52 protein-coding genes, 2 tRNA genes and 1 pseudogene (1 of these 55 only partly in view) are annotated in these 56973 nt (G+C 70.7%); 35 read left to right on the top strand and 20 right to left on the bottom strand.

Annotated features, from left to right (window positions below; all coding sequences use genetic code 11):
• From otsB to ACX27O_RS23895, 4 genes are all read right to left on the bottom strand, one after another.
• Positions 1–1540: the 5' portion of a trehalose-phosphatase gene (otsB, locus tag ACX27O_RS23910; protein ID WP_051708603.1), read on the bottom strand. It extends 1022 nt beyond the left edge of the window; 1540 of the gene's 2562 nt are visible here — the first part of the coding sequence; it begins with the start codon at positions 1538–1540; the stop codon falls past the left edge of the window.
• A 41-nt stretch (positions 1541–1581) separates the two neighbouring features.
• Positions 1582–2982, bottom strand: a complete 1401-nt coding sequence (locus ACX27O_RS23905) for an alpha,alpha-trehalose-phosphate synthase (UDP-forming) (protein WP_030333449.1) — start codon at positions 2980–2982, stop codon at positions 1582–1584.
• Positions 2983–3125: 143 nt separating this feature from the next.
• Positions 3126–3404, bottom strand: a complete 279-nt coding sequence (locus ACX27O_RS23900; RefSeq protein WP_358125063.1) for a hypothetical protein — start codon at positions 3402–3404, stop codon at positions 3126–3128.
• Positions 3405–3514: 110 nt separating this feature from the next.
• Positions 3515–3799, bottom strand: coding sequence for a hypothetical protein (locus ACX27O_RS23895; protein ID WP_156057614.1), 285 nt, complete (start codon positions 3797–3799; stop codon positions 3515–3517).
• A gap of 208 nt (positions 3800–4007) precedes the next feature.
• Here ACX27O_RS23895 and ettA point away from each other — a divergent pair, with 208 nt between their 5' ends.
• The 4 genes from ettA (at position 4008) to ACX27O_RS23875 (ending at position 7593) form a co-directional block, all read left to right on the top strand.
• Positions 4008–5684, top strand: a complete 1677-nt coding sequence (gene ettA, locus ACX27O_RS23890) for an energy-dependent translational throttle protein EttA (protein WP_030333455.1) — start codon at positions 4008–4010, stop codon at positions 5682–5684.
• A gap of 12 nt (positions 5685–5696) precedes the next feature.
• Positions 5697–6143, top strand: a complete 447-nt coding sequence (locus ACX27O_RS23885; RefSeq protein WP_030333456.1) for an acyl-CoA thioesterase — start codon at positions 5697–5699, stop codon at positions 6141–6143.
• Positions 6140–6877: a serine/threonine-protein kinase gene (locus tag ACX27O_RS23880; RefSeq protein ID WP_030333458.1), complete on the top strand. Its 738-nt coding sequence runs from the start codon at positions 6140–6142 to the stop codon at positions 6875–6877. The genes ACX27O_RS23885 and ACX27O_RS23880 overlap by 4 nt, the downstream gene beginning before the upstream one ends.
• 131 nt (positions 6878–7008) lie before the next feature.
• Positions 7009–7593 (top strand): type III secretion system chaperone family protein, encoded by a 585-nt coding sequence (locus ACX27O_RS23875; RefSeq protein ID WP_030333460.1) that lies wholly within the window; start codon positions 7009–7011, stop codon positions 7591–7593.
• A 21-nt stretch (positions 7594–7614) separates the two neighbouring features.
• Here ACX27O_RS23875 and ACX27O_RS23870 read toward each other — a convergent pair whose 3' ends face one another.
• The 4 genes from ACX27O_RS23870 to ACX27O_RS23855 all read right to left on the bottom strand — a co-directional run bounded on the left by ACX27O_RS23870 (position 7615) and on the right by ACX27O_RS23855 (position 11634).
• Positions 7615–8004 (bottom strand): globin, encoded by a 390-nt coding sequence (locus ACX27O_RS23870; protein ID WP_081883881.1) that lies wholly within the window; start codon positions 8002–8004, stop codon positions 7615–7617.
• A 163-nt stretch (positions 8005–8167) separates the two neighbouring features.
• A complete protein-coding gene (locus ACX27O_RS23865) occupies positions 8168–9556 on the bottom strand; it encodes an MFS transporter (RefSeq protein ID WP_051708604.1) in 1389 nt (462 codons plus the stop codon).
• A gap of 232 nt (positions 9557–9788) precedes the next feature.
• Positions 9789–10799 carry a mechanosensitive ion channel family protein gene (locus ACX27O_RS23860; RefSeq protein ID WP_245233667.1) on the bottom strand — a complete coding sequence of 337 codons (1011 nt, stop codon included), beginning with the start codon at positions 10797–10799 and terminating at the stop codon, positions 9789–9791.
• A gap of 118 nt (positions 10800–10917) precedes the next feature.
• The gene (locus tag ACX27O_RS23855) at positions 10918–11634 is read right to left on the bottom strand and encodes a hypothetical protein (RefSeq protein WP_458940086.1); all 717 of its coding nucleotides are present in this window, start codon (positions 11632–11634) and stop codon (positions 10918–10920) included.
• A 223-nt stretch (positions 11635–11857) separates the two neighbouring features.
• Here ACX27O_RS23855 and ACX27O_RS23850 point away from each other — a divergent pair, with 223 nt between their 5' ends.
• On the top strand, positions 11858–12394 hold the full coding sequence (locus tag ACX27O_RS23850) for an HNH endonuclease (protein WP_030333470.1): 537 nt from the start codon (positions 11858–11860) through the stop codon (positions 12392–12394).
• A 15-nt stretch (positions 12395–12409) separates the two neighbouring features.
• Here the strand turns inward: ACX27O_RS23850 and ACX27O_RS23845 are convergent, their stop codons facing one another.
• Positions 12410–14005, bottom strand: a complete 1596-nt coding sequence (locus ACX27O_RS23845) for a DUF6194 family protein (protein ID WP_210860632.1) — start codon at positions 14003–14005, stop codon at positions 12410–12412.
• 96 nt (positions 14006–14101) lie between these two features.
• On the opposite strand from ACX27O_RS23845, the gene ACX27O_RS23840 reads away from it, so the two are divergent.
• Positions 14102–14833 carry a TioE family transcriptional regulator gene (locus tag ACX27O_RS23840; RefSeq protein ID WP_245233664.1) on the top strand — a complete coding sequence of 244 codons (732 nt, stop codon included), beginning with the start codon at positions 14102–14104 and terminating at the stop codon, positions 14831–14833.
• On the opposite strand, the gene ACX27O_RS23835 is transcribed toward ACX27O_RS23840, so the two are convergent.
• The 3 genes from ACX27O_RS23835 to ACX27O_RS23825 all read right to left on the bottom strand — a co-directional run bounded on the left by ACX27O_RS23835 (position 14776) and on the right by ACX27O_RS23825 (position 16722).
• Positions 14776–15552: a class F sortase gene (locus tag ACX27O_RS23835; RefSeq protein WP_030333476.1), complete on the bottom strand. Its 777-nt coding sequence runs from the start codon at positions 15550–15552 to the stop codon at positions 14776–14778. The two genes, ACX27O_RS23840 and ACX27O_RS23835, sit on opposite strands and share 58 nt — an antisense overlap.
• Positions 15553–15627: 75 nt before the next feature.
• Entirely contained in the window at positions 15628–16152 is a 525-nt protein-coding gene (locus ACX27O_RS23830; RefSeq protein WP_210866023.1) for a hypothetical protein, read from the bottom strand.
• A 105-nt stretch (positions 16153–16257) separates the two neighbouring features.
• The gene (locus ACX27O_RS23825; protein WP_030333480.1) at positions 16258–16722 is read right to left on the bottom strand and encodes an Lrp/AsnC family transcriptional regulator; all 465 of its coding nucleotides are present in this window, start codon (positions 16720–16722) and stop codon (positions 16258–16260) included.
• Positions 16723–16870: 148 nt separating this feature from the next.
• Between ACX27O_RS23825 and ACX27O_RS23820 the strand changes: the two genes are divergently transcribed.
• From ACX27O_RS23820 to ACX27O_RS23755, 14 genes and pseudogenes are all read left to right on the top strand, one after another.
• The gene (locus tag ACX27O_RS23820) at positions 16871–17773 is read left to right on the top strand and encodes a tryptophan 2,3-dioxygenase (RefSeq protein WP_030333482.1); all 903 of its coding nucleotides are present in this window, start codon (positions 16871–16873) and stop codon (positions 17771–17773) included.
• Between the two features lie 14 nt (positions 17774–17787).
• Complete coding sequence (gene kynU, locus ACX27O_RS23815; RefSeq protein WP_458940085.1) at positions 17788–19068, top strand: kynureninase; 1281 nt, start codon at positions 17788–17790, stop codon at positions 19066–19068.
• Positions 19065–20402, top strand: coding sequence for an FAD-dependent oxidoreductase (locus ACX27O_RS23810; protein ID WP_458940083.1), 1338 nt, complete (start codon positions 19065–19067; stop codon positions 20400–20402). The genes kynU and ACX27O_RS23810 overlap by 4 nt, the downstream gene beginning before the upstream one ends.
• Positions 20403–20425: 23 nt before the next feature.
• The gene (locus tag ACX27O_RS23805; protein ID WP_279520508.1) at positions 20426–21907 is read left to right on the top strand and encodes a 2-hydroxymuconic semialdehyde dehydrogenase; all 1482 of its coding nucleotides are present in this window, start codon (positions 20426–20428) and stop codon (positions 21905–21907) included.
• A gap of 20 nt (positions 21908–21927) precedes the next feature.
• The gene (locus ACX27O_RS23800) at positions 21928–22725 is read left to right on the top strand and encodes a 2-keto-4-pentenoate hydratase (RefSeq protein WP_030333489.1); all 798 of its coding nucleotides are present in this window, start codon (positions 21928–21930) and stop codon (positions 22723–22725) included.
• On the top strand, positions 22722–23654 hold the full coding sequence (locus ACX27O_RS23795; RefSeq protein WP_458940082.1) for an acetaldehyde dehydrogenase (acetylating): 933 nt from the start codon (positions 22722–22724) through the stop codon (positions 23652–23654). The genes ACX27O_RS23800 and ACX27O_RS23795 overlap by 4 nt, the downstream gene beginning before the upstream one ends.
• Entirely contained in the window at positions 23651–24766 is a 1116-nt protein-coding gene (dmpG, locus tag ACX27O_RS23790; RefSeq protein ID WP_458940081.1) for a 4-hydroxy-2-oxovalerate aldolase, read from the top strand. The genes ACX27O_RS23795 and dmpG overlap by 4 nt, the downstream gene beginning before the upstream one ends.
• Complete coding sequence (locus tag ACX27O_RS23785) at positions 24763–25536, top strand: 2-keto-4-pentenoate hydratase (RefSeq protein WP_210862217.1); 774 nt, start codon at positions 24763–24765, stop codon at positions 25534–25536. Before dmpG ends, ACX27O_RS23785 begins: the two co-directional genes overlap by 4 nt.
• Complete coding sequence (locus ACX27O_RS23780) at positions 25533–25955, top strand: RidA family protein (protein WP_030333497.1); 423 nt, start codon at positions 25533–25535, stop codon at positions 25953–25955. The genes ACX27O_RS23785 and ACX27O_RS23780 overlap by 4 nt, the downstream gene beginning before the upstream one ends.
• On the top strand, positions 25952–26476 hold the full coding sequence (locus ACX27O_RS23775) for a 3-hydroxyanthranilate 3,4-dioxygenase (protein ID WP_030333499.1): 525 nt from the start codon (positions 25952–25954) through the stop codon (positions 26474–26476). The genes ACX27O_RS23780 and ACX27O_RS23775 overlap by 4 nt, the downstream gene beginning before the upstream one ends.
• Entirely contained in the window at positions 26476–27477 is a 1002-nt protein-coding gene (locus ACX27O_RS23770; protein WP_358125041.1) for an amidohydrolase family protein, read from the top strand. Before ACX27O_RS23775 ends, ACX27O_RS23770 begins: the two co-directional genes overlap by 1 nt.
• Before the next feature lie 85 nt (positions 27478–27562).
• A pseudogene (locus tag ACX27O_RS23765) lies at positions 27563–29034 on the top strand (amidase).
• A 51-nt stretch (positions 29035–29085) separates the two neighbouring features.
• Positions 29086–29406 carry an aa3-type cytochrome oxidase subunit CtaJ gene (ctaJ, locus tag ACX27O_RS23760; RefSeq protein ID WP_435821669.1) on the top strand — a complete coding sequence of 107 codons (321 nt, stop codon included), beginning with the start codon at positions 29086–29088 and terminating at the stop codon, positions 29404–29406.
• Positions 29393–29800 (top strand): DUF5130 family protein, encoded by a 408-nt coding sequence (locus tag ACX27O_RS23755; protein WP_030333506.1) that lies wholly within the window; start codon positions 29393–29395, stop codon positions 29798–29800. The genes ctaJ and ACX27O_RS23755 overlap by 14 nt, the downstream gene beginning before the upstream one ends.
• Positions 29801–29868: 68 nt before the next feature.
• Here ACX27O_RS23755 and ACX27O_RS23750 read toward each other — a convergent pair whose 3' ends face one another.
• Both ACX27O_RS23750 and pepN read right to left on the bottom strand, forming a co-directional pair.
• Entirely contained in the window at positions 29869–30432 is a 564-nt protein-coding gene (locus ACX27O_RS23750) for a Uma2 family endonuclease (protein ID WP_387221273.1), read from the bottom strand.
• A gap of 83 nt (positions 30433–30515) precedes the next feature.
• The gene (gene pepN, locus ACX27O_RS23745) at positions 30516–33065 is read right to left on the bottom strand and encodes an aminopeptidase N (protein WP_358132950.1); all 2550 of its coding nucleotides are present in this window, start codon (positions 33063–33065) and stop codon (positions 30516–30518) included.
• A gap of 220 nt (positions 33066–33285) precedes the next feature.
• Here pepN and ACX27O_RS23740 point away from each other — a divergent pair, with 220 nt between their 5' ends.
• The 4 genes from ACX27O_RS23740 (at position 33286) to ACX27O_RS23725 (ending at position 36434) form a co-directional block, all read left to right on the top strand.
• Positions 33286–33912, top strand: a complete 627-nt coding sequence (locus ACX27O_RS23740) for a mycothiol-dependent nitroreductase Rv2466c family protein (RefSeq protein WP_030333513.1) — start codon at positions 33286–33288, stop codon at positions 33910–33912.
• A 180-nt stretch (positions 33913–34092) separates the two neighbouring features.
• Positions 34093–34602, top strand: a complete 510-nt coding sequence (locus tag ACX27O_RS23735; protein WP_051708588.1) for a hypothetical protein — start codon at positions 34093–34095, stop codon at positions 34600–34602.
• A gap of 79 nt (positions 34603–34681) precedes the next feature.
• On the top strand, positions 34682–35881 hold the full coding sequence (locus ACX27O_RS23730; protein WP_458940080.1) for a DUF1015 family protein: 1200 nt from the start codon (positions 34682–34684) through the stop codon (positions 35879–35881).
• An 85-nt stretch (positions 35882–35966) separates the two neighbouring features.
• Positions 35967–36434: a ribose-5-phosphate isomerase gene (locus tag ACX27O_RS23725; RefSeq protein WP_030333518.1), complete on the top strand. Its 468-nt coding sequence runs from the start codon at positions 35967–35969 to the stop codon at positions 36432–36434.
• A gap of 10 nt (positions 36435–36444) precedes the next feature.
• Here ACX27O_RS23725 and ACX27O_RS23720 read toward each other — a convergent pair whose 3' ends face one another.
• Positions 36445–36786 carry a hypothetical protein gene (locus ACX27O_RS23720; protein ID WP_210866031.1) on the bottom strand — a complete coding sequence of 114 codons (342 nt, stop codon included), beginning with the start codon at positions 36784–36786 and terminating at the stop codon, positions 36445–36447.
• Positions 36787–36923: 137 nt separating this feature from the next.
• Between ACX27O_RS23720 and ACX27O_RS23715 the strand changes: the two genes are divergently transcribed.
• Positions 36924–37469 (top strand): hypothetical protein, encoded by a 546-nt coding sequence (locus ACX27O_RS23715; RefSeq protein WP_210866032.1) that lies wholly within the window; start codon positions 36924–36926, stop codon positions 37467–37469.
• 167 nt (positions 37470–37636) lie between these two features.
• Here the strand turns inward: ACX27O_RS23715 and ACX27O_RS23710 are convergent, their stop codons facing one another.
• Both ACX27O_RS23710 and ACX27O_RS23705 read right to left on the bottom strand, forming a co-directional pair.
• On the bottom strand, positions 37637–37903 hold the full coding sequence (locus ACX27O_RS23710) for a hypothetical protein (protein WP_030333524.1): 267 nt from the start codon (positions 37901–37903) through the stop codon (positions 37637–37639).
• A 94-nt stretch (positions 37904–37997) separates the two neighbouring features.
• Entirely contained in the window at positions 37998–40142 is a 2145-nt protein-coding gene (locus tag ACX27O_RS23705; RefSeq protein ID WP_458940079.1) for a M14 family zinc carboxypeptidase, read from the bottom strand.
• 352 nt (positions 40143–40494) lie between these two features.
• On the opposite strand from ACX27O_RS23705, the gene ACX27O_RS23700 reads away from it, so the two are divergent.
• From ACX27O_RS23700 to ACX27O_RS23685, 4 genes are all read left to right on the top strand, one after another.
• On the top strand, positions 40495–47097 hold the full coding sequence (locus tag ACX27O_RS23700; protein ID WP_458940164.1) for a polymorphic toxin-type HINT domain-containing protein: 6603 nt from the start codon (positions 40495–40497) through the stop codon (positions 47095–47097).
• A gap of 10 nt (positions 47098–47107) precedes the next feature.
• Entirely contained in the window at positions 47108–47518 is a 411-nt protein-coding gene (locus tag ACX27O_RS23695; RefSeq protein WP_167337308.1) for a hypothetical protein, read from the top strand.
• Between the two features lie 273 nt (positions 47519–47791).
• On the top strand, positions 47792–48301 hold the full coding sequence (locus ACX27O_RS23690; RefSeq protein WP_030333531.1) for a SigE family RNA polymerase sigma factor: 510 nt from the start codon (positions 47792–47794) through the stop codon (positions 48299–48301).
• Entirely contained in the window at positions 48298–49128 is an 831-nt protein-coding gene (locus tag ACX27O_RS23685) for a hypothetical protein (RefSeq protein WP_458940078.1), read from the top strand. Before ACX27O_RS23690 ends, ACX27O_RS23685 begins: the two co-directional genes overlap by 4 nt.
• Before the next feature lie 106 nt (positions 49129–49234).
• Here the strand turns inward: ACX27O_RS23685 and ACX27O_RS23680 are convergent, their stop codons facing one another.
• Both ACX27O_RS23680 and ACX27O_RS23675 read right to left on the bottom strand, forming a co-directional pair.
• A complete protein-coding gene (locus ACX27O_RS23680; RefSeq protein ID WP_458940077.1) occupies positions 49235–49627 on the bottom strand; it encodes a hypothetical protein in 393 nt (130 codons plus the stop codon).
• Between the two features lie 544 nt (positions 49628–50171).
• Positions 50172–50242: transfer RNA gene (locus ACX27O_RS23675), tRNA-Gly, on the bottom strand.
• A gap of 320 nt (positions 50243–50562) precedes the next feature.
• Here ACX27O_RS23675 and ACX27O_RS23670 point away from each other — a divergent pair.
• From ACX27O_RS23670 to ACX27O_RS23645, 6 genes are all read left to right on the top strand, one after another.
• Positions 50563–50636 (top strand) — tRNA-Pro (locus tag ACX27O_RS23670).
• A 138-nt stretch (positions 50637–50774) separates the two neighbouring features.
• Positions 50775–52121 carry a trigger factor gene (gene tig, locus ACX27O_RS23665; RefSeq protein ID WP_030333534.1) on the top strand — a complete coding sequence of 449 codons (1347 nt, stop codon included), beginning with the start codon at positions 50775–50777 and terminating at the stop codon, positions 52119–52121.
• Between the two features lie 249 nt (positions 52122–52370).
• Positions 52371–53012, top strand: a complete 642-nt coding sequence (locus tag ACX27O_RS23660) for an ATP-dependent Clp protease proteolytic subunit (RefSeq protein WP_007464111.1) — start codon at positions 52371–52373, stop codon at positions 53010–53012.
• A gap of 10 nt (positions 53013–53022) precedes the next feature.
• On the top strand, positions 53023–53685 hold the full coding sequence (locus tag ACX27O_RS23655; protein WP_030333536.1) for an ATP-dependent Clp protease proteolytic subunit: 663 nt from the start codon (positions 53023–53025) through the stop codon (positions 53683–53685).
• Between the two features lie 209 nt (positions 53686–53894).
• Entirely contained in the window at positions 53895–55190 is a 1296-nt protein-coding gene (clpX, locus tag ACX27O_RS23650) for an ATP-dependent Clp protease ATP-binding subunit ClpX (protein ID WP_030333537.1), read from the top strand.
• Positions 55191–55325: 135 nt separating this feature from the next.
• On the top strand, positions 55326–56123 hold the full coding sequence (locus tag ACX27O_RS23645) for a carbon-nitrogen hydrolase family protein (protein WP_210860926.1): 798 nt from the start codon (positions 55326–55328) through the stop codon (positions 56121–56123).
• Positions 56124–56126: 3 nt separating this feature from the next.
• Here the strand turns inward: ACX27O_RS23645 and ACX27O_RS23640 are convergent, their stop codons facing one another.
• On the bottom strand, positions 56127–56351 hold the full coding sequence (locus ACX27O_RS23640; protein ID WP_030333540.1) for a hypothetical protein: 225 nt from the start codon (positions 56349–56351) through the stop codon (positions 56127–56129).
• Positions 56352–56973: the final 622 nt, after the last annotated feature.

Here is a 56973-nt window from a genome sequence, read left to right as displayed (position 1 = left end):
CCTCGGGGAGCGAGGTGGTCGCCGCGGCCAGGATCGAGCCGGTGGCCTCGTGGCAGAGCCCGCGCAGGGTGAGGGCGCTGCGCGCGACCAGGTCACGAGCGGTGGAGGGCAGCCGCAGCGAGGCCACCCAGTCCTTCCACGGCTGCTCGGCGGCGGCCTGACGCTCGTGGATCGGCACCCGGTGATGTTCCAGGCTGTGCGTGCCGAAGCGCAGCTCCAGCACGACCTGTCCGCCGGCCGCGGAGAGGTCGACGATCGCCTTGGCGGTCTCGTACCCGCCGTCGTTGCCGACCTCCCACTGCACGCCGGGGGAGTAGAGCGCGACCGGCTCGTTGGAGCCGAGCACCAGCAGACCGTCGCCGAGTGGCTGCAACTGCACGGCCACCTGGCCGAACTCCGGCCGCGGTGCGAACTCCACCCGGGCCTTGCCGCCGCCGGTCAGCACCCGGACCAGGGTCGAGTCACCGGTGACGACCGCCGGGCCGTCCGGGGTGGTCTCCCGGGCCGGCTTGTCCAACCAGTCGGTGACGGTGAGCCCGGACCAGCGGGTCTCCACTGTCATCGTGCCGGAGCGGTAGCGCTGACCCAGCGGGATGCCGCCGCGTTCCGGGACGATGCTGAAGTGGCCGGCCGGGCTGCCACCGACCAGATCGGCGAAGATCGCCGCCGAGTCCGGCTTGGGGTGGCAGAGCCAGCTCACCTTGGCCTCGGGGGTGAGCAACGCGACGGTACGACCGTTGGCCAGCATGGAGTGCCGCTCGATCGGCACCGCCCGCTCGCCGAACAGCCAGTGCCGGCGGGTCTCCAGCAGCAGCGCGAGTGCCCGCGCGGCCTCCAGCGGGTCGGCCACCCGGTAGCCGGCCTGGGTGTCACCGGGGCCGATCTTGATACCGAGGTCGGGGCCGTGCAGGTTGCCGAACGCGTTCTCGTCGGTGATGTCGTCGCCGATGAACAGCACCGCGCTGGCGGCGAGCTGGGTCCGGAGCTGGTCGACAGCGGTGCCCTTGTGGGTGGCCACCACGGAGAGCTCGATGACCTCCTTGCCCTGGGTCACCGTGACGCCGTCGAACGTGGCCGGACCGTTGAGCACCGCCTCGATGGCCGAGGCCGCGACCTGCGGGTCGATTCCCCGGGTGTGCATGGCGACGCTGGCCGGTTTGCGTTCCAGCCGGATGCCCGGGTGCTCGGCGGCGATCTCGCGCAGCGCGTTGCGGACCTGGGTGCGGACGGCGACCAGCTCGGGCGAGAGCCGCTCGACGAAGCCGATGTCGAACTCGGAGCCGTGGCTGCCGACGAGGTGCACCTCGCTGGGCAGCCGGGAGAGGGCGGCCAGGTCGCGCAGCGCCCGACCGGAGACCACCGCGACGGTGGTCTGCGGCAGCGCGGCGAGTGCGCGGACCGCGGCCACCGACTCGGGCAGCGGGACGGCCGTGCTCGGATCCTCCACGATCGGCGCGAGCGTGCCGTCGTAGTCGCAGGCGACCAGGAGCTGGGGGACCCGGGCGATCCGGCCGATGGCGGCGCGCAGCTCAGGGTCCATGACCCCGGTGGCGATTGCCGCCCCATCGTTGACGGACGTGTTCACTCGGCCTCCGCCTCGGGAACTCCGAGCTCCGAGAGGAAAGACTTGGCCCAGTGGCCCACGTCGTGGGTACGCAGGTGACGTTGCATTGTCCGCATCCGGCGGCGTGCCTCGGTTTTCTCCACGTGCACGGCCCGGAGGAGGGCGTCCTTGACCGCGTCCGGGTCGTGCGGGTTACACAAAAATGCCTGGCGAAGCTCGGTGGCGGCACCGGCGAACTCACTGAGTACGAGCGCTCCACCCTGGTCGGCACGTGATGCTACGTATTCCTTCGCCACGAGGTTCATTCCGTCTCGCAGCGGGGTCACCATCATCACGTCGGCAGCAACGTACATCGCCGCCAGCTCACTGCGACTGTACGACTGATGGAGGTAATGGACCGCCGGCACGCCGACCCGACCGAACTCGCCGTTGATCCGGCCGACCTCGCGCTCCACCTTGACCCGTAGTGCCTGGTAGTGCTCCACGCGCTCACGGCTGGGCGTGGCGACCTGAACCATGACCGCGTCGGGAACTGTCAACTTTCCGTCAGCCAGCAGTTCCCGGAAGGCCTTGAGCCGCAACTCGATGCCCTTGGTGTAGTCCAGTCGGTCCACGCCCAGGATTATCGTCTTCGGGTCGCCCAGCTCGGCGCGGATCTGCTTGGCCCGGGCCTGGATCGCCGGGTCGGCGGCCATCCGCTCCATTTCCTGGGTGTCGATCGAGATGGGGAAGGCGCCGGCCTTCACCTGCCGACCGTCAACCTGGATCATCTGCCCCTCGTAGCGCAGCCCGAGCAGGTGCCGGGCCAGCCGGACGAAGTTCTGCGCGGCCAGCCGCTGCTGGAAACCGACCAGGTCGGCGCCGAGCAGGCCGCGCAGGATCTCGGTGCGGAACGGCATCTGCATGAACAGCTCGATCGGCGGGAACGGGATGTGCAGGAAGAACCCGATCCGCAGGTCCGGGCGCAGCTCACGGAGCATCGCCGGGACCAACTGGAGCTGGTAGTCCTGCACCCAGACCGTCGCGCCCTCGGCCGCCACGTCGGCCGCGGCCTCCGCGAACCGGGCGTTGACCAGGCGGTACGCCTCGCGCCACCGGCGCTTGTAGGCCGGTGTCTCCACCGCGTCGTGGTAGAGCGGCCAGATCGTCGCGTTGGACTGGCCCTCGTAGTAGCGCTCCAGCTCCTCGGCGCTGAGCGGGACCGGGTGCAGCCGGATCCCCTCCAGGTCGAACGGCTCGGGGGCCGCGCCGGTGCCACCGGCCCAGCCGACCCAGGTGCCCTTGTGTTCGGCGAGGACGGGGTGCAGCGCGGTGACCAGCCCGCCAGGGCTACGTCGCCACTGCCGGCCCTCGGGTGTGCTCACCTCGTCGACCGGCAGACGGTTCGCCACTACGACAAAGGAGCTACGGACGGTCACGATCGGCCACCTCCGGGTACTGACGGGTCCACCGCGATGAGCGTACTGAGCGTAGCTGCGGCGTCTTGTGCCTAGTGCCGGAGTCTCCTACCCGCCTCCGTCTGACCGAACCCTGAAGGTGATCTTCTCGACAGCCGCCCTGGTCAGAGGTCGATGATCGGCCACTCCTTGGGCAGCACCTCGCCGAGCAGCTCCCGCCGATCCGTCATGATCGGCACGAGAGGGTGCGCAGCGGCGTCCATCGCCAACTGGGCCAGGTCCATCCGGCCGTTCATCCGGCGCGACCAACCGGCGAGATAGCTGCACATTTCCGGTTCGACGGCGGTGACCTGCACCTGCGGTAGCGCGCCGAGCAGTTCGAGCATCTCCCACTGCTCGGCCGTGGCCCGCTCATGGGCGCCCGCGAGGCACAGTGCGGGCACAAGAACATCCCTGTTGTAGTCGGCGGCCTCCGCGATCCTCTTTCCGACATCCCTGGCGCCGGATGAGTAGGAGAGGAGCGCGGTCGTGTCCAGCGCCAACCCGAACGCGATCAGCGGCGTGCCTTCGCCCGTGCCGCGAGGACCTCTGCCTGTAGCCGGGCGGCCTGCTCACGAAGTTCGGGGGTGATGCGTGCCTTGAGCTGCTCCATCTCCGCATGAGCTTCGGCTACGTCCTCGTCGGTGATGACGAAACCGGCGCGCGCGAGCACCTCCCGCGTTTTTTCGCCGGCCATCTGGCGGCGCACGGCTCGGGCTACGAACGCGGAGACGTTGGGCTCGGTGGCCAACCGGTCGGCCACGTCGTCGGGCACGCTGATGGCGATCTTCTTGGTCATACGGGAACGCTAATTGGTAATACCGCTGTCGGCAGAGAGGCTCGCCGCGTACTCCTGGGGCGGGGTGATGTGGGCGAAGCGCGTCGTACCTGTCAGGATTGACGATGGCGTGCGCGCGGCCGGCTCCCGGCCGGCGGCGGCGGGCGGTCCTCGCAGCCCGCGCCGCGCCGCCGATCAGCGACAGCAACCGACGGAGGTAGCCCGCACCGTGGCCCAGTACATCTACGTCCTGGAAAAGGCGCGCAAGGCGCACGGCGACAAGGTCGTGCTCGACAACGTCACGTTGAGCTTCCTGCCGGGGGCCAAGATCGGTGTGCTCGGCCCCAACGGCGCCGGTAAGTCCAGCCTCCTCAAGATCATGGCAGGGCTGGACAAGCCGAGCAACGGCGAGGCCCGGCTGATGCCCGGCTACACCGTCGGCATGCTCGCCCAGGAGCCCCCGCTCAACGAGGCCAAGACCGTGCTCGGCAACGTCGAGGAGGCGGTCGCCGAGACCAAGGCCAAGCTGGAGCGGTTCAACAAGATCGCCGAGCAGATGGCGACCGACTACTCCGACGAGCTGATGGAGGAGATGGGCAAGCTCCAGGAGGAGCTTGATCACCTCGACGCCTGGGACATCGACTCCAAGCTCGAACTGGCCATGGACGCGCTGCGCTGCCCGCCGCCGGACGCCGACGTGACCCAGCTCTCCGGCGGTGAGCGTCGCCGGGTCGCGCTCTGCAAGCTGCTGCTGGAGGCGCCCGACCTGCTGCTGCTCGACGAGCCCACCAACCACCTGGACGCGGAGAGCGTCTCCTGGCTGGAGCAGCACCTGGCGAAGTACGCCGGCACCGTCATGGCGATCACCCACGACCGGTACTTCCTCGACAACGTGGCCGGCTGGATCCTGGAGCTGGACCGCGGCCGGGCCATCGGGTACGAGGGCAACTACTCCACCTACCTGGAGAAGAAGGCCGCCCGACTGGCCGTCGAGGGTCGCCGCGACGCCAAGATGAAGAAGCGCCTCACCGAGGAGCTGGACTGGGTCCGCTCCAACGCCAAGGCCCGGCAGACCAAGTCCAAGGCCCGCCTGGACCGCTACGACGAGATGGCCAGCGAGGCGGAGAAGACCCGCAAGCTGGACTTCGAGGAGATCCAGATCCCGCCGGGCCCGCGCCTGGGCAGCACGGTGATCGAGGCGAACAACCTCAGCAAGGGCTTCGGTGACCGGCTGCTGATCGACAACCTGTCGTTCTCGCTGCCCCGCAACGGCATCGTCGGCATCATCGGCCCGAACGGCGTCGGCAAGACCACCCTGTTCAAGACCATCGTCGGGCTGGAGCAGCCGACCGGCGGGTCGGTCCGGGTCGGCGAGACGGTCTCCCTGTCGTACGTCGACCAGAACCGGGAGGGCCTCAACGGCGACAAGACCGTCTGGGAGGTCGTCTCCGACGGACTGGACTACCTGATGGTGGGCAAGGTCGAGATGCCGTCGCGGGCGTACATCGCCGCGTTCGGCTTCAAGGGCCCGGACCAGCAGAAGCCGACCAAGGTGCTCTCCGGCGGCGAGCGCAACCGGTTGAACCTGGCGCTGACCCTGAAGATCGGCGGCAACGTCATCCTGCTCGACGAGCCGACCAACGACCTGGACGTGGAGACGCTCTCCAGCCTGGAGAACGCCCTCCTGGAGTTCCCCGGCTGCGCCGTGGTCATCTCCCACGACCGGATGTTCCTGGACCGCGTCGCCACGCACATCCTGGCCTGGGAGGGCGACGACCAGGACCCGGCGAAGTGGTTCTGGTTCGAGGGCAACTTCGAGGCGTACGAGAAGAACAAGATCGACCGCCTCGGCGCGGAGGCCGCCCGGCCGCACCGGGTGACCTACCGCAAGCTGACCCGCGACTGACCGGCGCAGACGGTGTCTGATCGCTTCGTCTACCACTGCACCCTGCGCTGGTCCGACCTGGACGCGTACGGCCACGTCAACAACTCGCGTTTCCTCACCCTGTACGAGGAGGCGCGGGTCGCGTTGATGTTCGCCGGCGGGCGGGCCTGGGGTGTCGGCTCGTTCGCCGACGGGGTGGTGATCCGCCGTCACGAGGTCGACTACCTGCGCCCGGTCGACTACGCGCTCGGCCGGGCCACCGCGGAGGCGGCGCCCACCGTACGGATCGAGCTGTGGGTGGAGGAGATCCGGGCCTCCCGGTTCACCGTCGCCTACGAGCTGTACGACGGCGACGTGCTGGCCAGCCGGGCCCGGTCCGTGCTGGTGCCGTTCGACCTGACCCGTCAGGTGCCCCGGCGGATCACCACCGAGGAACGGGACTTCCTGCTCACGTACGCACCGCAGGGCGGTGTGGGGTGACCCGGCCGGGCACCGCTGGGCCGGGCCGGGTGGCGGCGTCGACGCACGGTGTCGCCGGGGTGGCCGACGCGGGCGCCTTCCTGGCCCGGCTGGTCCGCCTGGACCCGGCCGCGCCGGTCCGGCTGCGGCCGGCCGGCGCACCCGGCCGGGTCGCGCTGTGGGCCCGGCTGCCGTGGCAGGTTCTGGTGGTCCGCACCGTTGCCGGCGGGCCGGCCGACGGTGCCGCTGAGGACGTCACGGTGGCCGCCGCGGAGCTGCTCGCCGAGCTGGAGCGCGGCGGTACGGCCCTGCCGGCCCGGCGGGACGCCCAGTGGCGGTGGCCGCTGCCGCCGGCGCGGAGCCAGCAGGTGGAGGCGCTGCCCGTCGCCGAGCTGCGACGGATCGCGGACGCGGCGGCGGGCACCCTGCGGACGGCGAGCGAGCAGGGTGTCGCCGGCCGGGCTGTGGGCCAGCGGGCGCTGCGCGACGCGTTGCTCGACCACGTGGCGGTGCTGATCACCCCGGACGGGACGCCCGCCGCGCCGGTCGAGGTGCCGCAGCGGCTGGTGCAGGGGGTGGTCCGGATGGGCTTCCTCGGCGCCGCCGACGGCTCGTCGGCCGGCGAGGGCGGGGGCACCGTTCAGGTGCGGGTGGCCGGTCGTTGGGTCGGCCTGGTGGGACCGCACGGAGCGGCGTGGTTGCAGAAGGCCACGGATCTTGCCGTGACACCCCTGAGCGCTCGTCCGAACGGATGACCCCGGTTCATTCTTCTGGTCAGGGGCGGTCGTTGGGGGGGTGCTTCAACCCGGCTGTCCGGGTACCGTCCATCCTCGGATCCAACGCACCGTAGGCGACTGGATCCGCTGGGGAGTGAGGTGCGCGAGCGATGCCGTGGTGGTCATGGCGCCCCGGTCCCGCCGACGGCGGCGATCCGGAAACCCGAAGCGGGATCACAGTCGACAGTGCGGTCCGGATTGGTCCGCCCAGCCCTCGCCAGCCGGGGGACGACTGCCCGTCCAACGAGCGGCCAGTGCTGACCGAGATGCCCGCCACCGTCGAGCCGGTGAGCCTGCGCCGGGTCTGTGACGCACTCGATCTACTGGACGTGCGCTACCTGGCCGACGGCGACGGCAACCTGCTGGCGATGTGGGAGCGGCACGCGGTGCTGGTCACCCTGGAAGGCCCCGAGGACGAGATCCTCGTCATGCGGGCCCGTCCGCACGCCACGGTCCCGCCGGACTGGGCCGACCGGGCGTACCGGGTGGTCAACGAGTGGAACCACACCCGCCGGTTCTGCAAGGCGTACATCGGTGACCCGACCGAGCGCGGTCAGTTGCCGATCTACGCGGAGCTTCAGGTCCCGCTCGGTGCCGGCACCCACGACGCGCTGTTGGTCGAGATGCTCGACTGTGGCGCGGCGGTCGCCACCAGCTTCGTGGACTGGCTGCACGACGAGGGCGCGCTGCTCTGACGGTGTGGCGGGCCGGGCGGGTCAGACGCCGTGGGCGGGGTCGTCCTCGACGTTGACCATGAAGTACGCGGCCCGCTCCAGGTAGTCCCAGAGGGTGCCGGCGATCTCCGGCTCAAGGTCGAGTCGATCCACGGCCCGGCGCATGTTCCGCAGCCAGGCGTCCCGTTCGGCCGCGCCGATCCGGAACGGCGCGTGCCGCATCCGCAGCCGCGGGTGCCCGCGCTGGGCGGAGTAGGTGTTCGGCCCGCCCCAGTACTGCATCAGGAACAGGGTCATCCGGTCCGCGGCCGGGCCCAGGTCCTCCTCCGGGTACATGGGGCGCAGCAGGGGATCGGTGGCGATACCGGCGTAGAACTCGTCGACCAGCCTGCGGAAGGTGGGTTCGCCGCCGACCGCCTCGAAGAGGGTCATCGACGCACCGGGACGGTCGGATTCGCCTGCGGAAGTCACAGTTCCATCCTGCCAGGTGCGCCCCGGGCCGACCCGACCCGCACGGCGTGCGTCGGATCACGCCGGGTCGACGCCCCCCGATGTCGGGCGTCCGACCCGCTCGTGTCGACCTCGGCGCGACGGGTCAGGTGACGGCGTGCCGGCGGTGTCCGTCACCGGCGTGCGGGTCGGCGGTGGCGCCTCCCGGCGAGCGGTCACCGGGAGGGCCGTCGGGTCCGACGGCCGGCGGCTCGACGTTGGCCTTCGCAGCGGCGGTGATCGCGTCGTCCACCGTCTGCCGGTCCGGCCAGCGCAGCGTGGCCACCGCCATGAGCACCACCCCGGCCGCGCTCCACACCCCGACCACGATCGGGATCGGGAACCGGTCGGCGAGCACCCCGGTGACCAGCACCGCGAAACCCTGGATGACCTGCACACCGGTGGCCATCACGCCGAAGGCGCGGGCCCGGAACCCGTCCGGCAGTGCCTGGACGAACAACCCGTTGGCCATCGGCATCATGCCGGCGACCGCGAACCCGCAGAGCGCGGCGAGCAGCGCGACCATCAACGGCGGGGGGTCGAGGAGGGCCGGCACGAGCATCAGGGGGGCGAGCACCGCGAGCGGCCGCATCAGCTTCAGTCGGCGGGCCGGCCCGAACAGGCGACTCACCAGCAACCCGCCGAGGATGAAGCCGATCGGGTTCGCCATCATGATCGCTGCCTGGGCGGTGCCCGCACTGACGGCGCCGCGACTCTCGTCGTTGGCCCAGGCCGCGGCCAGCCCTTCGGGAACGATCGAGAAGAGCATCGCGCTGAACACCAGCACCGCGATGGCCCGCAGCACCGGTGTGCCGAACACGATGCCGAACCCCTGGCGGGTCTCGCGCAGCAGGTGACTGCGGTGCGCCGGGTTCATCACCGCCGGGCGGTCGCGCACGCCCAGGCGTACCAGCAGCGCCGAGAGGCCGAACGTGGCCGCGTTGAACAGCAGCGCCACCTCCGGGGTGATCGCGGCGAGAGCGGCGCCGAAGGCGTACCCCACCACCTGGGCGGCCTGCCCGACGCTGCTGTTCAGCGACAGACCCAGCACCAGTCGGTCCCCGGTGAGCAACTGCGGGATCAGCGCGGACTTCGCCGCCTGGCTCGGTGGGTTGGCCAAGGTGGCGGCGAAGATGAGCACCAGCACCGCCTGGTACGGCAGGCTCGGAATGGCGATGAGCAGCATCAGCGCCATCCGGATGAGGTCGCATGCCACCATCACCCGCCGGTACGGGTACCGCTCCGCGAGTGCGGCGAGCACCGGACCACCGAGCAGCCAGGGCAGGAAGCTGACGGCGAAGGCGGCCGCGGAGAGCGCGACGGACCGGGTCTGCTGGAAGACGAGCAGGGTGACGGCGGCCTTCGCTACATAGTCGCCGACCCAGGAGAGCGCGCTGGCCACGAACACAGCCCGGAACTCGCGCTGGGAGAACACTTCGCGAAATGTGGCCGGGCCTTCCGCGGAAGGTCGCTCGTTAGGCACCGTCGCCTCCATCGGCCCCGGCTTGGCCGCTCGTGGCAGCACGGCCGGAAGCTCTCGTCAGATCTACGGATCAGCGAGGATGTGATCACGCTTTGGTGGGAACGCGTGTTCCGGATTCTGCCCGATCGTCTGACAACTAGCTAGGTCGAACGGGTCGTTCGTCGCCTCCCCGACTGAACGAACGGACGATACCCGAGGGGCCGGCCGGCTCGCGACCCCTGAATCGCAGGACGATGTCGCCGGGTCAGGTGGCGCCGCCCTGACCAGTCTCACCGTCGGACAGCGGGCGGGTCGAGAGACCGGGATAGATGCGGGCCGCCGCGATCTGCGCGGTGATCCCCGAGTTCTCCAGGGCCTCCGCGAGCCGCCGACGCAACTCCCGACCCACAGCGAACTGCCCGTCCGCGGTCGTCTTCACCACTGTGCGGATCACCGCGCCGTCCACCGTCACCTGTTCGACCCCCAGCACCTCGGGTGCCTCCACGATCTCCGGCGACAGCTCCGGGTCCATCGCGACCGAGGCGGCAGCGGTCCGCAGCACCGCGGTGGCCTCCTCGGTGCTGTTGAAGCCGATCGGCAGGTCCACCACCACGAGGGCCCAGCCCTGGCTCTTGTTGCCCACCCGGATGATCTCGCCGTTGCGGATGTACCAGAGCACGCCCCGGCCGTCGCGCACCGTGGTGACCCGCAGGCCGACCGACTCGACCACACCCATCGCCTCGCCCAGGTCGACGTTGTCGCCCACGCCGTACTGGTCCTCGATCAGCATGAAGAGGCCGGCTATCAGGTCCTTCACCAGACTCTGCGCACCGAAGCCCAGCGCGACGCCGGCGATCCCCGCGCTGGCCAGCAGCGGAGCCAGGTCGAAGCTGAACTCGCGAAGGATCATTAGCAGCGCGATGCCGAAGACGAACGCGGTGGTCAGGCTGCGCAGCACCGACCCGATCGCCTCGGCCCGCTGCCGTCGTCGCTCGGGGACGAACTCGGCCGGGTCGGCCGCGGCGGTGGGCACCCGCTCGCGCAGCGGCCGCAGCATCGTCGGCACCGCGCCGTCGGTGGTCGTCCGCACCAACCGGTTGATCGTCCGGTGCAGCGCCCACCGGGCCACCATCGCCAGCGCCAGGATCAGCAGCACCCGAAGCGGTTTGAGCAGGATCCAGTAGCTGCCCTCGGCGAACCAGCCGGACCCGGTGATCCGGTAGATCCACTCGCAGGAGGTGCTGCCCTGGCAGCTCACCGAGACGGCGTCGGACAGGGCTAGGGGCGTCACGCTGGCGGCACTCACCCTGTCTTCGTACCGTAAGGAGACCGGGCGTCCGCCGCCGACCCACCGGCCGGTGATTCCACCGGCAGGCTTGCCTGCCGGTCGTTGCTCACCCTCTCGCGGGCAACTCGGCGCGCAGCCGTTCGTACTCGGCGTGACTGCCGATCGCCGCCCGGTGTTCGGGGTGCGCGACGTAGTGCCCGATGGCAGAGGCGAGGAATCCCGGATCGACGACGTCCGTCCGCAACGCCCGCCGGCTGCGCGGGATGCCGCGCCCCCGAACCAGTTCGGGTGCCGTGATCCGCATCGGGAGCCACGGACGACTGTCGGTCGCCGGGGGAACCTGCGGCGCCAGCATTGCCTCCCACGGCACGGTGAGCGAGCCCAGCGGCCAGGTCTGCCGTACCCCGGACGGATGCAGGCGTACCCCGTGACCCCGCCACGCCCGCGTGATCACCAACGCGGCCAGGAGCAACCAGAGAAGATTGAAAACCAGGTCGAACGTCGACAGAGTGCCCTCGCTGGTCGAGCGGATCAGCGCGCCGAGGCAGAGCGACGCGGGCCCGAGGTAGCCCAGGGCGAAGAACACCATCCAGGCCGGACCAGGGGTGGCGAAGGCGGGAACGTGCGGCCGCACCACGAAGTAGGCCGGACGGACCCCCATGAGGAACACCGACAGGACCAGCGCCGCCAGGGACAGCAACAGCAGGACGCGGGTCCCCACGGTGGAACCCGGGGCGGCGGCGTTCACGCAGGCAAGGACAAGCCCGAGCGCCAGGACGACGTGCCGGTGGCGCACGGTGGCGGCGGAAAGTCTGTCGATCATGCCCGTGACCATAGGTGTCGATGGCCACTGCCGCAGCTACCCGACCCGGCAGGGGTGATCCGCTTACCAGAAGAGAGATTAGTACGTGCAATCCGGGGTCCGATCAGGGACTATTGGCGCAACGGACGTCGGTGATCGGCCCGGCGTCGACCGTGTGGGCCGTTGTGCCCGGCCCCGGTCGACGGCGGTCCCCAGCAGCCGCTGAACCGGGAGGGTGAGCGCGATGCCTGACATACGACCCACGGTGGGCTCCGGCGCGTTGGTCCTCAACGCCACCTACGAGCCGCTGTGTGTCGTGTCGGTGCGTCGTGCCGCGATCCTCGTCCTCTCCGCCAAGGCGGTCTGCGTCGCCGATGGTGACGGCATCCTGCACAGCGCCCGGGACGCGCTCCCGGTGCCGTCGGTGGTCCGGCTGACGCGCTTCGTCCGGGTGCCGTACCGAACGCATGTCGGGCTGTCCCGGCGGGCGATCTTCGCCCGGGACGGGTGGCGGTGCGCCTACTGCCGGGGCCCGGCCGAGACCATCGACCACGTCTTCCCGCGCAGCCGGGGCGGCCGGCACGCCTGGGAGAACGTCGTCGCCGCGTGCGCCAGGTGCAACCACACCAAGGGCGACAAGACCCCGGCCGAGATGGGGTGGCGGTTACACGCGTTGCCGGCCGCCCCGAAGGGCACCGCCTGGCGGGTCCTCGGGCACCGCGCCCCCGACCCCCGCTGGGCCGACTGGTTGGACCTGCGGGAGCCCGAGGCCGCCGCCTGACGTCGAGGGGCGTGGTCAGGCTCCGGACTGCGGGTGGGGTGCTCGGCGGGTCGCGCGTTCGTGGCGGTCGACAGCCCGGCGGTGCGCGACCGCGAGCAGCCGGTCGACCTCGGGCAGCAGGTGCGGGCCGGGCATGACGACGCTGGCGAACCCGTACAGGGCGTAGCCCGGGTGCGGCGCGAGGGTGTCCAGCCGGGCGAAGTCGAACTCGTGCCGGTGCTCCTCGAACTCCTTGGGCGGGAAGCCGAACAGCCGCTCGAACTCGGCCCGGCCGAGGTCCAGGTTGAGGCGGAAGACGCCGGGGCGGTCGAGCTGTGCGGCCTCGTCGAAGCCGGGCACGTCGTGCTCGACGATGGTGGCGAACGGCTGGCGGCGGTCCGGGCCCACGTGGAAGAACCGGTCGCCCCACGCCGCCTCGGGTGATCCGTTCTCCTCGCTCGCCACCACCTGCTCGACGTCGGGCAGTGCGAGGATCCGATCGGCGAGCACCGCCGCGTCGACACCGGTCGGGATGTGCAGGACCAGGTCGGCGTGGTCGATCGTGGCCTGATCCAGCGGGAAGTAGCGGTAGTCGTGCGTCCGCCGCTCGGCCGGCGCGATGTCGGCCGCCGGCAGGTACCGGGGCAGGCCGGCCTGCTGCTGGAGTCTGCCCTCGTAGGTCGAGGCGGCGGGCGCTCCGATGCCGAGCGCCGGGCTCGCGCCGAGGCTGCCGGCGATCACCGCGTACCGGTCACCCAGCAGCGCCGCGACGATCGCACCGGCGCCGGCCCAGGTCAGCTGCCTGTCGGCGAGCATCATCGTGCTCTGGTGGCGTTGCAGGTGCGCGTTGTGCGCGAAGACCACCGTGGGTCCGCGATGGGCCTCGACGGCCCGGATCGCGAGCAGGTTCTCGGCCATGAGCGCGTCCCGGACCGCGGCCAGGCGGTTGAAACGTTCCTCCTGCGCCACCGGGGTGGCGGCTGCGGCGTGGTAGCGCAGCAACTCCACTGCGGCCGTGGCGTGCACGAACGCCGCCGACCAGCCCTCGGACCTGCCCGGTGCCCGCAGGTACAGCTCGGTCAGCAGGTCGTCGGCGATCACCCGCAGACGCTGCGCGTCCGCCGAACGCCCGACCGACCGGCCCGGCTCCCAGATCGCGGCCGGGTCACTCCACCGCGCCTCGTCCCCGATCAGGTCGTCGATCTCGGCGGACCGGTCCACGCCGAGGAAGTGGCAGACCTGGCGGAGGTGGTGGCGTGGGCTCGGCGCGCTGTCCAGCTCGACCGGGGCGTCGAAGCCGTGGAACGTCAATCGCTCCGCGTCCGGCCGTCCGGCGTTCCACTCCCGCATCCGCAGCAGCAGGTCGCGGTTGGCCGGGTACGCGCCGAACCCGTGGCTGAACCCTTCGGCGAGCGCACGGTCGAGCGTCACGTCGGCGACGCCCCGCACGAACTCGTCGGCGATCAGCCCGGCCGCCCGGTCGCTCTCCAGGGCGATCGAGCGGTAGCCGTGCTCTGCCAGCGACAGGAAGGCCTCGTTGCGCAGCTGCAGGAAGGCGGATTCACCGTGCGTCGGTTCACCGAGCGCGAGAAGGTCCGGGGATGCCGCCAGCAGGTCGAGAAAAGATGCCATTCCATGAACCGTATCGTTGAACCAGCGGTTGAGACCTACGAGCGGCGGAGCGCGGTGACAGCCACAAAACCCTCAAACCCGGGTGTACGCCGACCGGTGGATCTCGCGCGTGCGCACGGCCTCTCCGCGCAGGCCGTGCGCAACTACGAACGCGACGGCGTCCTGCCGCCGGCCCAGCGCACCCCGAACGGCTACCGTCGCTTCACCGAGCTGCACGCCAAGGCCCTGGGCGCCTACCTCGCGTTGATCGTGGGCCACGGCTATCCGGCCAGCGGCGAGATCATGCGGGCCGTCAACCGGGGTGAGATCGACACGGCGCTGCGCGTCGTCGACCAGGGTCATGCGCTGCTCCAGCGCGATCGGGAAACCCTGGACGCGGTCGAGGCGGCGGTGGCGACGCTCACCGGGGCGCCGCCGCAGCCGCAGAGCCGCAGAGCCGTGCCGATCAGCGTGCTGGCCCACCGGCTCGGTGTACGACCGGCCACGCTACGCAAGTGGGAGCGGGCCGGGATTCTGCGGCCGGTGCGTGACCCGGCGACGGGCTACCGCGTCTACTCGGCTGACGACGTCCGCGACGCCGAACTGGCCCACCTGCTGCGCCGGGGCGGGTACCGGCTCGACCACATCGCCGACGTGCTGCGTCGGGTGCGCGACGCGGGCGGCGCGGAACCGCTCGCCGCGTCGCTGGGTCAGTGGCGGCAGCGACTCACCGAGCGGGGCCGGGCCATGCTCACCGCTGCCGCCCGGCTCGCCGACTACCTCGACGCTGCTCAGCCGCCGGAACGCGCCTTGACCAGCGAGGCGAAGACCACCACGTTGTCCGCATAGCCGGTCTCGCCGCCGACCCACTGCCCGCCACAGGTGATCAGTCGCAGGCTCGGGCGGCTGAAGTCCCCGTACACCTCGTCCACCGGCAGCCGGCCCTTGTCGAACTTCTCCACCGAGTTGACCTCGAAGACCGCCACCCGCTGATCGGTGCGGGTGACCTCGATCTCGTCACCGGAGCGCAGCTCGCGGAGTTTGTGGAAGACCGCCGGGCCGCTGGTGGTGTCGACGTGCCCGACGATCACGGCGGGACCGTACTGGCCCGGGGTGGGCCCCTGGTCGTACCACCCGGCCTCCTGGGCGCGGCCCGCGTCCGGCACGGCGATCGTGCCGTCCGGGGCGATGCCCACGGCGTGCACCGGCGCCCGCACGCCGATCTCCTCGATGGCGAGGCTGGTCGGCTGGCTGGCCGGCAGCACCGGGAACTTCTTCGGCGGTGGTCGCAGGCCGGCGCTGAGCCGGTCCGGCAGCAGGCTCATCCCGGTCACCTGCTCGACGCCGAGCATCGCCACGATCAGCACCATCAGCGCGCCGATGGCCAGCACCGGCAACCCGGGGCTCGTAGCGAAACGGTGTCGGGCCGACGGCGGCCCGGCCGGACGCCGTGGCGGCAGCGGGCGGGCGGCCGGATCGATGGTGGCGACACTTGCCGACACGGCCTGCCCGGCGACCCGGCGCAGCCGCCCGGAGACGCGCGCCACCAGCCGGCCGGACGCGCGCAGCGCCGGCCCGGCCCGGAGGCGGGCGCGGCGGTCCCGCCGCGCACGCGCGGATCTGCGGGTCATTGGTGATCCGGCTCAGGAGCCGGCTCCCGATCGACGCCGGCCGCCGGCCATCCCGAGCCCGATCGCGGTGGCCACCAACGCGACGCCGCCGAGCACCAGCAACGAGCCGGTGCCGCGACCGCCGGCCATACCGCCGCCACCGGTCGCCGGCCCCTTGCTGGGCGAGGCCATGTTCAGCACTGTCAGGGTGGTCGACGAGGTCTGGCCGTTTTCGCAGCGCAGGTCGACCGGGTAGTCACCGGCCGGCTTGTCACGCGGAATGGTCACCTGTCCGGTCAGGAAACCCCTGTCCGGTTTGAGCATCACGTTCCCGAACGCGTCGGAGTGCACATTGGACTGGCGGTTGTTGTTGTCGTTGTCGCAGCTTGCCTTGATGCTGACCCGGCTACCGGCCTGGGCGCTGTTCGGTGTCACCTCGACGAAGACGTTCTCGCCGGCCCGAGCCGGTGCGACCGACAACAGGACGAACGCCCCGACCAGCCCCACCAGTGTCAGTAGCGACGAGAGCGCGCGGTTGATCGTGCGGATTCCCTGCATGATTTCCCCCCAACCGGCGACGACCGCCGGAACCCTCCCCTGGGCACGCGCGCTGCTTTCCCGTTGGCGCAGGCGCAAACCCGCAGGCGGGCGGGGTGCGGGGGGTCAGCGGGGGCGGGGTGCGGGGTTCGGGCTGGCAAGGGGGGTCACGGGCTGCCAGTTCAGCGGGGAGGAAAGGACCATCGTGCTCGACGGTTGGCCGTACGGGGCGAGACGGTCGATGACCCCCTCGAACGCGCCGATCGAGCCGGCCGCCACCTTCAGCACGCTGCACGCGTCCCCGGTGATCCGGTGGATCTCCAGGATCTCCGGCCAGCCGGCCACCGCCGGGTCGTGCAGGATGCACCGCGTTCCGTAACAGGACATCCGGATCAACGCGACCACTGTTCGGCCGGCGCGGGTCAGGTCGACATGGGCGTGGTAGCCGGTGATGACCCCGGACTCCTCCAGCCGGCGGACCCGCTCCGCTACCGACGGCGGCGACAGGTGCACCCGCCGGGACAACTCGCTGAAGGAGAGCCGCGCGTCGGCCTGCAACTCGCGCAGCAGCGCCCAGTCCATGTCGTCCACGCTCAGACCTTACTTTCGTGAACCGACTTCGCCTAGTTGCCTTTGGTTTGCCAGGAGAAGGCGGCGAGAGCCGTTGATTCGGCATTCCGCAGGCCGATCCGACCGCGAGATCATGGCGTCGGCTAGTCCGGGGGAGGGAGACGAGATGGTGGATCAGACGGAGCGGCGGGCGACGAACCGCCGTGCCACGGTGCAGCCGGTGACCCCCGGGCAGCGTGCCGCGCAGGCGGAGCGGACCGGTGGCGAGCCGACGTTGGAGTTCGCCGACATGGTGCCGTACGACGCGTACGTGCAGGCCAGCGCCCTGCACAAGATGCAGCACCCGCTCAGCGACGACCCCGGCGAAATGTCCTTCCTGATGGTCAGCCAGATCATGGAGCTGTACTTCGGGCTGACCTGCCACGAGTTGCGGGAGACCCAGCGGCTGATCCGCGCCGACCAGGTCTGGGAGGCGTTGGCCCCGCTGGGCCGAGCCAAGCTGCACCTTGAGGGGCTCAACGCCGCCTGGCAGGGCCTGCGCTGGATGAGCCCGGCCGACTTCAACCGGTTCCGCAACCTGCTCGGCGAAGCCTCCGGCTTCCAGTCGGCGATGTACCGGCAGCTGGAGTTCCTGCTCGGGTTGCGCGACCCGACGCTGATCCGCCCGTTCCGCCGGCAGGCCGAGGTGCACGCCGCGCTGAGCGCCGCACTGGCCACCCCCAGCCTCTGGGACGACGTGCTCGCCCTGCTCGCCCGCCGCGGCTTCGACCTCCCCGCCGACCTGCTCGACCGGGACGTGGCCGTCGAGCACGACCCGCAGCCCTCGGTCGAGGCGGCCTGGGTGCGGATCTACGACGACGCCGGCCCGGACAACCACCTGCGGCTGCTCGGTGAGGCGCTGAGCGCGGTCGCCGAGGAGTTCGGCGACTGGCGCTGGAATCACGTCAAGGCGGTGCAGCGGACAATGGGCGCCAAGGTCGGCAGCGGAGGCTCCGCCGGCCTGGCGTGGTTGCAACGCAGCATGGCCCGGGTGGTCTTCCCGGAGCTGTGGTCGGCCCGCACCGCGATGTGACCGGAGAGCGAGACATGCACACCTCAGAACAAGAAGCGCATCGCCGCGACGAGGCCGACCCCGGCCACCGGCACCTGTTCCACGTGCCGCCGGCCGACGGGGGCGAGCACCCCGAGTCGGCGTACCTGGCCGGCAACTCACTCGGCCTGCAACCTCGGGCCACCCGCGACGAACTCCTGGCCGACCTGGACGCGTGGGGGCGGCTCGGCGTGGAGGGGCACCTGGAGGCGGAGCGCGCCTGGCTGCCGTACCACGAGTTGTTGACCGGGCCGGCCGCCCGACTGGTCGGCGCCCGCCCGGCGGAGGCCGTGGTGATGAACTCGCTCACCGTCAACCTGCACCTGCTGATGGTCAGTTTCTACCGCCCGGCCGGCGCGCGTACCCGCATCGTCATCGAGGACGCGGCCTTCCCCTCGGACAGCTACGCGGTGCGCAGCCAGGCCCGGTTCCACGGCCTGGACCCGGACGACACAGTGGTCCGGTTGCGTCCGCGCGACGGTGAGGACGCCCTGCGCACCGAGGATGTGACCGACTACCTGGCCGCCGAGGGTGACCGGGTGGCGCTGGTGCTGCTCGGCGGCGTCAACTACCTCACCGGCGAGCTGATGGACATCCCGGCGATCACCGCTGCCGGCCGGGCCGCCGGCGCGGTGGTCGGTTGGGACCTGGCCCACGCCGTCGGGAACGTGCCGCTGGCCCTGCACGACTGGGATGTCGACTTCGCCGCGTGGTGCTCCTACAAGTACCTGAACTCCGGCCCGGGTGCCCTGGGCGGTGTCTTCGTGCACGAGCGGCACCTCGGCGACGGCAGCCTGCCCCGTTTCGAGGGGTGGTGGAGCACCGCGGCGGCGACCCGGTTCGAGATGACGCCGGTGTCCCGGCCACCGGCCACTGTGGAGGCCTGGCAGATCTCCAACCCGCCGATCTTCGCGATGGGTCCGGTGCGTACCTCGCTGGAGCTGTTCGACACGGTGGGGATGACCGCGCTACGCGCGCGCAGCCAGCGCCTCACCGGCTGGCTGGAGTCGCTGCTCGACCAGGTGACCGTCGACCGGCCGCTGCGGGTGGTCACCCCGCGCGACCCGGCCCGCCGGGGCTGCCAGCTCTCCGTGCGCATCGGTTCCGGCAGCGCCGCCGAGCTGACCAAACGCCTCCGGTACGAGCACGGGGTCATCGCCGACGCCCGTGAGCCGGACGTCGTCCGGTTCGCCCCGGTGCCGCTGTACTCCACGTACCTGGACTGTTGGCGGGCCGCGTCCGCGCTGGCCGCGACGGTCGGGCGGGTGAACCCATGACCGCGCGGCGCGACGAGATCGCGATCATCGGTGCCGGCCTGGCCGGCTGTCTGGCGGCCTGCTTCCTGGCCCGGCGTGGCTATCCGGTGGCCCTCTACGAGCGTCGCTCCGACCCGCGCGCCGGCGTCGCCGAGCGCGGCCGCTCGATCAACCTGGCGCTCTCCGAGCGCGGCCTTGACGCGTTGCGCCGGATCGGGCTGGCCGAGCAGGTGATGACCGACGCGCTGCCGATGCGCGGCCGGATGATCCACCCGGTCGAGGGTGAGCAGCAGTTCCAGTCGTACAGCGCGGCCGGCGACCGGGCGATCAACTCGATCAGCCGGGGTGCGCTGAACAACGCCCTGCTGGACGAGGCCGCCGCGCTGCCCGGGGTACGGGTCGTCTTCGACCACCGCCTCGTCGGGCTCGACCCGACCGACGGCGCGCTGAGCTTCGAGACCCCGCAGGGCCCGGTCGCGGCGAAGGCGTCGGTCGTGCTGGGTGCCGACGGCGCCGGCTCCGCGGTACGCGGGCAACTGCTGGCGTACGGGCTGCTCGACGAGAGCGTGGACTTCCTCGACTACGGCTACAAGGAGCTGACGATCCCGCCGCTGGGCGGGGACTTCGCCCTGGACCCGGACGCGTTGCACATCTGGCCGCGCGGCACCTCGATGATGATCGCCCTGCCGAACCCGGACCGCTCCTTCACCTGCACGCTGTTCTGGCCCAACGACGGTGCCGGCAGCTTCGCCTCGCTGACCAGCCCGGCGGAGATCGAACGGCACTTCACCGAGCACTATCCGGACGTGGTCCCGCTGGCCCCGAACCTGGTCGACGACTACCAGCACAACCCGGTGGGCGTGCTCGGCACGGTGCGCTGCACCCCCTGGCAGGTCAGCGGCACTGTCGGCCTGCTCGGCGACGCGGCGCACGCCATCGTGCCGTTCTACGGCCAGGGCGCCAACTGCGCGTTCGAGGACGTGGTGGAGCTGGACCGCTGCCTGGACGAGTGCGCCGACGACTGGTTGGCGGCGTTGCCGCTGTTCCAGCGGCGCCGGCAGGAGAACGCCGAGGCCATCGCGACGATGGCGCTCACCAACTTCGTGGAGATGCGGGACAAGGTCGCCTCCCCGGTCTTCCAGGCCCGGAGGCGGGTGGAGCACGCACTGGAACGGGCCCTGCCCGGCCGGTACGTTTCCCAGTACGAGCTGGTGTCGTTCTCCACCACCCCGTACGCCGAGGTGCGCCGCCGGGTGCGCCGACAGCACCGGGTGCTCGGGGCGGTCGTCGGCGGGGCCGCGCTGCTGCTGGTCGGTGCGATCGGTGCGGCACTGAGCCGAGGGAGGCGCGCATGACCGGCACCTGGGATCCGCGACTGATGGCCGGCCACGCGCCGAGTGGCCCGCACCGGTTGCGCAACTTCGTCGCCGGTGAGTTCGTCGACGGCGCGACGACGTTCGCCAAGGCCAGCCCGGTCACCGGGGAGCAGGTCTTCGAGGTCGACGAGGCATCGGAGTCCACCGTGGACGACGCGGTGGCCGCCGCTCGGGCCGCGCTGCGCGGGCCGTGGGGTCGGATGGGGGAGCGGGAGCGCGCCGAGGTGCTGCGCCGCGTCGCCGACGAGTTGGAGCGCCGCTTCGACGACCTGGTCACCGCCGAGGTCGCCGACACCGGCAAGTCCATCGCCCAGGCCCGTACGTTGGACATTCCGCGCGGTGCGGCGAACTTCCGGGCGTTCGCGGAGATCGTGGCGACCGCACCCACCGAGTCGTTCACCACTGTCACCCCGACCGGCGGCCGGGCGCTCAACTACGCGCTGCGCAAGCCGGTCGGTGTGGTAGCTGTCATCGTGCCGTGGAACCTGCCGCTGCTGCTGCTCACCTGGAAGGTGGCTCCGGCGCTGGCCTGCGGCAACGCGGTGGTGGTCAAGCCCAGCGAGGAGACTCCCGCCTCGGCGACGCTGCTCGCCGAGGTGATGGCGGCGGCCGGGGTGCCGGCCGGGGTGTTCAACCTGGTGCACGGCTTCGGGCCGGGTTCGGCCGGTGAACATCTCACCCGCCACCCGGGGGTCGACGCGATCACCTTCACCGGCGAGTCGGCCACCGGCGGCGCGATCATGCGGGCCGCCGCCGACGGGGTGAAGGCGGTCAGCTTCGAGTTGGGCGGCAAGAACGCCGGCCTGGTCTTCGCCGACGCCGACCTGGACGCCGCGGTCGCCGGCTCGGTGCGGTCCAGCTTCACCAACGGCGGGCAGGTGTGCCTCTGCACCGAACGCATCTACGTGCAGCGCCCGGTCTTCGAGGAGTTCACCGCCCGGCTGGCCAAGCGGGCCGGTGAGCTGGCGTACGGCTGGCCGACCGACGAGGCCACCGCCACCATGCCGCTGATCTCCCACCAGCACCGCGCGAAGGTGCTCGGCGCGTACGAGCTGGCCCGCGCCGAGGGCGCCGAGGTGCTCACCGGCGGCGGCACGCCCACCTTCGGCGACGCCCGCGACGGCGGGTCGTACGTGCAGCCGACGGTGCTCACCGGGCTCGCCCCGGACGCCCGTACCAACCGGGAGGAGATCTTCGGCCCGGTGGTGCACGTGGCGCCGTTCGACACCGAGGACGAGGCGTACGCCCTCGCCAACGGCACCGAGTACGGTCTGGCGGCGACCGTGTGGACCCGGGACGTGGGCGTGGCGCACCGGGCCGGCGCCCGGCTCGACGCCGGCATCGTCTGGGTGAACACCTGGTTCCTGCGGGATCTGCGCACCCCGTTCGGTGGGGTGAAGGCGTCCGGGATCGGTCGTGAGGGCGGCGTGCACTCGCTGAACTTCTACTCCGAACTCACCAACGTCTGCGTGGACCTGTCGTGAGCCGTACCGAGGGAGCGGGCATGGAAGCTGACATCGAGGCCGCCAACCGGGAGTTGGCCGACGCCCGCAGCACCGGCAAGCCGTGCGCGCCGTTGCGGGGCCGGCTGCTGCCGGAGGGCGACGTGGAGTCCGCGTACCGGGTGCAGCAGCTCCAGGCGCGGGCCTGGCAGGGTCGCGGCGAACGCCGGGTCGGCGCGAAGATCGGGTTGACCTCCCGGGCGGTGCAGGAGACCTTCGGGGTGTTCCAGCCGGACTTCGGCATGCTGACCGACGCGATGGCGGTCGGCGACGGGGTCGAGGTGCCCATCGACCGGCTACTCCAGCCCCGCGTCGAGGCGGAGATCGCCTTCGTGCTCGACAAGGATCTCCCGAACCCGCAGCTCACCACAGTCGACCTGATCCGCGCGGTCGACCACGTGCTGCCGGCGATCGAGATCGTCGACTCGCGGATCGCCGCCTGGGACATCTCCATCGTGGACACCGTCGCCGACAACGCCTCCAGCGGGCTCTTCGTGCTCGGCACCACGCCGCGCCGGCTCGCCGACGTCGACCTGCGGCTGTGCGGAATGGTGCTGGAGCACGCCGGTGAGCCGGTCTCCGTCGGTGCGGGCGCGGCCTGCCTGGGCAACCCACTGCACGCCCTGCAGTGGCTGGCCGGCACCCTCGCCCGGGCCGGCGACCCGCTGCGCGCCGGTGACGTGGTGCTCTCCGGGGCGCTCGGTCCGATGGTGCCGGTCACCCCGGGCGCCGCGTACGAGGCCCGCATCTCCGGGCTCGGCTCGGTGCGTACCTCTTTCAGCAGGGAGGGTTCGGCATGAGCGTCGGTGTGGCGGTGCTCGGTTCCGGCAACATCGGCACCGACCTGATGATCAAAGTGTTGCGATTGAGCGACAGTCTGCGGATGGTGGCGATGGCCGGCATCGACCCGGCCTCCGATGGTCTGGCGCGGGCCCGCCGGCTCGGCGTGGCCACCACCGCCGACGGTGTGGACGGGCTGGTCGCGATGCCCGAGTTCGCCGACGTCGAGCTGGTCTTCGACGCCACCTCGGCGGGCGCGCACCGACGTCACGACGAGGTGCTGCGCGCGCACGGCCGCACTGTGGTCGACCTGACCCCAGCCGCGCTCGGCCCGTACGTGGTGCCGCCGGTCAACCTCGACGAGCACCTGCACGAGCCAAACGTCAACATGGTGACCTGCGGCGGACAGGCGACGGTGCCGATCGTGGCCGCCGTGCGTCGGGTCACGCCGGTGGCGTACGGCGAGATCGTCGCGTCGATCGCGTCGAAGTCCGCGGGGCCGGGCACCCGCGCCAACATCGACGAGTTCACCGAGACCACGGCCCGGGCCATCGAGGTGGTCGGCGGGGCCGAACGGGGCAAGGCGATCATCGTGCTGAACCCGGCGGACCCGCCGCTGCTGATGCGGGACACCGTCTACTGCCTCTGCCCGGACGCCGACGCCGACACCGGTGCCATCGCGGCCTCGGTGGCGGACATGGTGGCGACGGTGCAGGAGTACGTGCCCGGTTACCGGCTCAAGCAGGACGTGCAGTTCGACCGGGTCGAGACGTACGTGCCGACGCTCGGGCGGCAGATCACCGCGTTGCAGGTGTCGGTCTTCCTGGAGGTCTCCGGTGCCGGGCACTACCTGCCCGCGTACGCCGGCAACCTGGACATCATGACCTCCGCCGCGCTGCGTACGGCGGAGCGGCTGGTCGCCCTGCGGTCGACGGGAGCGGTGGCATGACCGACCTGTACATCCAGGACGTGACGCTGCGCGACGGCATGCACGCCATCGCCCACCGGTACACGGTCGACCAGGTACGGACGATCGCCGCCGCGCTGGACGCCGCCGGGGTGGCCGCCATCGAGGTGGCGCACGGTGACGGGCTCGCCGGTTCCAGCGTCAACTACGGTCACGGCGCGGCCAGCGACGCCGAGTGGATCTCCGCAGCCGCCGAGGTGCTGACCACCGCGAAACTGACCACCCTGCTGCTGCCGGGCATCGGCACCATCGCCGACCTGAAGGCGGCGAAGGCGCTCGGGGTAACCAGCGTGCGGGTCGCCACCCACTGCACCGAGGCGGACATCTCCGCCCAGCACATCTCCTGGGCCCGCGAGAACGGCATGGACGTGGCCGGGTTCCTGATGATGTCGCACATGAACGACGCGGCCGGGCTGGCCGGTCAGGCCAAGCTGATGGAGTCGTACGGCGCGCACTGCGTCTACGTCACCGACTCCGGCGGGCGGCTGCTGATGTCCGACGTGGCGCAGCGAGTCGACGCGTACCGGCAGGTCCTCGCCCCGGACACGCAGATCGGCATCCACGCCCACCACAACCTGTCGCTCGGGGTGGCCAACAGCGTGCTCGCCGTCGAGCACGGGCGGGTCACCGGGTCCGCGCCGGTCGGCCCCGACGCGGCGCACGGCCGGACCGTCCGGGTCGACGCCTCGCTCGCCGGCATGGGCGCGGGCGCCGGAAACGCCCCGCTGGAGGTCTTCGTCGCGGTCGCCGAGCTGCACGGCTGGAAGCACGGCTGCGACGTGTTCGCGCTGATGGACGCGGCCGACGACATCGTCCGCCCGCTGCAGGACCGGCCGGTCCAGGTGGACCGGGAAACGCTCTCCCTGGGGTACGCGGGGGTCTACTCCAGCTTTTTGCGGCACGCCGAACGGGCGTCGGCGAAGTACGGCGTGGACGTCCGGTCGATCCTGGTCGAACTGGGCCGCCGCCGGATGGTCGGCGGCCAGGAGGACATGATCGTCGACGTCGCACTCGACCTGGCCGGCAACGAGCCGGCGGTGAGTGAGCCGGGTTTGCGAGCCCCGCAGCCGCGAACGGAAGGTGGCGCAGCATGATCGGACCGGACATCGCCGGGATCGCCGAGAAGTTGGGTACGGCGGCCGACACGGCCACCCCGATCCCGCAGCTCGCCGCCGAGACCGGCCTCGACGTGGACACCGCGTACGCCGTGCAGGCCGCGCTGCTGCACCGCCGGCTGAACGCCGGTGAACGGTTGGTCGGGTTGAAGATGGGGCTGACCAGCAGGGCGAAGATGGCCCAGGTCGGTGTGGACGAGGTGATCTGGGGGCGGCTCACCAACGCGATGCGGGTGCCCGACGGCGGCGCCGTGGACCCGGCCGCGTACATCCATCCCCGCGTCGAGCCGGAGGTGGCGTTCCTGCTGGACCGGCTGCCCGAGCCGGGCGAACCGGTCGGCGACTTCACCACGGCGGTCCGCGCTGTCGCCCCGGCCATCGAGTTGATCGACTCCCGGTACGCGGACTTCCGCTTCTCCCTGCCGGACGTGATCGCTGACAACACCTCTGCCGCCGCCTTCGTGATCGGGCCGTGGTCGCCGGTGCCGGCGGGGCTGGACAACCTCGGCGTGCTGCTGGAGGTCGACGGGCGGGTGGCGCAGGTCGGCTCGACGGCGGCGATCCTCGGTGACCCGCGTCGGGCGCTCGACGAGGGCATCCGGCTGGCGGGCGGGCACGGGGTGCGGCTGGAGTCGGGGTGGGTCTTCCTGGCCGGTGCCGCGACCGCCGCGGTGCCGTTGCGTCCCGGTGCCCATGTCCGCGCGGTCGTCGAGAAGCTCGGCACGGCGTCGCTCCGGGCGTCGTCGTGACCGCCCGGGTCGTCGCCGGGAAGGCCGTTCCTCGGGGGGCGTTTCCGCATGTCAAGGTGGCGGGTGGGTTCGTCTTCGTCTCCGGTACGTCGTCCCGGCGGCCGGACAACAGCTTCGCGGGCGTCGAGGTGGACGAGTTCGGCACCACGAACCTCGACATCCGGGTGCAGACGCGGGCCGTGATCGAGAACATCGGCGATCTGCTGCGCTCGGTCGGCGCGGACCTCACCGACCTCGTCCAGGTGACGACGTACCTGGTCAACATGAATGACTTCGGTGGTTACAACGAGGTGTGGGCGGAGTTCTTCGACGCCTCCGGACCGACCCGTACCACGGTGGCGGTGCACCAGCTGCCGCACCCGCACCTGCTGATCGAAATCCAGGCCGTGGCCCTTCTTCCCTCGGGAGGTCAGTCGTGAGTGAGATCGCCGAGCCGTTCAGCTTTCCGGGCTGGATCGCCGACAACCAGCACCTGTTGAAGCCCCCGGTGGGCAACAAGGAGATGTTCCCCGGCGGGGACGACTTCATCGTGATGGTGGTGGGCGGGCCGAATCAGCGCACCGACTTCCACGTGGACCCGTACGAGGAGTTCTTCTACCAGGTCAAGGGCAACATGCACATCAACCTGGTCACTCCCGAGGGGCCGCGTACGGTGCACGTGCGCGAGGGTCAGATGTGGATGCTGCCGCGCAACACCCCGCACTCCCCGCAGCGGCCCGAGGCCGGCTCGATCGGCGTGGTCGTCGAGCGGGTCCGCGAGGAGGGCACGCTGGAGACATTCCAGTGGTACTGCCCCGAGTGCGGGCACAAGGTGCACGAGGTGGAGTTGCAGGTCCGCGACATCGCCGCCGACCTGCCGCCGGTGTTCCAGGCGTTCTACGCCGACGAGGCGGCGCGCACCTGCGCCAACTGCGGCACCCTGCACCCGGGTAAGGGCTGATGCCCGCAGCCGTTGTCGACGTGCACACGCACGTCGTACCGAAGGGGTGGCCGGACCTCGGCGCGGCGTGCGGCGGGTCCGGCTGGCCGTGGTTGCGGGTGGACTCCGAGCGCGCCGCCATGATCATGGTGGGGGAGACGGAGTTCCGCCCGGTCGGCGCGGAGTGCTGGGACGCCTCGACGCGACTGGCCGACATGGACGCCGACGGGGTGGCCGTGCAGGTGGTCTCGCCGACCCCGGTCTTCTTCAGTTACGACCGCCCGGCCGACCAGGCGGTCAAGGTCGCCCGGATCTTCAACGACCTGACCCTGGAGGTCACCGCGGCCGGCGGTGACCGGCTGGTGCCGTTCTGCCAGGTGCCGTTGCAGGACCCGGACGCCGCCTGCGCCGAGCTGGACCGCAGCCTCGCCGCCGGGCACGTGGGCGTGGAGATCGGCAACCACGTGGGCGACCGCGACCTGGACGACGCCGGTGTGGTCACCTTCCTGCAGCACTGCGCCGAGGTGGGCGCACCCGTCTTCGTCCACCCGTGGGACATGCCGGGCGGACCGCGACTGGACCGCTGGATGGCCCGGTGGCTCACCGGGATGCCCGCCGAGACGCACCTGTCGGTGCTGGCGATGATCCTCGGCGGGGTCTTCGACCGGGTGCCGCAGACGCTGCGGATCTGCTTCGCGCACGGTGGTGGCAGCTTCCCGTTCTGGCTGGGTCGCGCCGACAACGCCTGGCACCGCCGCGGCGACCTGGTCCGGGGCGCGTCCGCCGCCCCGCCCAGCAGTTACGTCGACCGGTTCAGCGTCGACTCGGTGGTCTTCACGCCGCCCGCGCTGCGGCTGTTGGTGGACACCATGGGGGAGGACCGGGTGCTGATCGGCAGCGACTACCCGTACCCGCTTGGCGAACGGCCGGCCGGCGCTGTTGTCGACGCGGCCGACTTCCTCACCGACGCCCAGCGCGACAAGCTCCGATCCGCCAACGCCCTGCGTTTCCTGCACAGCTGACCAACCCGGGCCGTCCGGTTGGTCCGATTAGGGACGGCAGCGCGTGTCGGCTGCGCGAAGGGCCGACGGGCGGCAGGATGGCGGGATGGCCGAACCGCACGACCTGACCGCGTTGGAGCAGGCCGCCGCCATCGCGCGCGGCGAGCTGTCCAGCGTCGACCTGGTCGAGCACTGCCTGAGCCGGGTGGCGGCGCTCGGCGACACGGTGGGCGCGTTCGTCACCGTCACCCCGGATCTCGCCCGGCAGGCCGCACGGGCCGCCGACGCGGTGCCGACCGGGGAGCGCGGCCCGCTGCACGGCGTACCGACCGCGATCAAGGACCTCACCCTCACCGCCGGGGTGCGCACCACCTTCGGCTCGGCGGCGTTCGCCGATTTCGTCCCGCCGGTCGATGCCGACGTGGTCCGGTTCATCAAGGCCGCCGGTCTGGTCAGCCTGGGCAAGACGACCACCTCCGAGCTGGGCTGTTCGCTCTACTCGGAGGGCCGGGTCGCGCCACCGGCCCGCAACCCGTGGCAGCTGGCGTACACCGCGGGTGGGTCCAGTGGCGGCGCGGCGGCGCGGCGGCGGCGGTCGCGGCCGGGCTGGTCCCGGTCGCCCAGGGGTCCGACGGCGGCGGGTCGCTACGCATCCCGGCGTCGCTCTGCGGCCTGGTCGGCTACAAGCCCAGTCGGGGCCTCGTCTCCGGCGGGCCGGTCGGCTCCGGCGCGTTCGGCCTGCCCATCAGCGGTCCGCTCGGGCGGACGGTCACCGACGTCGCCGCGCTGCTCGACGTCATGGCCGTCCCGGTCCCCGGCGAGCCCTACCTGCCGCCGGTCGCGCCGCCCGGCGGCTACCTGGCCGTCGCGCGCCGGGCCGAGCCCGGCCCGCTGCGGATCGGCCGGTTCACCACGCCGATGCTCGCCGACGAGCCGGTGCACCCCGACTGCGTGGCCGCCGTGGACCGGGCCACCGCGTTGCTCACGGCGGCCGGCCACGAGGTGGTCGAGGTGCCGCCGCCGCTCGGGCCGGCGGCGTGGCCGCTGTTCGAGATCCTCTGGTACGTGCTGGCGCTCGCCCCGGTGCCGCCGCAGCGGGAGGCGGAGCTGCTGCCGTTGACCCGGCTGCTGCGGGCCCGGGGCGCCGAGCTCTCCGCCGGCACCCTGGCCGCCACCCTCGGGGAGTTGCAGGCGCAGGTCCGCCTGGGCACCCGTCGCACCGCTGGCTGCGACCTGCTCCTCTGCCCCACCCTGGCCACCCCGCAGGCGCCGGTCGGCTGGTTCAGCGCCGACGCGGACCCGGCCGCCGACTTCGACCGGCAACGCCGGTTCTCGCCCTACTGCGCCATCTTCAACGTCACCGGCGATCCCTCCGTCTCCCTGCCGCTGGGCAGCACCACCGACGGACTGCCCGTCGGGGTGCTGCTCACCGGCCGGTACGGCGACGACGCGCGGCTTATCGCTACCGCTGCGCAACTGGAGAACTCCAGTGACGGATGGGATCGGCACCCCGCAATCTGGCGGGCCGTCGACTCCGCTAACGTGAATGGCGACGGAGTCGGGCGGTCGGCAGCGTGATCGTCCATCCGACCCGGTTTTTCAAGGTCGTCCTTCTTCCGCCTGGGGGCGTTGGGATTGTCTGTTACCGAGACGTTGCTGGTCTTCGTCGGCATCCCGTTGGCAGCGGTGCTGGTCATCGCCGGCCTGTCGTACGCCGGTAGCCGTGGGGGTGCCACCGGCGGTGGCGGTCACGCCAAGCGCTACCGGCCGGGCCGGCCCTTCGACTTCACTCCGGTCTGGTTCCTGGGCCGCCCGGAGCAGCTGGCCGACTCGGCCGGCACCGCGCTGACGGCGGGGGCGCAGGCGCCCGCGCTGACCAGCCACAAGCTTGAGCAGGCCAGCGTCGAGGCGCCGGCCGGTGGAACCGGAGGCGCAAGTGACCGTTGGTGAGAAGCAGGCCGGGTCGGAAAATCCGCCCGAGGTGCTGGACGGGCCGTTCTCGACCCGCCAGTTGCTGCGCATCGACGAGGCGTTGCGCCTGGCCGACAAGGGCACCGGCCTGGTGTTCTCGGTCTTCGTCGGCGGTCTCGACGAGCCGATCCGCGAGCACGCCCAGCGGCTGCACCGTCAGCTCGCCGAGCCCGACAAGTCGGTGCTGATCGCCGTGTCGCCCAACCAGCGGCAGTTGGAGATCGTCACCGGGCGATACGCCCGCAAGCGCATCCCCGACACGTACGCCAAGCTGGCCGCGCTCTCCATGGTCGGCGCGTTCAGCGGCGGCGACCTGGCCGGCGGCATCATCAACGGCCTCGACCAGCTCGCCAGCCACGCCGGCAAGGGCTGAGCTACACAGACGACGAAGCCCGGCCCCGCGTGCAGCGGGCCGGGCTTCGGTCTGTCCGGGTGTTTGTCTCAGCGCGGCCAGGCAGACGGGTCCAGCTTCATCGGCCACGGCTCGTCCACGTTCACTGGGTCGTCCGGACCCAGGGTGCCCAACAGCTCATAGTGCTCGCCCTCGCCGAGCCGGTAGCGGTAGACCACCGGGCCGAAGTTGCCCCGTTCCACCCGCCAGTAGTGTGCGATACCAGCCTCGGCGTAGAGGGCGGGCTTGGTGAACCGATCGTGGCGACGACTTCCTGTCGACTCGACTTCCAGGACGAGACCGATGTCCGCCGGCTCGGCCCACATCCGCTCGCGCGGTGCGTCTGGCCGCAACACCGTCAGGTCAGGGAGGAGATTGCCGCCCGGGACCCGTACCCCGATCTCCCGGATCACCCGCCAACCTGTGGGCGCGGCCAGGCGGATCGCCATCCGGATGTCGTCCGCCAGCTCATGGTGCTCGGGACCGGCTGGAGGTGTCACGTGCAGGCTCCCGTCGATGATCTCGTAGCGGTTCCCGTCCTCAGGCAGGTGGAACAGGTCCTGCTCACGCCACGCGCGCGCAGGGGGTCGCCACTCGTAGGTCGGCTGTGCCATCGCGTTCACCTCCTCTCGCAACCATAATGGCCCGGGCCGGCGTCGGTTCGCACCCACGTCGGCCCGGGCCACGTACTCGATGCTCAGCCGCTCTGCGCGTCCTTCGCGCGGGCCTTCAACGCCCGCACCACACCGTCGCGACCCTCGGCCACCAGCCGACGCAGCGGGGCGGGGTGCCCGTCGCCGGCCAGCCACGCGTCGGTGGCCGCCACCGTGTCGTCCGCCACCAGGTAGGTGGGGTACGCCAGCTGGGCGAACTCCTGCGCCGGCTCGCTGTCCCGGGTGGCCCACACCTGCCCGACCGCCGCGAAGTACCGCTCGCGGTACGGGGTGACCAGCTCCACCTGCGTCGGGTGGGCGAAGCCCTGCAACAGCGCCCGGTGCCGCCAGTTGGGCAGCGCGTCCGGGCCGGTGAGCAGGGCCCACACGGCGGCCTTGTTCTCCGCCGTCGGGATCAACGCGTGCGCGTACGCGGCCTCCCGCTCACCACTGGCCGTACGGTCGCCGCTCAGCTCCGCCTCGATCTCGGCGGCGCCGGCGGCACCGTTGGCCACCAGCGCGGCGAGGACCGACCAGCGCAGCTCGGTGTCGACGGTCAGCCCGGCCGGCACGCCGGTGCCGTCCAACCAACCCCGCAGCGTCGCCAGGTCCTCCTCGGAGCGGACCGCCGAGGTGAACGCGCGGGCCCAGGCCAACTGGAACCCGCTGCCGGGCTCGGCGGCGGCGAGCGCGTCGCGGGCGGTACGGGCCAGGTCGGCCCAGCCGGTGGGCGCCCAGGCCGGGTCGGCGTACAGGGTGAGCGCGGTGGTCGCCTGCCGCAGGGTGGCGGTGACCAGGTTGATGTCGGTCTCCGCGGGCAGCCCGCTCAGCGTCAGCGCCACGTAGTCGCGGGCGGACAGTTCGGCGTCGCGGATCATGTCCCACGCGGCGGTCCAGCAGAGCGCGCGGGCCAGCGACGAGTCGAAGCCACCGATGTGCTGCACCACTGTTGCCATCGAACGCTCGTCGAGGCGCAGCTTGGTGTAGCTGAGGTCGTCGTCGTTCAGCAGCAGCACGTCGGCCGCCCGGACACCGCGCAGCGGGGCGAGATCCGTGTGTTCGCCGGTCACGTCCACCTCGTAGCGCTCCCGACGGACCAGCCGTCCGTCGGTCAGGTCGTACAGGCCCACGCCGATCCGGTGCGTACGCAGCGTCGGGTACGCCGCCGGCGCCTCCTGTCGCACCAGCACCTGCTCGTACGTGCCGTCCGCCCCGATGGTCACCTCCGGCCGCAGCGTGTTGACCTGCGCGGTCTCCAACCACTGCGCGGCGAACTTGCGCAGCTCCCGACCGGATGCGGCCTCCAGCTCGGTGAGCAGGTCGTCGAAGGTGGCGTTGCCCCAGGCGTGCTTGCCGAAGTAGGCCCGCAGCCCGGCCACGAACGGCTCCTCACCCACGTAGGCGACGAGCTGCTTGAGCACGCTCGCGCCCTTGGCGTAGGTGATGCCGTCGAAGTTGACCTCCACGGCCTCCATGTCCGGCATCTCGGTGTAGACCGGGTGGGTGGAGGAGAGCTGGTCCTGCCGGTAGCCCCAGTTCTTCCGGATGGACAGGAAGGTCGTCCACGCCTCGGTGAACCGGGTCGCGTTGGTGTTGCACCAGTGGCTGGCCCACTCGGCGAACGACTCGTTGAGCCACAGGTCGTTCCACCAGCGCATGGTGACCAGGTCACCGAACCACATGTGGGCCAGTTCGTGCAGGATCGTGTTGGCCCGCTGCTCGTACTCGAAGTCGGTGACCTGCGAGCGGAACAGGTAGTGCGACTCGGCGTGCGTCACGCAGCCGAAGTTCTCCATCGCGCCGGCGTTGAAGTCGGGCACCCAGAGCTGGTCGTACTTCGGCAGCGGGTAGCGCACCCCGAACTTCTCGTGGAAGAAGTCGAAGCCCTGCTTGGTGATCAGGAACAGGTCGTCGGAGTCCAGGTACCGCGCCATCGACGCCCGGCAGAACACCCCCAGGTCGATGCCGTCGTGGGCGTCGCGCACCTCGTGGTACGGCCCGGCGCACATCGCCGTGATGTAGGTGCTCATCCGGGGCGACTCGGCGAAGTGCAGCGTCTTGAGCGCCTCACCCGCCGGCTCCTCGCGCTGCACCGGCATGTTGGACACCGCCCGCCAGTGCGCCGGCACGGTGACGTGCCAGGTGTAGACGCTCTTCAGGTCGGGCTGGTCGAAGCAGGCGTACACCCGCTGCGCGTCGGCCGTCTCGAACTGGCTGTACAGGTACGTCTCCCCGTCCACCGGGTCGACCGTCCGGTGCAGGCCCTGACCGCTGTTGGAGTAACCGAAGTCGGCCTCGACCACCAGGACGTTGTCGCTGTCCAAACCGGACAGTGTCAGGCCCTTCTCGGCGGACCAGTCGGAGAGGTCGACGGGCGTGCCGTTCAGCGTCGCGGACCGCACCGACTCGGCGGCCAACTCGATGAACGTGCTCGCCCCCGGTTCGGAGCAGCGGAACCGAACCTCGGTCGTCGAGGAGAACGTGCGACCGTCGGCCGCCAGCACGGCGGTGGACAGGTCCAGACTGATGTCGTACCCCGTCACGTTGAGCAGGCGTGCCCGCTCGGTCGCCTCGACCTGCGTCAGGTTGCGCACTCCCGGCACTGTTCGTCTCCATCCCACGTGTCGCCGTACGCCCGGCGGCGCCCGTTCGCCTACCGCTCGTGACGGCCGGCCCGATTCGAGTCTTCCATGTACGGGCAGCCCGCGGTGGCCGAGGTCACGCTCTCATTCGGGTGCCGGTCGATGTGCTGCGGGGTGAAGATTCTTCTGAGACGCCGACTACCGGCGCCACCCGTTGTGAAGGGATCTCACCGTGACCGAACGTGTCACCGCCGACATGTGGTTCGACCCGGCCTGCCCGTGGGCATGGATCACCTCACGCTGGCTGCTCGAGGTCGAGCAGGTCCGGGATGTGGATATCCGGTTCCACGTGATGAGCCTCGCCGTGCTCAACGACGGCCGCGAGGAACTGCCCGAGGAGTACAAGGAGTTCCTGAAGACGGCGTGGGGCCCGGTGCGGGTCTGCATCGCCGCCGAGCAGCGCCACGGCAACGAGGTGCTGCGCCCGCTCTACACCGCGCTCGGCACCCGGATCCACCTGCAGAAGCAGGAGCGGAACACCGAGCTGTACGTGGCCGCGCTCACCGACGCCGGCCTGGACCCGGCGCTGGCCGCGGCCGCCGACAGCACCGACTACGACGAGGCACTGCGGGCCAGCCACGAGGCGGGCATGCGCCCGGTCGGACAGGACGTGGGCACTCCGGTCGTGCACGCGCCCGGCCCGGACGGCGCTCCTGTCGCGTTCTTCGGCCCGGTGATCACCCCGGCTCCGAAGGGGGAGGCCGCCGGCCGGCTCTGGGACGGCGTGCTGCTGGTCGCCGGCACCCCGGGCTTCTACGAGCTCAAGCGCACCCGGGAGCAGGACCCGATCTTCGACTGAGCGACGGCCACCGCGCCCCCGTCCGTGCCGCGTCAGCTGCGTGGACGGGGGCGTTTCGGGTCGGGTGCCGAGGTCGGCGGGCGGTCGTGGCGTCACCGGGAGGCGGGCGGCGTCGTTTCCCTCGGTGTCCGCCGCAGCGACCCGTAGGGCCGCACGCCGCAGCTCGTGGAGGCATTCCCGATGGCCAAGCACCGCGCGTCCGGTGACGAACAGTCGACCCGGCAGGGGGTGATCGAACCTCCCGGCGCGGACTACTGGTCCGTCGACGACTCCCGCTGGCCGACGGTCCGCCCGGATCTTCCCGCCCATCTGGTGGATCTGCTCGCGCCGCCCATCGTGGTGGGCGTGGCGCGGGTACCGGTGACGTCCCGGCTCACCCCGCCCGCCGTGGTCGACCCGCTCCCGTCGCCCGCCGACGCCGTGCCGGCGGACGTGCCGGCGCTGGTGCCGTCGGGGGCGGCGCCGGCCGAACCCGCGCCCCCGCCGCCGGCTCCGCCGCGTCCGGTGCCGACGCCGCCGCTGAACCCGAGGCCCGTTCCGACGCCGCCCCCGGACCGTCCCGTGCCGGGGCCGCCCACGTCGCCCCGCCGCTCCGTGAACACCGGGCCGATCGGGAGCGGTCGACGCGGCAACGGTGGGCCGGTGAGCGCGGGTCGACACCGCCGGGGCACGTCCGACCGCGCCGGCTGACCGACCGGGCGCTTTCATCTGGTGGACGCCCTGCGGGTCCCCGTCGGCGGCGACACCGTCGCCGGTAGCGTCAGTGGGTATGACGGTCGTGCATCCGATCACCCGGGCCTGGGTCACCACTGGCGGCACCGGCGCGCAGAACTACGACGAGTTCGCCGACGACGCGGAGATCACCGCGATCATCGAGTCGAACCCGCACAGTGCTCTCGGCATCGAGATGCCGCATCGCGCCCCGCAGAGCCTGGGCAAGTCGTTCCTCGACGCGCTGCCGGACGCGGTGTCCCGCCTCGCCGAAGCCAAGGCCGACGGCAGTTACACCCCCGCCGAGCAGGTGGTGGTGCTCTACCGGATCAGCGCACCCGGCGAGGAGCCGGCGTACGGGATGTTCGCGATGGTGGACACCGACCAGATCTCCACCCGGGCGGACGAGCCGGGCCTGGTCATCCGCAACGAGGACGTCTTCATCGCCAAGGTCCGCGAGCGGGTGGCGCTGGCCGACGCGCTGGGCCACCTGCTCTCACCCGTACTCCTGCTGCAGACCGGGCGTGGCGATGAGCTGCACGCGGCGCTCGCGGCGGCGACCGACGCGGCCGGTGCGCCCGCCGCGACGGACACCGACCAGGCGGGGCGCACGCACGCGATCTGGCTGCTCGGCCCCGGCCCGGAGCAGACCACGTTGACAGCGCTCGCCGGTGGCGGCGACCTGGTCGTCGCGGACGGCAACCACCGCAGCCTGGCCGCCCAGACCGGAGGGCTGCCGCGCTTCCTGGCCGTGGTCACCACTCCCGCGTCGGTGGCCATCCAGCCGTACAACCGGCTGGTCAGCGAGCTGACCACCACCCCCGCCGAGCTGCTCGACCGGCTGCGGGCCGCGGGCGCCGAGGTCGAGCCGATCGACGGCCCGGTCGAGGTCCCGGCGACCGGCGGCACCGTGCACCTCCGCCTCGACAGCCAGGGGTACGCGGTGCGCCTGCCCGCCACGGCCTCCGCCCGCCTGGAGAACCTGGACCACGCCCTGGTCGAGCGTCTGGTGCTGCGCGACGCGCTCGGTCTGGACCCGGGCGACAAGCGGATCACCTACGTTGGCGGTGACTACCCGGCGAGCTGGCTCACCGGTGAGGTGGACGCCGGGCGGGCCGAGTTGGCCATCCTGATCGCCCCGGTGACCGTGGCGGATTTCGTCGCCGTCAACCTGGCCAGGGAGAAGATGCCCCGCAAGAGCACCTGGTTCACCCCGAAGGCGCGCGGCGGTCTGGTCGTCGCCGAGCTGCCGCGATGAGTGCCGTCCGCACGACCGTGTGACGAACCCGCGCCCGGGGACGCCCCTGTGACGTCCCCGGGCGCGGCCTGACAGACTTCCCGGTATGCGCGTCTACCTGGGATCCGATCACGCCGGTTTCGAGTTGAAGGTGCACCTGGCCAACCACCTGGCCATGCAGGGGTACGACGTGGTCGACGTCGGCCCGCACGCCTACGACCCGGACGACGACTACCCCACGTTCTGCCTGCACACCGGCGACCAGGTGGTGGCCGACGAGACGGGCCTCGGAGTGGTCATCGGTGGCTCCGGCAACGGTGAGCAGATCGCCGCGAACAAGATCGCCGGCGTCCGCGCCGCGCTGGCCTGGAGCGTCGAGACCGCTCAGCTGGCCCGCCAGCACAACGACGCGAACGTGGTCGCCGTCGGTGCCCGCCAGCACACGCTGGACGAGGCGACCGCCATCGTCGAGGCGTTCCTGAACACGCCGTTCTCCGGCAACGAGCGGCACGCTCGCCGGATCGCCCAGGTGGCCGAGTACGAGCAGACCCGCAAGCTGCCCGACCTGCCCTGACGGGCGGCGCTCAGCGCGGCGAGCGGGGCAGCTCCTCGCGGGGCACCCAGTTGCGGCGGACCACCACCACGCGGGCCTCCGCCTCGGCCAGGTCGTCGTCGTTGGGGCGGGCCGCATCCCGGGCCCGTAGCGCGGCGCTCAGCCCCACCTGGGACGAGCCGGAACCGACCAGCCCGCGCAGCCCCCGCTCGCCGTCGCGCTCGTCGCCGCCCGCGCCCCTGCGTCGTGCGGGCGGGTCGTCACCGTCGTGCACGCCCGCGGTGCTGGCGGCCGGGCCGTCGGCACCGGGTCGGGCCGTCTCGGAGTCGGCGGGGTGGCGCAGCCGTCGCCGTCGTCGGTCGCTGTCACCCATCAGCCGACCGTACCCTGCCCGGTGTGATCCGGCACCGTCGTGGGCTGCGCGTCCCGGCCGGGGTCGGCGACCGATTTGCCGGCTGGCTACCCTCGAATCCAGGCGGTGTCGTTGCCGTCGGTCAGGGGGAGGACGAGATGGCAGACCAGACGCAGCCGTGGGCGGAGCGGACCGTGGAGGTGCCACCGCAGGCCGGCGTCGGGGTGCCGCCGCAGCGCGACGGGTTCCGTCGGGGGGTCGCCCCGGTGGGTCAGCCGCGCACCCCGCGGACGGAGCCGTTCCCGGTGGTCGCCGAGGAGCCGACCGGCACGGGCTGGCCCGACGGGCCGGTGCCACGCCGCTCGCTGAGCTCGCGAATGGCGCAACTGCGGCGCGGCGGTGAGTGGAGCGCGGCGGCCGGCCTCTTCGCGTTCGTGTGTTGGGGGATCTGGGCGCTGTCCGGCCAGGGTGACCTGAGCGGCCCGCTGCTGGTGTTGGTGCTCAGCCTGCTGGTGGCGGTCGGCCTGTTCGCCCTGTCCCGACTGGTCGGCAGGGTGGTGCTGGAACGGCAGCTGGGCCGGGTCCGGCGCAGCGCCCGGGGTGCCCACCTGGCGACGGCGGTTTTTCTCGCCGGCCTGGGGGTGGCGTGGCTCCAGCAGACCGAGTGGGTCGTCTCGGCCTGGAACTGGATCTCCTCGAACTGATCCGGAGCGTGCACGGGCGGGCCGGTCGATGCCCGCCCACCCGTGCACCCGGTCGTCTCCCCACCAGGCAAGGTCGCTGCTTACCCGGCCGGTAGCGGTTCATCCGTGGCCGGCCGCTCCGACCGGTACCTCCTTCGAGGGCTCGGGTGCCCGCGATGGTGCAGCGGTCAGTGGGTGCCGCCGTGCCCCTCGGCGTCGGCTCGGGGCGACGCGACCCGGGCGGCCGGGTCCTCGACGCCGGGCTCGCCGCCGTCCGGGGCGACCGCGCCGTCGTAGTTGTAGAGCGGTCGACCATCGTCGTGCTGCTTGGTGGTCCTGATGTAGCGGTGCATCAGGCCGTCGATCTTCACCTCGACGAGTGCCTCGTCGCCGGTCTCGTGCGTGCTGCCGTCTCGGGGGCCGCCCACCAGGTGGGCTGTGGTGTTGGTGTCCATGCAGGGCCCCTACCCGCCAGGCATCTGGCGGAAACGGGTGAATCCGCCCAGCGGGTGCCGCGCCCAATGAGTGGACGCGGCACCCGCTGAGGGATCAGCCGGCGGATTCCGCGGCGGCGTAGTCGCGGGCCACCCGGACCATCTCCACCAGTCCGCCGGCGTACTCCTGGGATTCGCCGTGCGCCTCGTCGAACGGCGGCTGGAAGCCGACGCCCTCCCACTGGTTGGTCGCCGGGTTCCACCGGTCGTTGCCGACCTCGAAGTCCCAGGCGAAGATGCCCAGCTCGTAGTAGAGCTGGTCGGCCGAGTTGCCGGCGGCGGAGTAGAGCACGTCGGCGACCGGTCCGGTCTGCGACGGCCAGGTCACGGTGCCGCGCTCCTGTGCGATGGCGCCGACGATCCGCCGGGCGCTGTTGAGGAACAGCGTCGACTCGTCGATCGACGGCCGGGGCAGGGTGATCCGCCCATCGGCCCGGTACGCCCCGGGCGGCCACATGAAGTACCCGCCGTAGGAGTGCACGTTCATCGCGAACTTGATGTTCGGGTGGTCCTTGGCGAGCGCGATCACGTTGCTGCTCTCCGCCTCGGACAGCTCGGCGGTGCCCGCGTAGTTGCCGGACAGGCAGTTCGCGCTGGCGCCCACGTAGCCGTCGAAGTACGACCCGACGGTGTAGTTGCGGTTGATGTCGACGCCCCACGAGGTGCGGTTCTTCGGGTCGCGGGCCGCCCCGGTGCAGTGGTTGACCAGGTTCTTGCGCTGGAAGTTGAAGTCGTTGAACGAGTAGTTCGCGCCGTCCGGGTTGACCGTCGGGATGACGAAGATGTCGACCTGTTCCAGCAGTTCACGGGTGGCCGGGTCGGTGCGGGCGTTGGCCAGCATCCGCTCGGCGAACTCCAGCGTCACCAGTGGGGTGGCCCACTCGCGGGCGTGTTCCTGGGAGTACGCGAGCACCCCGACCCGGGAGCCGTCCCGGTGTACGCCGAGGCGCAGCGCCTGCACCGTCCACGGCCGGGCGGGCACCTCGGTGCCCTGGAGGCCGTCGTCGAGTCGGGTGGGGCCGGCGACGGGCATCGGCAGCCCGGCCGAGCCGTCCTCGACGGTGGCCCGGAACCGCTCCGGTTGGCGGGCGTTGATCGCCGCCGCCACCTCGTCGGTGGTGCTCACCGTCTTGCCAGCGGTGTCGGTGGCCAGCGAGACGGTGAGGACGCGGTCGCGGTAGTTGACGGTCAGCGGTCGGTTCGCCCGGCCCGGGTCGACCGTCCGCACCTGTACGCCGTTCATGTTCTGGTCGCCGAAGCGGACCGACTCGACCACCACGGCGGCCACCGCCGGGTCGCCCAGGTAGCCGGCGGCGTTGCGTCGGTACCCCTGGGTCCTGTTCGGCAGGTCGATCACGTCGACGAGGTCCCGGTACTGGCGGGCCAGGCGCTTGATCCGCGCCTGGATGTCGATCGGCGTGAGGTACGCGTCGATGAAGTCCTTCTGGTAGCCGGCCGGCAGCGGCGGTGGGGAGGCGTTCGGCCAGAGCGCCGGCGTGACCACCCGGCTGACCCCGCCGAGGCTGGAGGTGGCGGTCAACTGGACCGGCCGGTTCGGCACCGGCTGGGGAAGGTTGTAGTGGTACTGGTACTCGCCCGAGTCCTCGAACCGGTACAGCGGGAACGACCCGGTGGCGCCGTCCGCCGTCCGCCAGCTGACCGTGATCTCCACGTCCGGGTCGTCGGTGGCGGTGGTGGCCACCTGGGCCTGCAGGAAGGTCTGCCCTCCGGTGGTCCACCAGTACGCCTGCTGCACCTGGAGGGTGTCCACTGCCGCGGCGGCGGTGGTCCGTTGGCCGGCGGCCGGAGCGCGCAGCCCGGCGGCGGTGCGGGCCTGAGCCGCGCGGACGCTGGCGGCGTAGTTCCGGGTGCCGTCCCCGGCACGCTGCACGACCTGCACGGCGGTCGCGCCCTGCGCGGTCAGTTCGGCGAGCTGCGTACCGGTGAGCACCAGGTCGGCGAGGATCCGCCCGTCGCGGGCGCGGGGTCGGTTGGCCAGGTCCGCGCCGGTGGCGACGAGCCGGTCCAGTTGGGCCTGATCGCGGAGCTGGACCCGGACCAGGGCGGTCTCGGTGGCGGTCAGGGTGATCGGGCTGGCCGGGGCAGCGGGTGCCGCCGCTGCCGAACCGGGATGGGACAGCACCGCGCTGATCAGGATCGCTGTGGTGGCGGCAGCTGTCCACCGTCGTCGGACGATCATGTGCCCTCCTGTGACGGACGTAGATGTGTGTGGTCCTTACACCAGTGCACAGATCGACAACTGTCAAGAGACGGGGTGGCGCGGACCCGCCGGGGCGAAGCTCACGGAACGTGGTCGCGATCAACCAATTAGGTCAGATGTCCTGCTTGTTCTCGCAAGTTGTGACGGCTCTTTACAGTGCCGCTACTCGATCTCTAATGTCTGGCCCACTATCCGGGCTTGATCACGGGGGTTGCTGATGCCTGGTTGGTTTTCGCCTGCGCCTGTTGCCGCGTTTTCCTCTCTCATCCAGCGGGCCAGTCACCACCGTGCCGGCCGCCGCTCGGGCATCGCGGCCGTCGTCGTGACCGCCCTGGTGGCGAACCTGCTGGTCGCGCCGGTGCCCGCCGCCCAGGCCGCGGCGCACCGACCACCCGCGCCCAAGGCGGTGTCAACGGTTCCGGTCACCGCTGTGCAGGCCCGCCCGGCCGGCAAGGCCGCCGAGCCGGCGCCGGCGAGCGCCAAGCCGGCGGCGGTCTGGCCCGCGGCGGGTGCGGCAGTGGTCGACCTGTCGACCGCGGCGACGGGGGAGAAGGTCCGGGCCGGCGGTTCATCGGTACGGCTGGCCGCCCCCGCCACCACGAACCGCTCGGCGACGGCGGGACCGCGCAAGGTACGGGTCGAGACCCATGACCGGGCCACCACGGACCGCGCCGGGGTCCGCGGTGCCCTCTTCTCGGTCAACCGGGCGGACGGCGCGACCGCAGCGGGCCCGGTCGACGTCACAGTGGACTACCGCTCGTTCGCGAGCGCGTACGGCGCCGACTGGGCGAGCCGGCTGCGGCTGGTGGCGCTGCCGGAGTGCGCGCTGCGTACCCCAGCGAAGAAGCAGTGCGCGGGTACGCCGCTGCCCTCCCGCAACGATCCCGCCGCGAAGACGGTCACCGCGACGGTTCAGGTGAGCGCGGCCACCAGTCTGGTCGCGGCGGCGGCAGCCGCGTCCGGGCCCGCCGGTGACTACTCGGCCACCCCGTTGCAGCCGTCGTCGACCTGGTCAGCTGGCGGTCACTCGGGCGCCTTCACCTGGTCGTACCCGATGCGGGTGCCGCCGGCCCCCGGTGGGCCCGCCCCGCAGTTGGAGTTGAGCTACTCGTCCCAGTCCGTTGACGGTCGCCACGCGGCGTCCAACAACCAGCCGTCCTGGGTGGGCGAGGGCTTCGAGGCCGGGTTCGGGGGTTACATCGAGCGGCGCTACCGGTCCTGCGCGGAGGACATGGACGGCACCGCCAACAACGAGCTGGAGACCGGTGACCAGTGCTGGGAAACCAACAACGCCACGCTGTCGCTCAGCGGCCATTCCGGTGAGCTGATCTACAACTCGTCGGAAGACCGTTGGCACCTGCGCAACGACGACGGCTCCCGGATCGAGCGCAAGACCGGCGCGGTCAACGGCGACAACGACGGCGAGTACTGGGTGGTCACCACCACCGACGGCAAGCAGTACTGGTTCGGCGCCCACCGTCTGCCCGGCTGGACGTCCGGCAACCCGGTGACCAACTCGACGTGGACGATGCCGGTGTTCGGCAACGAGACGGGGGAGCCCTGCCACGCCACCAGGTACGCCGATTCGGACTGCACGCAGGCCTGGCGCTGGAACCTCGACTACGTCGTCGACCTGCACGGCAACTCGATGTCGTACTGGTACGTGAAGGAGACCAACAAGTACGGTCGCAACCGGGACGCCGACGACGCCGCCAGCTACGACCGGGGCGGCTGGCTGGACCGGATCGACTACGGCACCCGGCGCGACGACGGCGTGGAGTCGGTGCTCAACACGCCGGCCCCACTGCGGGTCGAGCTCACCGAGGCGGACCGCTGCCTGAGCAGCTGCACCACCCACGACGAGGTGCGATGGCCGGACACCCCCTGGGACAGCGAGTGCACCGGGAGCTCCTGCGAGGACACCTTCTCTCCGACGTTCTGGACGACCAAGCGGCTCGCCTCGGTGACCACCCAGGTGCGCAACGGCACCGGCTACCGCAACGCGGAGCGGTGGACATTCGGCCACACCTTCCCGGACCCCGGTGACGGCACCCGGGCCGGTCTGTGGCTGGACAAGATCTCCCACACCGGTCTGGCCGGTGCCACCAGCACCGTGCCCGACATCGAGTTCACCCCGGTCCAACTCTCCAACCGGGTGGACACGATCGACTTCGCCGCGGCGATGAACTGGATGCGGATCGCGAAGATCCGCACCGAGTCGGGCGGCACCACGAGCGTCACCTACTCGGCACCCGACTGCGTCGCCGGTCAGACGCCGACACCCCACACGAACACCCGACGGTGCTACCCGGTCATCTGGATGCCGGAGGGCTACCAGAAACCGGTGACCGACTGGTTCCACAAGTATGTGGTGACGACCGTCTACGAGAACGACAACACCGGCGGGGCGCCGCCGCAGGGCAGCCCTCGCGTCGCCTACAAGTACGACTACTACGACGGCGCGGCCTGGCACTACAACGACGACGACGGGCTCGTCGACCCGAAGCACAAGACCTGGTCCGACTTCCGTGGCTACGGCCGGGTCGGGGTCACCGTCGGCGACACGGGCGAACAGTCGTACACAGAGACCCGCTACTTCCGGGGCATGAACGGCGACCGCGCCGCGCCGACCGGCGGCACCAGGTCGGTCACCATCGACGGGATCGCCGACGAGGACTGGTACGCCGGTACGCCTCGGGAGACCAGGACGTTCAACGGGCCGACCGGCCCGGTGGTGTCCCGGCAGACCAGTGATCCGTGGGCGTCCGCGGCGACCGCCAGCCGGACGATCAACGGGGACACCGTCAGCGCCCGGATTCTCCGGGTGGGCACCACCCGCGCGTACACCACGCTCGACGCCGGCCGTGGTGAGCGGGTCACCCGGACGACCACCAGCTACGACGCGTACGGGATGGCCGTCAGCGTCGATGACTTCGGCGACGACAAGGTCGCCGGAGACGAGCAGTGCACCAAGACGGACTACACGCCGCGCAACACCACGAACTGGCTGATGGACCGGGTCCACCGGGTTCAGCGCTACGCGGTGAAGTGCGCCGACGCCGCCACCCCCGGATCGTTGACCGAGGACGACGTCATCGGTGAGACCCGGACCTGGTACGACGGCAACGCCTTCGAGGAGGCGGCCACCAGGGGCCTGACCACCCGCACCGAGGAGATGGAGGCCTGGAACGCGGGCGCGCCGACCTTCACCACGGTGAACCAGGCCGGGTACGACGCGCAGGGCCGGATGACCTCGTCACGGGACGCGCTGAGCTACGAGACGAAGACCGCCTACACCCCGGCCAGCGGGGGTCCGGTGACGTCGACCGCGGTGACCAATCCGCTCCAGCACGTGCTGACCACCACGATCGAACCGGCCTGGGGCACGGCGACGTCGGTGGTGGACGCGAACGGCAAACGCACCGACGTGACGTACGACGGTCTGGGCCGGCTCACTGCCGTGTGGCTGCCGGGTAGGACGAAGGGCACCGACACCGCCGACCTGACCTACGGGTACCACGTCCGTAACGACGCCGCCACCGTGGTCTCCGCCTCGAAACTGAACGCGAAGGGCGACTACGTCACGGCGTACACCTTCTACGACGGGCTGCTGCGCAACCGGCAGACCCAGGCGCCGTCGCCCTCCGGCGGTCGCCTGCTCACCGACGTGTTCTACGACACCGCCGGTCGACAGGTGAAGACCTTCGCGCCGTACCACGCAGCCGGTGCGCCGGGCACCACCCTGGTCACGGCGACCGAGCGGGCCTTCGTCCCCACCCAGGACCTGACCGTGTACGACGGTGCCGGGCGGGTCACCGCGACGGTCTTCCAGCCCTACGACGTCGAGAAGTGGAGGTCCAGCACCTACTACGCCGGCGACCGCACCGACGTCACCCCGCTGGCGGGCGGCACCGCCACCTCGACCGTCACCGACGCCCGGGGCCGCACCGTGCAGTTGCGGCAGTACCGGGGGACCGTGCCGACACCGGGCACCGCCGGCAGTTGGGACGCCAGCACCTACACCTTCAACCGCAAGGGTCAGCTGACGAGCTTCGCCGACCCGGCGGGCAACGACTGGACGTACACCTACGACATCCGCGGCCGGCAGAAGACGGTGGACGATCCCGACGCGGGCGTCACCAGCCTCACGTACGACAACGCCGGTCGCACCGCCACCACCACCGACGGTCGAGGGAAGAAACTCGCGTACCTGTACGACCCGCTGAACCGTAAGCGCGCCGTCTACGACGACCAGGTCGGTGGGACCATGCGGGCCCAGTGGGTGTACGACACCCTCGCCAAGGGCCAGCTCACCCAGAGCACCCGGTTCGTGGGGTCGAGCTCGTACCAGGTCAAGACGACCGGTTACACGGACGCCTACCAGCCCACCGGCATCTCCGTTGTCATCCCCGCCTCGGAAACCGGCATCGCCGGCACCTACACCTTCGCCAGCAGCTGGAACCGGGACGGCTCGTTGGCGTCGAGTACCTTCCCGTCCACCAACAGCGGCCTCCCCGCGGAGACCTTGACGTACGGCTACAACGACCTCGGGCTGCCCACCACAGTCGACACGATCTACGGAACGAGCAACCAGTCGTACGTCGAGGGCACCGACTACAACGCGCTCGGCCAGGTGGACCAGTACCGCTTCTGGACCGGCAGCGGCGGACGCGTCTGGCAGGCGTTCACCCGCGAACTGGAGACCGGTCGGCTGACCGGGATCCGCACCGACCGCGACACGGTGGCGCCGAACATCGTCGCCGACGTGCGCTACACGTACGACCCCACGGGCAACATCGTCAAGACCCAGGACGTCACGCCCGATCCGGTCGATGACACGCAGTGCTTCGGCTACGACCAGCTGCGCCGACTCACCGAGGCGTGGACCCCGGCCAGTGGGGACTGCGGCACCGCGCCGTCCGTCGCCGGCCTGGGCGGCCCGGCGAAGTACTGGCACAGTTGGACGTTCGACAACGTCGGCAACCGGCGTACCCACACCGAGCACACCAGTACCGGGAACGCGACCACCGACTACGCCTACCCGGCGGCGCGCAGTCCGCAACCGCATGCCCTCTCCGGCACCACCGGCGCCCGTACCGGCTCCTACACGTACGACAAGAGCGGCAACACCCTCACCCGACCCACCGACTCCTCGGGCACGCAGACCCTGACCTGGGACGTCGAGGGTCGCCTGCAGACCTCCGCCGACAGCACCGGGGCGACCAGCTTCGTCTACGACGCGGACGGCAAGCGGCTCATCCGCCGCGACCCGACCGGTAGCACCCTCTACCTCCCGGGTCAGGAGATCCGCTACACCAAGAGCACCGCCTCCACCGCGTGCACCCGCTACTACGCCCACGCGGGCGCCACCATCGCCTCCCGCACCACCGCCGGCCTGAGCTGGCTCAGCAATGACAACCACGGGACTGCCCAGGTCAGCGTCAACGACACGTCGCAGCAGGCGAGCATCCGGCGGCAACTGCCGTACGGGAAGGACCGTGGCACCGGTGTCGCCTGGCCCAACAGCAAGGGCTTCGTGGGCGGCACCATCGACAACACCGGCCTGACCCACCTCGGGGCACGGGAGTACGACCCCACGATCGGACGGTTCGTCAGCGTCGACCCGCTGCAGGACCTGAGCGATCCGCAGCAGTGGCACGGCTACGCCTACTCCAACAACAACCCCACCACCTTCAGCGACCCCAGCGGCCTCATCCCCGCCGACTGTGCCGAGATCGTGGGCGGCTGCCCCGACTACCAGGTCGGCAACGAGAAGGCCAACCGCAAGAACAGCAAGAAGAAGACCTGCTGGCCCATCAAGTGCAGCAGCGTCATGAAGCAGAAGAACCCGAACATCCTGGGTCACGTCATCCTCGTACCGCCGACCATCGACCTGGACCGGTTCACCGAGCTCTGGGCCGACTCCCAGGCGGAAGTGCTCGGCATGGCCGCCGGCTGGGACCCCAGTCAGGTCCTGCACCAGGAGTTCCAACTGGCGATGCAGGTCTGCGGGGAGATCGACGACGAGGCATGCCACAAGTGGATTCAGGACGTCCTGTGGCCTGGCTACTGGGCGACCATGATGCCCCTGCCCGACGACGACGGAGTCGCCCTGCCGGTCGGCATGACGGCCCTGGGACGCGCGGCGCTGCCCCCCGGTGCCCAGCTACCGACGCAGACCGGCCTCAAGCCGGTGTGGCAGCAGGGCGGCCCGTGCAGCTTCGCCGGCACGACCGAAGTCCTGATGGCGGACGGCAGCACGAAGCCGATCAAGGACATTAAGGTCGGTGACGAGGTGCTGGCGACCGACCCGGTCACCGGTGAGCAGGGGCCGCGGACGGTTGGTCACCTGTGGGTCCACGAGGACGACATGGTGGCGCTGTCGGTCGACGGCAAGGTCCTGGCGACGACCGAGGACCATCCGTTCTGGAACGCCACCGACAGGCAGTGGCAGCCGGCCGCCGAGCTCGACCGTGGCGACGTTCTGCGCACCGCTACCGGCGAGGGCGTGGCCGTCGACGGCCCGGCCCTCGAATGGGTGGGACGAGGCCAGGCCTACAACCTGACCGTCGCGGATCTTCACACGTACTATGTGCTCGCCGGCAAAACCCCGGTGCTCGTCCACAACACTGGCTGCGCCCCGGACCTCGGCCCGAAATGGAAGCCGCGTCCCGAGACCGAAATTCCCTGCAGCACTGGTTGCGAGCGCGTCGCTGCGCAGGTTCAGAAAAAGATCGGTGGTGAGATCGTGACCATCAGGCATGGAAACTTTTTCCTCGGCAAGTATCGGGGCCAGGATACCGGATGGTATACCCACACCGTAGTTGTCAAGGACGGCCGAGTCTTCGACGCGTTCAGCGGCAGAAATGGCGTCCCGATCAATGAGTACAAGGGCTTGTGGGAATACAATGACACGATCCAGTTCGGATTCTGAGGTGCGGGCTGTGGAACTGCAACGCACTCTAGAGCTACTTCGGAGGCGCCCCGGGATGCTTGGCGTTGACGGGTCGTTCGGGCAGACCGCCGCGTTTCTCGAAGGCGTGAACGTCGGGCAGCAGGGCGGCCTTCTCCAGGGGTTTCGGGAGTGGCTGGTGGTCCAGGTCGGCGACGGCGCCAATCTCACCTGGCGCGCGTTGGTAGTGCGCCTCGCCAACGGAGAGAGCGGCAGCGGCGGGTCAGAGGGCCCGTCCGCGGATGATGAGCGGCGGATCACTAGGGTTCTCTTTGATCAGCTGGACCAGTTTCTGGCCGCCCGTGAATCGACAGACGGGCTGTTGAAGATCTACGACAACTATCTGAAGTGGCTTCGACGTCAGGATTGGTACACGCCGAACAGTCCGAGCTACCTCGACTAGTCGGAACTGGCGCGCCGTAGGGCCGGGTAGTGAACGAGCCCCACCGTCGGTCTTCGTGGCCAGTTCGATCGGCGACTGCTCAACCTGGGGCCGCGGTGGGCTCGTCCTCGCCGCGGCCCGCGGGAGTCGCTCCGGCACGCTGGGCCGGCTCGTGCCGGTCGATATCCTCCCCGTCCGGTGCTCCGTTGATCCGTTGACAACTGCGCGAGTTTCGGAGCAACCCTCCGAGCCGGACCCCGCGTGACTAACTCGAAACGGGGATCGGAGGCCTGAATGAGCGACCGCGACGAGGCGTTCGCCGAGTACTTCGCGGCACGGTCCGGGGCCATGCGCGGCACCGCGTACCTGCTGTGCGGCGACTGGCACCGGGCCGAAGACCTGGTCCAGACCACGTTCGTCAAGCTCTACCGGGTCTGGAACCGGATCTCCCGGCACGAGGTGCTCGACAGCTACGTGCGTCAGATCCTGGTCCGGACCTTCCTCGACGAGCGCCGCCGCGGTTGGTGGCTTCGGGAACGGGTGGGCGGCGAGGACACCGAGCAGGTGGCCCCGTCCGACTCGCCGGAGAGCCGGCTGGTGTTGCTCCAGGCGCTGGCCCGGGTGGCACCGCGGCAGCGGACCGTGCTGGTCCTGCGGTACTGGGAGGACCTGTCGATCGAGGATGTCGCGGCGCTGCTGGAGTGTTCTCCAGGGACGGTGAAGAGCCAGGCGGCACGCGGGCTCGACACGTTGCGCGGCCTCCTGGCACCCACCTACAGCGGGATCGAGATGGGGGAGCGATGAACGAGGAACAGTTCCGCGAGGGGCTGCGTAGCGAGATGGCGGGCATCACCCCGCCACCACCATTGAGTACGACTGCCGCGCTCGGCGCGGCACGACGGGCGCACGTCCGCCGGCGCGTGGTGTGGGCGTCGCTCGGCTCGGCGGCCGTCGTGCTGGCGGTCAGTGGCTTCGCGGCCGTCGCCACTCCGGACGGTCACGTCTACGAGCCGGCGGGCGGTGGGCCGCTGGTTGCTCCGGACACCAAGGAGCCGTGGCCGACCGGGCCGAACGGGCAACCGCAGGAGGACCGGACCGCGCGGGCCGGCTCCAAGTACGACCAGGGAGCGCACCTGCTCAGCGAGGCTGTCGCTGTCGTACCCGCCGGTTTCACCACGCCCGACGACCCATCTGGTCAGTCCGCCGAGCAGCGGACGCTGCGGACGCACCAGGCGCAGTTCGAGGCCAGGGTGGACGGCGCCGACGTGTGGAGCTACTCCTCTTCGGTGGCCGTCGCGCAGGGCAACAGCACCGGGCGCGTCGTCGTCGAGGTGTACGACGCCGGCAATCCGATGCCGACCGAGCCGTGCGACCTGGCCCAGACGTTCTGGGGCATGGGGGGCGAGTGCCAGGTCGAGACCGTCGGCGCGGCACGGGTCGGCGTGGTGGTCCGACCGGACGACGACGATCGGCTGGACCAGTGGTCGGCGTACCGGCATCCGGACGGCGTGGTGGTGTTCGTGGCGCAGGGCGTACGGCTTGACGAGAGCCGGCCCGCGTTGACGGAGCTGCCGTTCTCCGTACCGCAGTTGGCGGCGCTCGCCGTCGACGAGAGGTTTCACCTGAAGTGACACGGCAACTCGGTTTTGCCGAGTGGGTCCAGGTGCCGAGTTCCATCGGTTCACCTGGGCCCTGCTGTGTCTCAGGGCCGCCGCGACGGTGACCTGCGCGTCCTTCTCAGCGGCGTGCCGTAAGGGGGACGAGGACGAGCACGGCGAGGCCGAGCATGGTGGCGCCGACAGCCCACCACCAGAAGAACCCCGAGAAGACCGAGGCGATTAGGAGCCCCACGCCGAGACCGGCCAGCAAACCAAGTGCGAACAAGACCCGTGGCGGTAGGGCGAGGTGCGGCAGGCGTCGCACCACCAGCACCTCCAGCCAGGTGCCGCCCGCCGCCAGCAGCGCTGCGCCGACCCCGTCCACGGCGGACAGCCCGTGACCCTCGCTGATGGGTACGAGAACGCTGCCCTCGTCACCGGCCGGGACGAAGAGGACCAGCACACCGACGACGATGAGCAGAGCGGCAGTGAAGACCTGCCTGCGTGGGGCGCCCGCACCAACGGATGACATCGCTATAGTCTCGGCCGTCCACCATCGTCTGCACAGGCGCCGCATAGGCGAACATCGAACGTCTGGCGCCCCGGCTGGCGCTGTCGGCCGCGCGCAGCAGTCGAAGCTGCGCGGCTGATCTGCTCGTTGCCGTCCCGGCCAGCTGGAGGGGCCATCTCAATGTCCCTGGGAACGTTGTTCAACGACTTCGTCAGGGGCGTGGCGGAGCAACTGGCCGGGTACGGCTTCGAACAGGGGAAGGGCCGCGTCTTCCGTCGGTATTCGGCGGCGGGCGACGCGCTCGTCGTCGAACGTGACGACGGGCGATGCGGATTATTTGCCAAGTGGGCCGGTAGACACACCCGCGCCGACGGTGTCACGGCGTCGATCAGCCGGGCGACTCGGAGCTATGCCGAAACGTCCCAGCGGGCAGTTGGTCCCGCTTGGCGGGACAGTCGCCCAGGATTTCGTTCGCCGGTTCGGCCAACTGCGCCGCACCACGATGGGGAGATGTGAAAGGCCCAGGTGCCGCGATCATGCGGTCCACCTGGGCCTTCGCACTCGGAGCGGGCGACGAGAATCGAACTCGCGTAGTCAGTTTGGAAGACTGAAGCTCTACCATTGAGCTACGCCCGCGTGCATCCCGCCGAAGCAGGACGCACCCCTAGCGTACCCAATGCCGGAGCCCGACGGCTAACCGCGCCTCCGCCCCGCGGTGCCGCGTCGTCCCCGACGCCGCGGCATGACGCCTCCAAGATCCGCACAACATCCGGGATGTAGTGGCCTCGCCGTGCGAGGAGACCACTACATCAGTGATGTTGTGCGGATCTTGGATCGTCCACCGGATCTTGGTGGCACCCGGGTGGGTGGAATGGTGATTTTCGGGCGAAGTGTCCGGGTGGGGGACGCCCCGGCACCACCTGAGGCGTGGCGACGGCATAGACTGCACGTCGCCACGGGGTGTGGCGCAGCTTGGTAGCGCACTCGCTTTGGGAGCGAGGGGCCGTGGGTTCAAATCCCGCCACCCCGACTGTCGTCCGCGGCCGGGCCGCCCCGGGTGCCGCCCAGTGCGGTCCCCGGGCGATGCCGGAGCGTCAGGCCGGCTCGCCTACACTCGATGGGCTGAATCACGCCCAGACTCAACTGAGATCCGTCAAGGAGTACGCCTGTGAAGAGCACCGTCGAGACTCTGAGCCCGACGCGCGTGCGGCTCGCCATCGAGGTGCCGTTCGTCGAGCTCGAGCCGAGCCTCAAGAAGGCGTACCGGGAGATCGGTTCGCAGGTCCAGGTTCCGGGCTTCCGCCGGGGCAAGGTGCCGACCGCGGTGATCGACCAGCGGGTGGGCCGGGGCACCGTCCTCAACGAGGCGGTCCAGGAGGCCATCCCGGAGAACATCCTCGCCGCGGTGCGCGAGCACGACCTGAAGACGCTGGGGCGCCCGGAGGTCGAGATCACCGAGTTCAACGACGGTGACTCGCTGAACTTCACTGCCGAGGTCGACGTCCGTCCGGAGATCACCATCCCGGACGCGAGCACCATCGAGGTGACCGTCGACGAGCTGCAGATCGACGAGAGCGAGATCGACGAGCAGGTGAAGAACCTGCGGGAGCGTTTCGCGACCCTCAAGACCGTCGAGCGGGCCGCCGCCGAGGGTGACTACGTCCAGATCGACCTGAACGCCACCGTCGACGGCGAGGACGTGCCGGGCGGTCAGGCGAGCAACATCTCCCACGAGGTGGGCAGCAAGCAGCTCCTGCCGGGCCTGGACGAGGCAGTCGTCGGCCTGGCCGCCGGCGAGGACACCACCTTCACCACCCAGCTGGTCGGCGGCGACTTCGCCGGTCGCGACGCCGACGTGGCGGTGACCGTGCGCACGGTCAAGGAGAAGGAGCTGCCCGAGCTGAACGACGAGTTCGCCCAGATGGCCAGCGAGTTCGACACGATCGAGGAGCTGCGCGGCGACCTGCGGGCGCGGGTCACCCAGGGCAAGCAGGTCGAGCAGATCTACGCCGCTCGGGACAAGGCTTTGGCCCAGCTGGTCGAGGCCGCCGAGATCCCGGCCCCGGAGGGTGTCGTCCGCGAGGAGGTCGCGAGCCGCAAGCAGGCGATGATCGACCAGCTGGAGCGGATCGGCGCCTCGATGGAGGAGTACCTCGCGGCCGAGGACAAGACCGAGGAGCAGATCGACGCCGAGCTGACCGAGGCGGCGACCGAGGGCGTCAAGGTCCAGCTCCTGCTGGACACGCTGGCCGACGCGGAGGACGTGCAGGTCTCCGACGACGAGTTCGGGCACGAGATCGTGCACCGGGCGCAGCGTGCCGGGATGGCCCCGCAGCAGTACTACGACCAGCTGGTGCGCTCCGGCGCGGCCGCCGCGGTCTTCGGCGACGTGCGGCGGGGCAAGGCGCTCGCGGCTGTCATGGAGCGGATCACGATCAAGGACTCGGCCGGCAACGGGATCACCCTCGACGCGCTGCGCGCCGCCAACGAGGCGGAGCACAACCACGAACACTGATCGTCGGGTTGCGGCCGCCGTCCGCCGCTCAGCGGCAGACGGCGGCCGTTTCCCTTCCCGGGTACGCCCGGGCAGCAAGCACTGCCGGGTGCGCCGGGGCAGCAAACGCTGCCGGGTACGCCCGGAAGCCCGCGCCGCGGGTACGCCCGACACAGCTGCGCTGAGAGCGAACACTGCCCCGACCGGGACTCTGCCGCCCCGCACAGCGGTTAGTGTCGGGAAAGACGGTACGGAGAGCGAAGGGCTGCCATGACCGACATGCACATCCCCAAGAAGTCGCTCCGGGCGATTGACGCGCGCGGTGGCGACTCCATTGGCAACCTCGACGACTCGGTCTACAACCGGTTGCTCAAGGAACGCATCATCTTCCTGGGCAGTGAGGTGACCGACCAGGTCGCCAACCGCATCTGCGCGCAGCTGCTGCTGCTCGCCGCGGAGGACCCGGACCGCGACATCAACCTGTGGATCAACTCGCCGGGTGGCTCGGTCTACTCCGGCATGGCGATCTACGACACCATGCAGTTCATCGACAACGACGTGTCGACCGTGGCGATGGGCATGGCTGCCTCGATGGGCCAGCTGCTGCTCTGCGCGGGCACCAAGGGCAAGCGGTATGCCCTGCCCCACGCACGGATCATGATGCACCAGCCGTCCGGTGGTCTGGGCGGCACGGCGTCCGACATCGCCATCCAGGCGGAGCAGATGCTCTACACGAAGCGGATGTTCCAGGAGCGGGTCGCGCACCACACCGGCCAGAGCCAGTCGCAGATCGAGGCCGACTCGGACCGGGACCGTTGGTTCACCGCCCAGGAGGCCATGGACTACGGCTTCATCGACAAGGTGATCATCGGGGCCGCACAGGTTCCGGATGGCGCCGGGACCCTGAGCTGAGGAGCTGACGATGACCGATCTGAGCCTGCCGCCCCAGTTCGCGGCCGTGCACAACCGCTACGTGCTGCCGTCGTTCGTCGAGCGCACGTCGTACGGGGTCAAGGAGTCGAACCCGTACAACAAGCTCTTCGAGGACCGGATCATCTTCCTCGGCGTCCAGGTGGACGACGCGTCGGCCAACGACGTGATGGCCCAGCTGCTGACGCTCGAGGGCACCGATCCGGACCGCGACATCATCATGTACATCAACTCGCCGGGTGGGTCGTTCACCGCCATGACGGCGATCTACGACACCATGCAGTACGTCCGTCCGGACATCTCGACGGTCTGCCTCGGGCAGGCGGCGAGCGCGGCGGCGGTGCTGCTCTCGGCGGGCACTCCGGGTAAGCGGATGGCCCTGCCGAACTCGCGGATCATCATCCACCAGCCGGCCACCGAGGGCGGCTACGGGCAGGGCTCGGACATCGAGATCCAGGCCCGGGAGATCCTGCGGATGCGTACGCAGCTGGAGGACATGCTGTCCCGCCACTGCAACCGCCCGATCGAGCAGGTTCGCAAGGACATCGACCGTGACAAGATCATGACGGCCGAGGAGTCCAAGGAGTACGGGCTGGTCGACACGATCCTGACCAGTCGCAAGAAGGGTCTGCTGGCGGCCAACGCCGCTCGCTGAGCTGTACCGGGTCAGAGGTTGGCCGGGGCTTCGTTCCCGGCCGACCTCTGACACACCCGTTTTGGGGGTCGGAGAATGCCCCGCCAGCGGGTAACGTCGGGTCCGTACCGCTTCGCCGGTTGGGCCGGCGGCGCGAACGAAGCCGGGCGGAGCGCAACGTCCGCAGGTCAGGGCCGGGTCTCCGGCCGATGAGTGCAGGGAGAACGTAGGTGGCACGGATCGGTGACGGCGGCGACCTACTGAAATGCTCCTTCTGCGGCAAGTCGCAGAAGCAGGTCAAGAAGCTCATCGCGGGCCCAGGGGTCTACATCTGCGACGAGTGCATCGATCTCTGTAACGAGATCATCGAGGAGGAGCTGGCCGAGTCCGGCGAGGTGAAGTGGGAAGAGCTTCCCAAGCCGATGGAGATCTGCCAGTTCCTCGACACCTACGTCGTGGGTCAGGATCAGGCCAAGAAGGCACTCGCCGTCGCGGTCTACAACCACTACAAGCGGATCCAGGCCGAGGCGGCTGGCGCGCCGGGCTCCGGCAGTGACGCCGTCGAGCTGGCCAAGTCCAACATCCTGCTGCTCGGTCCGACGGGGTGCGGCAAGACCCACCTGGCGCAGACCCTGGCCCGGATGTTGAACGTCCCGTTCGCCATCGCCGACGCCACAGCGCTGACCGAGGCGGGCTACGTCGGCGAGGACGTGGAGAACATCCTCCTCAAGCTGATCCAGGCCGCCGACTACGACATCAAGCGCGCCGAGACCGGGATCATCTACATCGACGAGGTCGACAAGATCGCCCGGAAGTCGGAAAATCCCTCGATCACCCGGGACGTCTCCGGCGAGGGCGTGCAGCAGGCCCTGCTCAAGATGCTTGAGGGCACGGTGGCCAACGTGCCGCCGCAGGGCGGTCGTAAGCACCCGCACCAGGAGTTCATCCAGATCGACACCACCAACGTGCTGTTCATCTGCGGTGGCGCGTTCGCCGGCCTCGACCAGATCATCGAGTCCCGCACCGGGCAGGGTGGCACGGGCTTCGGCGCCCGGCTCCGGTCGGTGTCCGAGCGGTCGACCGACGACATCTTCAGCCAGGTCATGCCGGAGGACATGCTCAAGTTCGGGCTGATCCCCGAGTTCGTCGGCCGGCTGCCGGTGATCACCAACGTTCGCAGCCTGGACCGCAGCGCCCTCGTACGGATCCTCACCGAGCCGCGCAACGCCCTGGTCCGGCAGTACCAGCGCCTGTTCGAGCTGGACGGCGTCGAGCTGGAGTTCGACGAGCCGGCGCTGGAAGCCATCGCCGATCAGGCGATGCTGCGGGGCACTGGTGCCCGTGGCCTGCGGGCGATCATCGAGGAGGTCCTGCTCTCCGCGATGTACGAGGTGCCGAGCAACCCGGACGCCGCCCGCGTGCTGATCACCCGCGAGGTCGTCCTGGAGAACGTCAACCCGACGATCGTGCCGCGTGAGTTCACCGGCCGTCGTGCCCGGCGCGATCGCGAAGAGAAGTCCGCCTGATCCTCCCCGCATCACGCCGGTCGTCGAGTTCTGGGACGGCCGGCGTGATCGCGTTCGGGCGCCGGCCGCTGACCACCCGCGCCGGCCGGGCCGTGACCCTGTCCGTGAGCGGTCTTCCAGCCGTACCCTTTGCACATGCGTGTCGCCGTCTGCCAGCTGAACGCCCGGGACGACCGTAAGGCCAATCTGGCGGCCGCGGAGGCCCTGCTGGAGCGCGCTGCCGCCGGCGGCGCCGACCTCGCTGTCCTCCCGGAGTATGTCGACTACCTGGGTCCCGCCGCGGGGCTGCCCGAACCGGAGCCGGTCGACGGGGAGGTGGGCAGCTTCTTCGCCGGGGTCGCACGGCGGCTCGGGATGTGGGTGGTGGCCGGCTCGTTCCACGAGGCCGGCCCGGACCCGGAGCACACCTGGAACACGTCGCTGGTCTTTGACCGTTCCGGCAGCCTGGCCGCGAGCTACCGCAAGATCCACCTCTACGACGTGGAGATCCCCGGTCGGGTCTCGTACCGGGAGTCGGCGAGTGTCGCGCCCGGGGTCCAGCCGGTGGTGGTCGACGTCGAAGGGCTGCGGGTCGGCCTGTCGATCTGTTACGACCTGCGCTTCCCGGAGCTGTACCGGCGGCTCGCGTCCGAGGGCGGCGCTCAGCTGCTGGTGGTTCCGGCCGCATTCATGATGCACACCGGCCGGGATCACTGGGAGGTTCTGCTGCGGGCCAGGGCGATCGAGAACCAGTGTTTCGTGGCGGCTGCCGGCCAGACCGGCGACCACGAGCCGGGTCGCACCTGCTTCGGGCGCAGCATGGTGGTCGACCCGTGGGGGACGGTCATCGGCCAGGTGCCGGACGGACCGGGCGTTTCCGTTGTCGACCTGGACCTCGACCGGCTCGACGCGATCCGCGCCGAGCTGCCCAGCCTCGCCAATCGCCGGCTCTGAGCCTCAGCCCTCCAGCAGGACGCCGATCACCGCGAACCCGGCGATGGCCGCTGCGGTGACCAGCAGCGCCGTGGTCATCCGGGACCGGCCCCGGCGGGCCAGTCGTCCCACCGAGAGCACGAGTACGACCAGCACGACCGCACCGATCACCACCTGCCAGAACGGCCCGATGAGGCCGAGCAGTGCCTCCTCGGCGACCACCCTGGCACCGTGCCCGGACTCATCCATGACTGACACTCTGGCACGTCGAGGCGGTCCGCGTCCTCGGCCGCACCGAGGAGCCTGCCGCGCGCCTCGCCCGAACCAGTGATGAACCCTGATTTGCCTTCTCCGGGCCGTCCGCGTAACTTTCTCTCTGCACGGGGGAGGCCGGACAAACCGGCCGAGAACGGGCGCCAGGCTCGTGGCGGGAACGCCGAGCGAGACTGAGGATCGGGCGGTGCGGAACACTTCGGATACGGGGTTGCGAACGCGAAGCCGACCGGGTAGAGTTCTGAAGCCGGCAGGAGCCGGGCGGAGAGCCGCGAAGCGGTGATCGGCCGGTCTGCGGCTTCCCACGACAGAAACGAACGTCGGAAACGACGCGCGTCATCGTGGACTCGAAGCAGTAAGAGTATCCGCAATATCGCTGAAGCATGACGAACCGCGAAATATCGGTTTGACAGGGTGGAAACGAGCGGGTAACGTAGTAAAAGTGCCTGGTGCTGAAAGCGCCGGGTGTGAGAGCGGGAAATGCCCCGGTTGGGGTTCCACTGAGTGTGGGGCTTGCGGCTGGTGTGTGGTTGTTCTTTGAGAACTCAACAGGGTGCTTGTAAAGCCAGTGCCAATTATGATTTATACCCCGGACTGG

This window comes from Micromonospora sp. SD19, from assembly GCF_054462275.1.
This window is presented reverse-complemented; position numbering and strand designations above follow the sequence as displayed.

What these genes read in the sequence shown, in the direction of transcription:
- ACX27O_RS23785 (WP_210862217.1), top strand. Translation starts at nt 24,763, where the DNA reads ATGATCGGACCGGACATCGCCGGGATCGCCGAGAAGTTGGGTACGGCG.
- ACX27O_RS23710 (WP_030333524.1), bottom strand. Translation starts at nt 37,903, where the DNA reads ATGGACACCAACACCACAGCCCACCTGGTGGGCGGCCCCCGAGACGGC.
- ACX27O_RS23655 (WP_030333536.1), top strand. Translation starts at nt 53,023, where the DNA reads ATGACCGATCTGAGCCTGCCGCCCCAGTTCGCGGCCGTGCACAACCGC.
- ACX27O_RS23850 (WP_030333470.1), top strand. Translation starts at nt 11,858, where the DNA reads ATGCCTGACATACGACCCACGGTGGGCTCCGGCGCGTTGGTCCTCAAC.
- ACX27O_RS23805 (WP_279520508.1), top strand. Translation starts at nt 20,426, where the DNA reads ATGGCCGGCCACGCGCCGAGTGGCCCGCACCGGTTGCGCAACTTCGTC.
- ACX27O_RS23795 (WP_458940082.1), top strand. Translation starts at nt 22,722, where the DNA reads ATGAGCGTCGGTGTGGCGGTGCTCGGTTCCGGCAACATCGGCACCGAC.
- ACX27O_RS23770 (WP_358125041.1), top strand. Translation starts at nt 26,476, where the DNA reads ATGCCCGCAGCCGTTGTCGACGTGCACACGCACGTCGTACCGAAGGGG.
- ACX27O_RS23720 (WP_210866031.1), bottom strand. Translation starts at nt 36,786, where the DNA reads ATGGGTGACAGCGACCGACGACGGCGACGGCTGCGCCACCCCGCCGAC.
- ACX27O_RS23735 (WP_051708588.1), top strand. Translation starts at nt 34,093, where the DNA reads ATGGCCAAGCACCGCGCGTCCGGTGACGAACAGTCGACCCGGCAGGGG.
- ACX27O_RS23810 (WP_458940083.1), top strand. Translation starts at nt 19,065, where the DNA reads ATGACCGCGCGGCGCGACGAGATCGCGATCATCGGTGCCGGCCTGGCC.
- ACX27O_RS23640 (WP_030333540.1), bottom strand. Translation starts at nt 56,351, where the DNA reads ATGGATGAGTCCGGGCACGGTGCCAGGGTGGTCGCCGAGGAGGCACTG.
- dmpG (WP_458940081.1), top strand. Translation starts at nt 23,651, where the DNA reads ATGACCGACCTGTACATCCAGGACGTGACGCTGCGCGACGGCATGCAC.
- kynU (WP_458940085.1), top strand. Translation starts at nt 17,788, where the DNA reads ATGCACACCTCAGAACAAGAAGCGCATCGCCGCGACGAGGCCGACCCC.
- ACX27O_RS23870 (WP_081883881.1), bottom strand. Translation starts at nt 8,004, where the DNA reads ATGACCCTCTTCGAGGCGGTCGGCGGCGAACCCACCTTCCGCAGGCTG.
- ACX27O_RS23875 (WP_030333460.1), top strand. Translation starts at nt 7,009, where the DNA reads ATGCCGTGGTGGTCATGGCGCCCCGGTCCCGCCGACGGCGGCGATCCG.
- ACX27O_RS23645 (WP_210860926.1), top strand. Translation starts at nt 55,326, where the DNA reads ATGCGTGTCGCCGTCTGCCAGCTGAACGCCCGGGACGACCGTAAGGCC.
- ACX27O_RS23855 (WP_458940086.1), bottom strand. Translation starts at nt 11,634, where the DNA reads ATGATCGACAGACTTTCCGCCGCCACCGTGCGCCACCGGCACGTCGTC.
- ACX27O_RS23865 (WP_051708604.1), bottom strand. Translation starts at nt 9,556, where the DNA reads ATGGAGGCGACGGTGCCTAACGAGCGACCTTCCGCGGAAGGCCCGGCC.
- ACX27O_RS23895 (WP_156057614.1), bottom strand. Translation starts at nt 3,799, where the DNA reads ATGACCAAGAAGATCGCCATCAGCGTGCCCGACGACGTGGCCGACCGG.
- ACX27O_RS23830 (WP_210866023.1), bottom strand. Translation starts at nt 16,152, where the DNA reads ATGCAGGGAATCCGCACGATCAACCGCGCGCTCTCGTCGCTACTGACA.
- ACX27O_RS23685 (WP_458940078.1), top strand. Translation starts at nt 48,298, where the DNA reads ATGAACGAGGAACAGTTCCGCGAGGGGCTGCGTAGCGAGATGGCGGGC.
- ACX27O_RS23680 (WP_458940077.1), bottom strand. Translation starts at nt 49,627, where the DNA reads ATGTCATCCGTTGGTGCGGGCGCCCCACGCAGGCAGGTCTTCACTGCC.
- ACX27O_RS23690 (WP_030333531.1), top strand. Translation starts at nt 47,792, where the DNA reads ATGAGCGACCGCGACGAGGCGTTCGCCGAGTACTTCGCGGCACGGTCC.
- ACX27O_RS23660 (WP_007464111.1), top strand. Translation starts at nt 52,371, where the DNA reads ATGACCGACATGCACATCCCCAAGAAGTCGCTCCGGGCGATTGACGCG.
- ACX27O_RS23725 (WP_030333518.1), top strand. Translation starts at nt 35,967, where the DNA reads ATGCGCGTCTACCTGGGATCCGATCACGCCGGTTTCGAGTTGAAGGTG.
- ACX27O_RS23845 (WP_210860632.1), bottom strand. Translation starts at nt 14,005, where the DNA reads ATGGCATCTTTTCTCGACCTGCTGGCGGCATCCCCGGACCTTCTCGCG.
- ACX27O_RS23750 (WP_387221273.1), bottom strand. Translation starts at nt 30,432, where the DNA reads ATGGCACAGCCGACCTACGAGTGGCGACCCCCTGCGCGCGCGTGGCGT.
- ACX27O_RS23800 (WP_030333489.1), top strand. Translation starts at nt 21,928, where the DNA reads ATGGAAGCTGACATCGAGGCCGCCAACCGGGAGTTGGCCGACGCCCGC.
- ACX27O_RS23705 (WP_458940079.1), bottom strand. Translation starts at nt 40,142, where the DNA reads ATGATCGTCCGACGACGGTGGACAGCTGCCGCCACCACAGCGATCCTG.
- ACX27O_RS23730 (WP_458940080.1), top strand. Translation starts at nt 34,682, where the DNA reads ATGACGGTCGTGCATCCGATCACCCGGGCCTGGGTCACCACTGGCGGC.
- ACX27O_RS23715 (WP_210866032.1), top strand. Translation starts at nt 36,924, where the DNA reads ATGGCAGACCAGACGCAGCCGTGGGCGGAGCGGACCGTGGAGGTGCCA.